Origin of the sequence: Bacillus changyiensis, assembly GCF_027706145.1 — a bacterium.
Lineage (GTDB): Bacteria > Bacillota > Bacilli > Bacillales > Bacillaceae > Bacillus > Bacillus changyiensis.
The window spans coordinates 1,324,168-1,381,838 of the sequence record NZ_JAQFWW010000001.1 but is presented as its reverse complement, the minus strand read 5'-3'; the positions used below and the strand labels follow the sequence as shown (position 1 = coordinate 1,381,838).

Sequence of the window (57,671 nt, the reverse complement as noted above, 5' to 3'; positions counted from 1 at the left end):
GCTCGGTAGCTCAGTTGGTAGAGCAACGGACTGAAAATCCGTGTGTCGGCGGTTCGATTCCGTCCCGAGCCACCTTTCGCCGGTCTAGCTCAATTGGTAGAGCAACTGACTTGTAATCAGTAGGTTGGGGGTTCAAGTCCTCTGGCCGGCACTGTTTTTCGGAGGGGTAGCGAAGTGGCTAAACGCGGCGGACTGTAAATCCGCTCCCTCAGGGTTCGGCGGTTCGAATCCGTCCCCCTCCACCATTATATTAGGGGCATAGTTTAACGGTAGAACAGAGGTCTCCAAAACCTCCGGTGTGGGTTCGATTCCTACTGCCCCTGCCAATTAGTATATTAGAATGTATGGCGGTTGTGGCGAAGTGGTTAACGCACCAGATTGTGGCTCTGGCACTCGTGGGTTCGATTCCCATCAATCGCCCTTTTATGAGATCATATTGGGCTATAGCCAAGCGGTAAGGCAACGGACTTTGACTCCGTCATGCGCTGGTTCGAATCCAGCTAGCCCAGTTTTCAGTTGCGGAAGTAGTTCAGTGGTAGAACACCACCTTGCCAAGGTGGGGGTCGCGGGTTCGAATCCCGTCTTCCGCTCCAATTTCTTTAAAATGGCGGCATAGCCAAGTGGTAAGGCAGAGGTCTGCAAAACCTTTATCCCCGGTTCGAATCCGGGTGTCGCCTTTTAGCCCTTGCCGGGGTGGTGGAATTGGCAGACACACAGGACTTAAAATCCTGCGGTAGGTGACTACCGTGCCGGTTCAAGTCCGGCCCTCGGCACCATAGCTCACACATGCCGGTGTGGCGGAATTGGCAGACGCGCACGACTCAAAATCGTGTTCCGTAAGGAGTGTCGGTTCGACCCCGACCACCGGTATCCTTTGCTCTTTTTAAGAGCTGACAAGTTTTTGAAACGCACACAAACGTTGATATCTCAACATTTGTGTGCGTTTTTTATTTATGAAGAAACAGATAAAAGAAGGTATGATTTGAAATCTTCATGCACAAATTTTGCACAAGCGCCTCCTAAATTTCTTAAACAATTTCCATCTCCTCAGTCGATCCTCATTAAAAACATTTACTGTCTCATTTTCATTTCGATTCATGAAGCTCTTTGATTGTATGAAGTATTATGTGGTTTGTATAAGTTTGGAAGTAGATCTAACTCAAATATTTTATTACACAAGGACTGTTCGCGGTTCTTTTTTGTTGGATTTCGTTCTATATATTAAATACAACAAAAGAAAGAGAAAGCAAGCTTAATTCGCAGATTGAGGCTCAAAATGATGTGTTAGCCAAATGAAGAGAATAATATGATGTCATTGATAAGTTAGTTTAAATAAAAAGTTTAAAATAGGAGTTGAAAAAATGAAAAATACTGATATAGGGACAGTCATACGGTCGGTGCTTCTTTTTATTGCACTTATTAACCAAACTTTGATCATGTTTGGAAAGGGAGCATTGCCAATCAGTGAAGATCAAGTCAATACGCTGGCAGATGCTTTATATAAAGTGGGTTCTACAGTGTTTACCATCATTACTTCAATTGTGGCTTGGTTTAAAAATAACTATGTGACGAACAAAGGAAAACGGCAAAAAGAAGTGTTAAAACAAAACGGATTAATCAAATGAGAGTGCTGCCAAGAGGCAGTTTTTTTGTGGAAAAGAAAACCCTAGGCCAAGGGTTCCAATAAGCTTTCAGCGTTGTATTAAAAGAACTCCCCCAGAGTGCTAAAATATTTTTGGTCCGCCAACCAAAATATGAGCAAGCGGAGGAGTTTTGATGTCAAAAGGCTAGCACACACAAGATGGAACTGTAAGTATCATATCGTATTTGCGCCGAAGTACAGAAGATAGGTCATATATGGAAAAATCGAAAAAGATATTGAAGAAATACTTCGAACTTTATGTGAAAGAAAAGAAGTCGAAATTATTGAAGCAACAGCGTGTTAAGATCATATCCATATGTTAGTGAGCATTTCACCAAAGATAAGTGTGTCAGCATTTGTGGGATGTTTGAAAGGCAAAAGTTGTTTAATGATATTCGATCGCCACGCAAATTTGAAATACAGATATGGAATTCGGAAATCTCTTTAGTTAATTGACAATGTAATGAATTGTTCGGTTCCTTCAATTATTTGTTTGATATTTAACCATTTTGATTAATAGTCTATCTATTGTGCACTTGATGGAGTTAGTGGCAGCCCAAGTCACCTGTGATGATTGTTCGGGCGCATCACAGCAGTGATATTTTCTCAGAATCATCAAAATGCTCTGCTGTTTTATTTCCTGTTTCATTGCAAAACACTTGACCTTAGGGCTGACCAAAGGTGTATTGTTGAAATATTTTTTATGATCTTATGCGTACAGCGATGCCTTGTTTTGGTGTATAAGCTTCGTTTGATCCACAATGGAATAACTTGTACACCAGATTAAGCGTTACTCCTGAGAATTGCAATCCTGCTTGCCACCGTTGTCTGGTTTGTTAAGCTGTTAAGTCTCAAAGCGTCAAACGGGATGATTATCAAGACTTTATTGTGATTTGTGGCTTGACAGATTACATAATTAAACGCTATTATCTAACTATCGTTAGGTAGAAAAAGGTGAGAAAATGAGTAAAAGTGAAGCAACACGACAAAAAATTCTTGAAACGACCATCTGGTTAATTGGGCAGTATGGGATTGAAAAATCATCCCTCTCCATGATTGCTAATGCTGTAGGCATACAAAAGCCATCCATCTATTATTATTATGCTTCGAAAGAAGAACTCGTAGATGCTGTATTCGTTTGGATTTTAGAAGGATATAGTTTCGAAAAATACTTTCATGTTCAAAAGTATACGAAAGCCAATTTTATGGAGAAGTTGATGGATGATGGCTTGCAATTACTGCTTGAAGAACCCGCAGATACGCAAATGCTCGTTGTTCAGGTATTAAATGAGTTTCTTTTATATGGAAATCGAGAATCTTCACATAATAAAGAGTACAAGCTGAAAATTAAAGCCGTACAGGAAGGATTTATTGAAGGCTTTATCCGATTACTACAAAAAAGTGTGCAGTTTGGTCTGACGGATTCCAGAGGTCTACGTGAGAAAGCCTGTGTGTTGGCATTAACACTTGATAATTTATCGAACTATCCGATGTTTGGAATTCAGTTAGATGTTGAGGCTGTATGGAAGCAAACCATTGCAAGTGTATTTTGTAATAAAGGAGACTTTACATGAGCGATCACCATACATTATTGAACTTCTCTAAAACGGATAAAGTGATCTTGTGGTTTTGTTTCCCTCTTATCGGTTTAGTGGTTGGCTGGTTTTTTCCAGAGATCGCGAAATGGGGTAGTTCTTTGCCATGGTTCCCTTTTGAAGGACCCTTAAAACTCATTGCATCCTACAATGGAACATGGGCAGGGATTGTGACCATGATCCTTGGCTTGATTGCAGGCTTTTTCGTGACACTTTTCTTTTTTCATGAAAGCTTGGAAACATCGGTGTACGATGATAAAGTGATCTTGAAACTTAGAGACGATGAAATAATCTTCAAAAAAGAAGATATCTCCCTTGTATTTATGGATAAAAAACAATTGGTGCTATTAGGTCATGATGAGAAGGAATTATTTCGTTGTAAACAGGAGCTAAATAAAAGTAGAGTAGGTACTGCCTTTATAAAACATCAATATAATTGGAGCGATATGGATTTATTTAAACAGGAATTTAAACCATGGATTGTGGATGCTCCTGGCTTGTCCCCAGCTGCAAATGCTTTATTAAAAGCACGAAAAATAGCCATTGAACAAGGAAATGATGAAGAAGCGTTTCAATTGGCTCAGGAGCTTTGGAAACTAAGAGTATCCGTGAAAGAAAAGGCCAAAAGGCAATATTATCGATAATCATTCTACTGCTCAGTGTTTGGATCGAGGTAACCCAAGTTTGTTCGCTGTCTTTCAGCATTCGTGGAGTTGCTGCGGCTTACGGAGAGCTTCATCAAAAAAGTGTTGAAACCTTTGGTTCACAGCTTGACTACTATCACATCGAACGAGGGAAAGCGACCTATTTAATCCGTTGGATAGAAATGGATTAAAGTAAAGCATGAAGCTCATCGCCAGATTGTTGGCTGACCAGACCAAAAACATTTCGAATTTATTCGAGTCCATTATTTTTTTGATGGATCGGTCATGATTGCTTTATGTTTTATGTACTGAAGCACAGGCGCCTAGCGATTTTTTTTACCGCTGATTCAGAGAAGTTAAGCTTGAACCCATGATGGAGGCATTCTGCACCTATGCGACAACGTAATCTTAGATAACAAGGCCTCTAATCCTTGTTGAAAAATCTACTTGTCTCTATTCGCCAAATATAAACTGCATGACAAGTTGAGGATTAACTGCTGCGTATAGACTTACGAAATTTCACTTTGGGAGGACAACATATCATGAAGAAAATCCTCATCCTGATATTGATCATGGTTCTTTTGGTAGCCGGTGCAGGTATTTATATGATGGTGCAGCATAACTTTAATATGGTTGAACAAAAAGTAGAAATTCAGACTCCGCAAGGTAAGTTGACTGGAACTTTTGTATTACCTCAAAACTATACGGGAAAATTAGGCCTTGTGTTATTTGTTCACGGTGACGGACCTGTTGACTCCACGCATGGGGATGGCTACAAACCCCTCTGGGAGAAGCTGGCTTCCATCGGCTATGCCTCTTTATCTTTAAATAAACGAGGCATTAACGGTTCGGAAGGCAACTGGGAGCATCAAACCATCGACGATCGAGTGGAAGAAGCGAGACAGGCAATTGCATGGGCAAGACAGCAGCCGATGATTGATGCGAATCGGATTGGGGCTTGGGGCGCAAGCCAAGGCGGATGGGTGCTTCCGAAACTCGCCAAAGAAGAGTCAATTGCATTCAGTATACTGCTGGCGCCCGCGATCAATTGGATTGAGCAAGGATTATACAATTCACGTGCCGAGATGAAGATGAAAGGATATTCTGAAGCGGAAATTCAAGCGAAAACGGCCTACGATCTTGAAGTGAACCAACTTTTAAAACAACACGCTTCATATGAGGAATATTTAAAAATAGCTCGTAAAGACCGAGTGATGACCAAAGATCGATGGATATTTGCTAGCAAGAACTTTTTGTCAGATTCGACCGATGACCTGCCTAATTTCAAGACACCAGTACTTTTGATACTGGGAGCGCATGATATTAATGTAGATTACAAAAACACGAAAGAAGTGTATCAAAAAATGGTCAAGCCGGAGTTGTTAACGGTGAAAGTTTTTCCGGATGCCGACCATGGCGCCATACCCGTCGACATCGCGACTTCGGACTTCAAGTTGACATTGACGTTCTTATTTGCGCCCAGAAAAATTACCGTACCCGCTTATCATGAGTCTATTGAGCAGTTCCTTAAAAAACTTCCGCAACACCGAGCAGCAAAGGGTATATGAGCACCATCAAAATCAGATCGTTATTTGATACGTGGGAATCGCCCGAGGCTCAAGAGCGATTATTTCTTAAAAACTTTTGTCTATTATTTTTAATACTTGAGTAAAAAATTTCTAGAAATCTACATTTTCTAGTTTATACTTAAAAAAGATGATTCTACGTATGAGTCGTCTAGCTTTCGTTTAATAGCATAAGAAATTCCTTTAAAGAAACTTATCTGTATCGGGCAAGAATAATTCCAACTGTTAACACTTAAACTTGTCCACTAAGGACATTTTTATTGAGTTATCTTTTTAAACAGCTTTATACCTTGAAAAGTTGCAATCAACTAAAAAGTTTATCATGAAATAAAAGAGACTATATGTGTCCTGATGGTAAAGGAGATCAACATCAATTATTATAGCCTTTAGTAGATGAATGAACAGTTATAGGTTTTTGTATTTATAAAATATATTATTTCATTTAATTGGATTATATGAAAATGTTTATCTACCAAAAAAAGGGAGGGTAGTTTCATAGAACTAATTTCAATATTCAAAATTGTGATTGGGATCATAGTAATAGTTTTAATAATCTTTATAATAAGACGCTATCAAACAACCGATGACGATAAACACGATGGTCTTTTAATGGGTTTAGTTATGTTCGAAATGTTGATACTTCCGGTTTGGGGTTATTTATTATCTAAATAAGGAATACAGGTTTAAAAATATTGTGTTGACTATAGGTTCTCTACGAACTGATCCATTTTAAATACAACAATGATAGCGAAACCTTCTACCAAATGCTTTATTTATTACTGCCGGATTGGAAGAAGAGAAAAGCGATATTATTGGATGAAGAAGTGGTCCGAGAACTTTAACATATGAAATGACAACTAAAAAAAGGAGAAAGACAGTTTCTAATTTTTATATAGAGCTGTCTTTTTCAATCATTCATTAAGTGAGTCAATTGTTAGATTTTTTAATTGAAATTTAATTCATATAATTAAATAAAAAGATTTTTATGATTATAAGTCCAAAAATCCATATCAGTCATACTAAATAGATGTGTTCTACTATCACCTAGAGCATGAGATTCACCATTATTATCAATTATAAAATTTGTATCATAGCGAATTTTTATATATTGAATATTCTCTATACTGTATTCACTTGTAAAGTTATTTTTGTGCAAATAGATCAAGTCGGAATGGCTTAACCATATGAAGTAATGAGGTTTAAAGTATTGATAATGGCTTCTGTCTAGCTTACGTTGAGTTCCAGACATAGCGTTCCAATCGAATCTTTGACTCGGATCCTCTGACCAAGAATCATGAACTATTACACCCTTAACAGTAACGATACAAGATAAGCTTTTTCATCGGAAAGTAAGTAAGAAAAGTTATTTTTCTCGATAAGAACTTCTAATTTAGTATCACAGGCCTCAGGATATATAAGTCTTGTTTTAACTTGTAAATATAATTCTTTTTCTGTTTCAAACTGCTGTGATAGAGATTTATGCTTATTCGTAACAAGCACGTCGTAACCAAAGTCAGGAGTTATTTTTATAGCCTCAAAACCTCTCATAATGAAGTCACTCATAACTAGATACTCTCCACCCATGCCAAAGTAAAGATTGCTAAAAAAGTTTATATCTCTCATTATTATCGTCTCTCTTTAACTTATATCGTAACTCATATTTATAAAACGCTTAGCTTTTTCAATATCTTCGTCATTAGAAATAATCACTTCTAAATCGCCCGTACCGTAATGCCCTATATTAGTAACATCACGGGTAAATCCTTGTTCTAACGTAATTGTACAGGCCTTAACTTTTAGATAAAGCATAACCTTATTCGTTGATGGATGGATTTCTACGCAAGCAAAGTTTTTAATACGTTTGAACGCTATGTAATGTTTAAGGATTTTTATTTGAACATCATCGCCAAGTGCCAACATATAATCCTTTATTCTTTCGTATCTATCGCTAAGATCTGTATTAGCTAGCTCTAAATATTCAGATACTGTTTTGACCTTTACATTATGGTGAGACGCCTTATTAGTCAAATTATCTTTATCTTCACCATGTACTGTTTGTGCTGTTGTAGCATTAACTAAATCAAGTATGAGTAATCCATCTGAGTAATGCTTATACTGATAGAGTTCGATATTACGGTTTATTTGTTGAACGGCGTGTTCATCATACTTAGTAAAACCTCCTGCTATGCAAAGTAAGCGGGGACTACTCCAGTCAATTGCATCTGAAACAGCTTGTCCGCATTTACGCATAACTATTAGTTCAAATTCGGCTTTATGGTCTAGTAACCAGTCTAAGTAAAATAACCCTTGATTGATAACATTCTCGTTAACTGATCGCTTATATTCAATAATGACGGGTGAATTGTTTTCATCAATACCTAACGTATCGATTCTACCTGCGTGCCGTTTACCCGTACTATATTCGGAACCTAAAAGGCGTACGCCTAAAAACGTTTCTAAGTGCTTTTCTATTATATATTGTAACGATTTTTCAACCGCTACTGATTGCCCATGTAGTTCTTCTACAGTATCATCATTCAAACGAAATAATTTTATATCACCCACGATTCCTACCTCCTTAAGGAATTATAATATAACATTTTCAATAGAAAAAAATGTATGTCTCAAGTTTCTCAGTCACTGAGGCTCCATGTCAAGTTATCTGAAGTATGAATAGATATGCTATCATACGAATAATGCAAAGGAATTTCCTACAAAAATTTAATGATGAAGGTGTGGGTGCTTGAAGGTGATTTGATTGAATAACCTCATCGTTGTCATCTTTAATATGCTTTCTAACTGTAGATCGAATTGTTTTTGAAGAAAATAGCAAGGAAAGAGACAGACTAATCAATCCGCAATCGAAATCATTTACAAGTTCTTTAGGGAATAAGATCGTTGGTTTTAGTTTGTTTCTCAAATGAATGGTGAGTAATACTAAAAACAAGGAGGTATAAGGAATGGACAAACAAGGTCAAGAAAAGTTAAATTGTTAATCAACGATGAAAAATACAAACATTTCACACACGTTTGGGCTTTAAATGAGCAAGACAACCCTTACGCCGACCAAGTAAAGAATTTAAACGTGATTCAAATGGCACCTTTAGCGTTTTTTTGTTAGCGTTTTCTCTTACATTTGATATACTTCGTTATGTCCTCAAACTTTATGACCGAATAGAAATAAAATTGTATAGGGGGTTAGACAAAGAAAGAGAGGAGTTTGCGGCAAGCTTGATGCATATGAAAAATGCAATTGTTTCATTATGAACATCTTGCGCCCGATTTCACGACAAGAGATGTTGTGATCTTAAAGTATGGACTTTCTGCAGAAGAAACAGGCAAACTGGAAAAGTATCTTGTTGATCAGTATATGAATAACAAAGTTCCAACCAAAACAGACGTGAAAGCAAAGTTGGCAGAAATTCAAGGTCTTCCAAAGGATAGCGTTCCAATGAAAAAAGTGATCGATATCCTTAAAGGTTATCAAGCAGACGGCATCATGAACAAGATGATTAAAAAAATCTTAAAGTAGCAGGTCAAGTGCGTCATTTAAATAGAAGATGGTGGAAATGTAGAGATTGCACGTTTACTTGTCTTCCTACTGATCTTTCTAACGAAACATTTTTTTGCGAAACGTTCACAAAATCGTCACTTACATGAAAGATTTTCTGCTTGCTATACTTACAAAATATATGAAAGGAGATAGTGAATAAATATGCCAACAACGAAGAAAGAAAGTTTAATATTTGGGGTCATCATGTGTTTCGGAATGGTTCTTGTGATGGCCAGCTACAACCTTGTGATCAATGAGCAAATTGGCCATATGTCAGTGGGGAATATCATCTTGGAGGTCTTTATTGGTTTTTGTATCGCACTTATTCTCGACTTATTTCTCGTAGGTCCTGCTGCAAAAGCGATTACCTTTAAATTACCCTTTGATCCATCTAAAAAGCTATTTGTCGTGTTATCTATGTCGATTTTCATGGTACTAGGAATGGTTTTTTTTATGTCCATTTTTGGTCTTGTTACGTTTATGATGTCTAATGGCCTAAACGGTCAAGGAATGTTTGAAATGTACCTCATGATTTATCTTAAAAACTTTATTGTAGCATTTCCACTACAATTAATTGTGATGGGACCATTCGTAAGATTTATTTTTATTAAATTTATTAAACGAGAAAAAGAAAACTTAACATTAGCTACAGATTAATTAAATCTTTTAAATGAGCAAAGAACTTCTTTGTTTTGACTATTACAATTGACACCCAACCTTTTTAAGATGAAGTAAAGTCTCATTAGAAAGAAGGGTCTTCATGAAAGCTGTAATCTTTGATTTAGACGGTGTTATTGTCTCAACTGATTTGTATCACTTCGAAGCATGGAAGGAAATATGTGACCAAGAAGAAATTCTTTTTAACAAAGAAATAAATAAAAGACTACGTGGTGTAAGCAGAATAGAATGTGTAGATATTTTACTTGAAAATGCTAGTCGAATTTACTCACAGGAGGAAAAAGAACAGTTAGCTACAAGGAAAAATAAAGTATATGTCTCCAACATTCAGAAGTTAACTGCTTTCGATATTCTTCCTGGGGTAAACGATTTATTAAAAGACTTAAAGAATTCAGGGATGAAACTTGCAATTGGTTCATCTAGCAAAAATACAGTTTTAATCTTGGAGAAGCTAGGGCTCACACCTCATTTTGATGCTGTTGTTTCAGGTTATGATATTAAGAAAAGCAAGCCTGATCCAGAAGTATTTTTACTCGCTGCAGAACGTTTAAAGGAAGAACCACAGCAATGCATCGTCATTGAAGATGCAAGTGCTGGTGTAGAAGCTGCCCTTACAGCTGGTATGAAGGTTGTAGGAGTTGGAGACAACATTGGGAACACACTCGCAACACTCAAAGTTGCATCATTAACAGACATGACGGCAGAGAAAATAAAAAAATTATAGTTCAACAAAGATCTGCATGGACCCGTACGACGGTAGTCCAGTGCAGATTTTTGTTTTTGTAAAACCCCCTGAAAGGCTTATTTTATAGATATTTTTTTGTTCTCTTTGCGATAATCGCTTGGTGTTATGTTAAAGATTTCTTTAAATTTTTTATAGAAGAAAGTGACACTAGAATAGCCAACTTCCTCTACTATATCTGGAATGGGTAAATCTGAGTTTACAAGAATCATGGCTGCTTTACTCATCTTTTGAAGCTGTAACAAATCTTTAAATGACTTTCCAGTCCCTTTTTTTAATAAATTTGATAAATAATTCGGATGAAAATTAAAATGATTGGCCATTTGCGTAAGTGTGCAGTCTCGATAATGATTTTCAATGTATTGTAAAAAATCAATGAGTGTATAATTTTTTGTGTCGTTGTTCGTAATATACTTTTGTTTGATCTCATCTTCTCTAATTAATTCGGAAAACAAAATAATCAAATAAGAGTTTATGATTTCATCGAAATAAATGCGTTTATCGAAGTATTCACAAATAATGTTATTAATAACCTCAACGATTTTTCGATTCTTCCCTGAATTAAAAACTAAAAATCGATTGTTTTGGCGATTCTCCATTAATGAATCTACTAAAAAATTAGAAATAATACTCTGTGAAGAAAGTCTACTTAAAAATCCTGGAGATAGATAATCTTTTTTTAGTGTAATATTTAAAACAATATCTTCTTGAGTTGTTTTTTCAATAGCATGTGGTGTTTTCTTATCAATAAGAACTAACTCTCCCTCAGTTAATGCCACAAAATGATCATGAAGAATAACTTTACATTTTCCTTGATAAACATAGATAAGTTCTATAAATTCGTGTAAATGAAACGGTATAGGTGAATCAAAAGGCTGTTGGGTTATAACAATACTATCTTCTATAAAAGTATGATTACATGTATCAATGGTATGGTTAAATAAATAGACTTCTTTACCATGAATCATGACCTTTTCATGGGGAATGATTTTATCAAAGTCCTCCATCTTATGTGTTGTTTGTTGGGAGAGCAAATATTGTCTAAGCTGGTGAGAATTCATTAAAGCTCCTCCTTTTGAGCCGTTATACTAGCGTAAAAGATGAAAGCGTTTGTTATTATATGATTATAACATGATATTTATAAATTAATATTTCTAAAAAGAGTGCTGAGAGTGGGGGTAAACTAGGAAATATGAGGTGTATGATAAAAAACTCAGAGGTAAAAAGATAACATATTGAACTAAATATGAATTTATTAAAAATCTACTGATGTTACTCCAGAATCTAGCCCGCTTTTGAAGATCAAAACAGTCCCTTTCAAAATGCGTGATGCTTTCTCTCATCTATTGTCAATCGGGAAATGCATGAGTTGAAATCCACGACACGTACCGTGAGCTTTCAACTCACCATGGAACCGCTGTTGAGGCATTCAAAACCGTATTAAGGTAGACTACCTCCTCCTTTGTCGTTTGATCCTAGTACCACTTAGAAGTTCATAATAAAATATTCTTTTCCGCTGGATCACTCTCCAAATAAAATGGGAGTAGAATAGAATTTGAATCATGAAGATAAACACGACTCCTAAAAATTGAGCCATCGGGTCCATTCCTACTCCTGTAACTGTATAAAGCGGAAAATAAGTCAAGAACATATAGCCAAAATAAAGAGACCCATTTCTAATGAATATCTCTTTAAAACGAAGCCTTCCGGATCGTCCATAAACCTTTAATTTAACAATATACATTCCAATGGTTTTGCCGTTTGTTAGGAAAACAAAGACAATGAAATAAACAAAATAAACACCGAAAAATACAACTAGGAAATAGATAAATCCGGATGTCTGAAGGCCGAACGCAAGATGAATCCATAAGATCACCGCATTTACTATGATCATGTCAAAGAAAAAAGCTAAGAATCGATGTATGAGTGAAACTGGTTTTTCTTCTAAATCTACTCCAACGTCTAACGTATCTTTACTTGGAAAAAGATAAAGAAAAATCGGAGCAATCAAAAAGCCTGCCATTGTACCACTCGTGTTGAGGATAAGATCGTCCACATCAAATAGTCGATAAGGACAATTATAATATCCATATATGCCTGTTACTTGGGTAATTTCAAAAAATAAAGAGACAAAAAAGCCAGCGATTGCAGCCGCCCAAACTTTTTTACGATTGAAATAATATCTTACATAAATACCTAAGGGCAACAATAGGAGAAAGTTAAATACCGTTTGAAGAAAAGCTCTCTCAGTCAACATATGGAGGTATGTTGATGGAACGTTCCATTGTACATTCGTTTCCTTTAAAAAATCATAGATGAAAATAAAAGGTACAAAATTATAATATCCTGTATATGGTAATTGCAAAGAACAAGTATCCCTTGTTGAGGGAAAAGGTAAAATGACGAGATACAAGGCAATCATACAATATAATACGAAGGAATAGGTTATAAATACACGGAATTTATTAATATACCCATATCTTCGATAGTTAAATATTAAAAATGGAATGGTGAGAATGGCAGCCACAAATGGAAAGGATAAAAAAGCTTTTTCAATTGATAAAATATACGTCCCCATGATCAAGTCTCTCCCCTTCTATACTAGTCCTGTTAGACAAATGTAAATATCACCATATTGTTTCGTGATATTTAAGCCGTAGCCCGTAGCCACTTCCCTTTAATTCGTCATTTCGAGAGGCATCTCCTGTATAAAGTCTTTCAAAAATGTAAGATAGATCTTTTGCGGGAATATTTTACCCACGTACCCAAAGTTCCTTTCATATCTTATCGGACTCTTCAAGTATCGTAATACCCAAGACCCTGCCATATCTAACATAGCGTAGTGAATTGGCTTATCGGTTTGCTATTGCTTCTTTTTTTCTGTGGCTAGCAGAAGTGAACGATTTCTGTTGGTTTTGGGTTTGGTTGCTTTCTCAATTAGGGGTATAACGGTTGACGTTGGAATTTGGGAGTTCATTTCTTGGTAAGGGCTAGTCATAAATCTATCTTTCCTGTTAAAATGAGGCGTAAGCCACTCTTCTTAGTAAGTTGATGAAAACCCATAAAAACTCCTCCGTTTGACCTTGTTTATACATCTTTGATTTGAGCAATACATCCCTTTGTTTTTACTATCGCACCATATGAAAACGCTTGCTATCATATGATTGTAACATTATATTTATAAGTTAATATTCCTAAAAAGGAGTGCTGAAAATGGGGGAAACGGCTAGAAAGTATGATATGTATTATGAAAAAACTCAGAAAACGACTCTGAGAAAACGAGAAACAGCTTCATACATTGGTGGGGGTTTTGCAGATTCACTTTTATCCGGACTCGTAAATGTTTATTTAATGATTTATGCTACAGACGTGTTTGGTATTTCAGCTCTAGCAGTGGGTACTATATTTTTTGTAGCAAAGATTGTTGATGGAATTTTTGATCCAATTGCTGGAATTATTGTTGATAAAACGAGAACAAAGTATGGCAAGTTTCGACCTTATTTACTAGTAAGCAGTATCGTTTGGGTCATTCTAACTGTGCTGTTATTCAATGGACCTGATTTATCAGATGTAGGTAAAATAACCTATATGTCGGTCATTTATCTTTTATGGGGATTTGCGTTTACTTTCTTTGATGTACCATATTGGAGCTTTTCTACAGTCATGACACAAGATGAAACAAAGCGTACAAGACTTGTCTCGATTGCAAGGGTTTCGACTTTGATAGGTATGATTCTATTAATGTTAGCTGGTGGTCCGATTGTTGCAAAAATAGATAGTATCAGCCCAGGAAGAGGTTATTCTAATTTAGCTATTATGGCTTCTGTTTTAGCTTTAGTGTTCATGCTGGTGATGACGTTTGTTTGTAAGGAAAGGATCAAATCGAAAGGGGAGAGTATCAGTTTAAAACAAACACTATCATATCTAAAGATGAATCGCCCATTACAATTAGCCTTATTGACAGCATTACTCTTTTTAGCTATGCCGATATCCCAAGGATTATCAATTTATTTTGCGGTTAACAATTTAGGCAATGTTGGATACATGGCTATGTTAAACATTCCGCCATTACTTATAATTCCGTTTATTCCTGTCATTGTGCCATTTTTAACAAATCGATTTGAAAAGAAGCATGTATTTTTTGTTAGTTCTTTGGCAAGTGCAGTGACATTAATTATATTATTGCTAGTTGGTTACGAGAATTTAACTGTTGTTTTTATTTTAAATGGTTTAGTATTATTTTTTAATCTAATTAATACAACGGTGATTTCACTACTTATTACAGATGCGATTGACTATGGTGAATGGAAAACAGGTAATCGGTTTGAAGCGATTTCTTTTGCTGTACAAGCATTTATTAGTAAATTTCAAGGCGCAATTGCTGGTTTTCTAACCGGTTTAATATTAACAGCTATCGGTTATAAGGCTGGATCTACTACTCAATCAGCTACAACACTTGATGGTATTTATTTAGGATTTACGCTTGTTCCGGCTGTAATCGCTGTCATTTCTGCTATTCCAATTTTATTTAATAAATTTTCAGGGAGAATACGTCAAGAAGCACTAGAAGAAATTAAGCAAAGAAGGGCTAACGAGGAAATGTAAACTTTTAACTCAATTATCTTTGATTCGAGTAAACCATTTCTTTTATTTCATGATTATTAGTAAAAAATTATTTTGCTAAAATATTAGTAAGCCAGAGACGGAAGGGAAGTCATTTAGAATGTTAAAGGTTAGTCATCTGACTTGTGAATATCAACAATTCCTTTTAGGTACGGATCAAAGTAGACCAAGGTTTAGCTGGACAAGTACATCTGATAAAAGAAATACAAAGCAATGTTCGTATCATATAAAAGTAGCTACTGATCCTCAATTTATCAACTTAGTTTGGGATTCTGAAGAAATAGAAAATGAAAGTGTTCAAATCCAATATGATGGTGAGCCTTTACAATCTTTTACTCGGTATTATTATAAAGTGAGAATCTCAGATAACTATAATAGGTATTCTGATTGGAGTACGAGTGACTGGTTTGAAACTGCATTTTTTAAAAAAACAGAATGGACAGCAAAGTGGGTTACACCGAAATATCAACAAGCTCCAGAAGAAGTTTTTGCCTTGCGAAATACTATTTCATTGAACAAAAAAATAAAATCTGCCCGTGTTTATGCGACTGCTTTAGGAATTTATCAACTTCATATTAATGGAAGTAAGCTAGATGATGCTTTATTAACGCCAGGCTGGACGAGTTATCATCATCGATTACAATATCAGACTTATGATGTAACAGGCAGGTTAGTCATAGGTAAAAATGCGCTTGGCATCATTTTAGCTGAAGGCTGGTACAAAGGAATGGGTTTTGATCAACCATATGAGTATGGTAAAAAATTGTCTGCTCTCCTTGAGTTGCATGTTGTTTATGAAGATGGAATGAAAGAAATTTTTACGACTAATGAAAGTTGGAAGTCAGGGAAAAGTGCTTTTGTTTCAGCGAGTATATATAACGGTGAAACCTATGATGCCAGGCTTGCAACAAACTGGAGTGAAGCTAATTTCAATGATGAACAGTGGATTCCAGTAGACTGTGCTAAAGAACCAAGTACAAAGCTAGTCGCACAAGAAAACGAACCTGTCAAAGTAACTGGGAAAATCAAACCAATATCATATATTTTAACACCAAAAGGTGAAAAGGTATTAGATATGGGGCAAAACATGGTTGGACGAATAAGAATGAGTGTTACCGCACCTGAAGGAACAAAAATCACATTAAAACATGCAGAAGTTTTAGATCAGGATGGTAATTTTTATACAGAAAATCTTCGTGAAGCGAAACAACAGGTAATTTATATTGCGAAAGGTGATGGGGAAGAAACATATGCACCGTCTTTTACATTCCAAGGTTTTCGCTATCTGAAAGTAGAAGGGTACCCGGCAAAAGATTTACCTTTAGATCAATTTGTGGGTGAAGTGATTCATTCAGATATGAAACAAACTGGTGAATTTACAACAGATAACCCTATGGTCAATCAATTACAACATAATATCGTTTGGGGACAAAAAGGTAATTTTGTAGATGTTCCGACAGACTGTCCACAACGAAATGAGCGACTTGGCTGGACTGGGGATGCCCAAGTTTTTATCGGAACAGCCTTATATAATTATCAAGGGTTATTATTTTTTAAAAAATGGTTGTCTGATTTAAAGGTCGATCAAAAACCTGATGGGCAAGTCCCATTTGTGATTCCAAACGTTTTATCCGGGGATACGGTATCCTCAGGTTGGAATGATGCGGCTACCATTATTCCGTGGACTCTATATCAAGTTTATGGCGATAAATCGATACTTGCTGAGCAATATGAAAGCATGAAAGCTTGGGTTGAAAAAGTGAGAAGTTTAGCAACAAACGAAACAGTATGGGAAGCGAAGATTCAGTTCGGTGATTGGTTAGCACTTGATGGAGATCCAGATTCTCCGATTGGAGCAACACCTATCCCTTTGATTGCAACTGCATTCCATGCATACTCGACCGAAATATTAGCAAAAACAGCAGATGTTTTAGGGTTTGAAAATGACGCAGAAGAATATGAATTACTTTATGAAAGAATAGTTTCCGATTTTCAAGCAGAGTTTACAACACCGAATGGAAAAATAATTGGAGGAACACAAACGAGTTATATTATTCCTCTGGCATTTAAACTGCTGCAGGGGGATGCAGCACAAAAGGCAGCACACGAACTTCATCGAATGATTGTTGCTAATGACTATCACCTTACGACTGGGTTTTTGGGTACACCGTTTTTGTGTTCTGTATTGTCACAATACGGTTATCATGAAACAGCGTTGCGATTACTGCTTCAGGAGGAATATCCTTCTTGGATGTTTGAAGTCAAAAGTGGGGCAACCACAATTTGGGAACGTTGGAACAGCATGAATCCAGATGGATCATTTAATGATGCAGGGATGACATCGTTTAATCATTATGCTTATGGTGCAGTAGCGGAATGGATGTACCGTTCGATTGCCGGCATAACATTCGATGAGGCAGTGCCAGGTTATAAAAAAATAAACATTGCTCCCAATATCTCTCCTTTAGGAATGAAGCATGTAAAGGCGAGTTATGAAACGCTATATGGACCGGTTTCTAGTGAGTGGAAGATTGAAGACCGCTTTGTGACATTAAAGGTTTTAATCCCAGTTAATACTGAAGCGGAAATTAAGCTGCCACCTCACTCTGCTAACATCACTTTGGATGGTGATGCCATAAGCGATACAAAGATCACTTTAGGATCAGGTAGTTATCAGTTTGAATTTTACATTCATCAGCTTAAACAAAAATTAATGACAGAAGAGAGTGTAATCGGTGAGTTGATTTATTATCCGAAAGCAAAAGCTTTATTGGAGAAAAACTTAACGAATTTTATGCATGGAGAAATGCCTCCTCAAGCAGCATTCCAAATGATAAAAGGGTTAACGTTTAGAGAATGTAAAGTGACGCCGGAAACAGGCTTAAGTGTTCATCAGATTGACAAAATACTTCTCGAAATCAATGAAGTCATCAATAGCCTGGGGGAAGAAAAATGATGTTAAAAACAAAACAATTAGTTGATTTAAGAAGTAAACCTTATCATTTACAAGAACAAGATATGCAATGGGTGGAAGACACGCTCGAAAAGATGAGTACAGAAGAGAAAATCTGCCACTTATTTGCACCCCTTGGATCTAATCCAGACCCGGATTTTCTAAAAAACTGGGTTGACAAATATAAACCGGGAGCTGTCATGTTCCGTCCATTGCCTGGGAAAATCATTCAGTCTGCACATAGAGTTTTACAAGATGCCAGTCATATTCCTTTACTGTTAGCTGCTAACTTAGAAGACGGAGGAAATGGATTAGTTGAAGAGGGGACTTTTTACGGTAAACCGTTACAAGTTGCCGCAACAGATGATGAGCAGTCAGCCTATACATTAGGAGCAATCGCTGGAAAAGAAGCTGCCGCAGTAGGCGGAAACTGGGCTTTTGCTCCAATCGTAGATATCGATCATAACTGGCGTAATCCCATTACAAACGTGAGAACATTTGGATCTGATTACGAGCGAGTCTTGCGCATGGGCAAAGCTTATAAAAAAGGGTTTGATCTATCAGGTGGAGCCGTGTCGATCAAGCACTTCCCCGGGGATGGCATGGATGAACGTGATCAACACTTGCATGTGACCTATAATACCTTGTCAGTCGATGAATGGATGGCTTCCTACGGTAAGATCTATCGTGAACTGATCGAAGAAGGTGTACATTCTGTTATGGTTGGACATATTGCTTTCCCAGCATATTCTCGAAAGAAAGGCGTACCAGATAAGCAGTTGAAATCAGCTACTCTATCTCCTGAATTACTTCAAGATTTATTAAGAGAAGAACTAGGTTTTAACGGATTAATTATAACTGATGCTACACCAATGGTGGCGTTTGCTACTGATGAAAAACGCCAGCATGCCCTTCCACTTGCAGTTGCAGCAGGCTGTGATATGATTCTTTTTACCCGTCATTATGATGAAGATATAGAGTCAATGCGTCAAGGGCTGCAATCTGGTCTAGTGACAGAAGAAAGACTACATGATGCAGTTAGAAGAATACTTGGTGTTAAAGCTTCACTTGGATTGCATAAGAAAGAAGTACTTGTTCCAGATGTGACAGCTTTAAACAATATTCACTGTCATGAACATGTGCAAGCAGCGAAAGATCTTGCAGATAACAGTATTACACTTGTTCGTGATCGGGAAAATTTGCTACCAGTGACATCGCAAAAATATAAGAGCATTTACTTAATGCCACTTGGAGTAACAAGTGATGAGTCAGTGATCAAGCAATTGGCACGGACTCTTGAACAATCTGGTTTCACTGTCAGCGTTCAAGACACAAGAAGGTTTAGTGGAGAAAAAGCTGGTCAATCGCTTCAAGGCTTAAAGAAAGAGTTTGATCTGGCATTGTTCGTGGCACTTGAAAGAACAAAGAGCAACAGGACGCATGTTCGTTTAAATTGGAACCCATTTATCGCACTTGATTCACCGTGGTTCTCGACAGATATTCCTACGGTCTTTATTTCCTTAGCAAATCCATATCATTTAATTGATGTTCCATTTGTGTCGACCTTTATTAATGCTTATTCAGATAATGAAGCCACAATAAATGTGTTAGTCGATAAATTAACAGGCAAAAGTGACTTCAAAGGGATTTCACCAAGTGATCCATATTGCGGGGATCGCTGGGATCTCCATTTATATGATTAATACGTGTGAAAGACAATTCATTTATTAGATGGATTGTCTTTTATAATAAGAGCAACTTGAGATGATAGTAGCCAATTTTGGAAAGGGGATATCTTATGGCTTCCTCAGATCTTTTTCAACAGCTATTCATAGAAACAGAAGAAGAAAAAGCTGTTTTAAAACAAAAGAATCAAGTGAAAAAGGATTTATATACCGATCAAGTTGATTTTATTATTGAAAGTGAAAAGTTTTTAGGAAAAGAAAACATGATTATGGTTAGAAAGCATACACGATTTGTAAATTTTCCGAAGCATAAGCATGATTATATTGAAATCAATTATGTCTATCATGGCGTATTGGAACAAAAGGTAGGAAATCAAAAAATCATCCTGAAAAAAGGAGAATTGTTACTGCTCAATCAATATATTGAACATGAAATAAAAGCCTGTAATAGGGAAGATATTGTCATCAATTTTATTATAAATCCACGTTTTTTTGAGTATATCTTTACATATCTTTCAGCTGATCGTATGGAGACAAATATTAGTGATTTCTTAATTAGCAGCATATTTAACTATACAAACAATGGTCAATTTCTTTATTTTGCCGTATCAGAAATTGAATCTATCCAGGAATTAGTAAGAAAAATGATCGTGGAGATTATGGAGCCATCATTGCTATCTGAATCAATGGTCAAGCTGTACATGGGTTTATTATTCATTGAACTGATCAAAAATTCAAATCGGTTGATGAAACAAAATGAAAGCGGTCAACAACAGGATGTCATAATGGAATCCTTAAAATATATTGATCAAAACTATAAAAATGCGTCTTTGTATGAACTAGCCGATCATTTAAAACAATCACACTATGGATTGAGTAAAAACATAAAAAAAATAACTAAACAAACATTTAAAGAATTATTGCAAGAAAAGCGTCTCAGTGTCGCCAAAAAATTATTAGAAAACATGGATCTCCCTATTTCTGCTGTAATAGAAGAAGTAGGTTATGACAATATGAGCTATTTTTATCGTATTTTTAAGAAGAAGTTCGGTTTTACACCGAAAGAGTATAGAAAGCATATCAATAAGGTTTGATCAGGGGCTGTCTTACATGGATCAGGGGAGGATTGCGAGACCTCACAGGAGCAAGGAACGAGCTCTGAGGAGGCTCGCGGATCGCCCGCGGAACATGCATACTATGTTCAAGACACCCTCTATTTTTTTGCAAATAAGGACATAAAAAAGGTAAATCAAGATATTATGAATCCGTGTTGTTTCCCTTATTATAAAGGTATAGTTAAGCGTTTACAAAGGAGTTGATAACCGAATGAATTGTAGCCTAGCCGTTGATATTGGTGCATCTAGCGGTCGACTGATGAGCGGCTTTATTTTAGACAATAAATTAGAACTTGTTGAAGTCCATCGTTTTACAAATGACGTCATGAAAAAGAATGGACACTTCTGTTGGGATATTGATCGATTGTTTGCAGAAATCAAACAAGGAATCCATTTAAGTAAGAAAAAAGGATTCAATCCTACAAGTATTGGAATTGATACGTGGGCAGTGGACTTTGTTTTATTAGATGAAAATGATCAGTTATTAACCGATGCTGTATCATATCGTGATTCTAGAACAGATGGAATGATGGAAGAGGTCTTCAACATCATCAGCAAAGAACGGCTTTATTTGGAGACAGGGATTCAATTTCAGAAGTTTAATACGATTTATCAGTTGTATTCTTTAAAAAAGAATCATCCAGAATTACTTGAGAAAGCTAAGTCATTTTTAATGATTCCAGATTATTTAAATTTCTTACTCACAGGTCGTAAGGTAAATGAATATACAAATGCTACTTCTACACAGCTTGTTCATGCCTTTTCTAAAAAATGGGATGATCAGTTGTTAGAACAACTTGGAATCAATCAAAATATATTTCATGAAATGAAAATGCCAACATCAGAAGTTGGCCATTTACGGAAAGAATTAGTTGAAGAATTTGGTTTCGATATGAAAGTGCTGCTGCCGGCAACTCATGATACTGGTGCTGCTGTCGTGGCTGTCCCAGAAATAAACGATACGATTTATCTTAGTTCAGGAACATGGTCATTAATTGGGGTTGAAAATAAGTTTCCCATCTGTGTAACAAAAGCATTTGATTATAATTTTACGAATGAAGGCGGACTGGATTATCGTTACCGTTTTTTGAAAAATATAATGGGATTATGGATGATTCAAGAGGTTAAACGAAATTATGATGACCAATATCATTTTCATGATCTAGTGAACTTAGCGAAGCAAGTAAAGGATTTTCATTCAAAAGTAAATGTGGATGATGATCGTTTTCTTAAACCAGAAAATATGATTTTAGAAATCCAACGGTATTGTCACGAAACGAATCAGTGTGTTCCAACTACACCTGGAGAAATTGCTAAATGTGTGTTTGATAGTTTAGCAGACAGCTATAAAAGAGCAATTGCTGAAATTGAAGAGATTTATGAAAAACAGTTTCCAACCATCAATGTCATTGGCGGCGGCTGTCAAAATGAAATGCTGAATCAGCTGATTGCTGATGTAACGAAAAAAGAAGTACTTGCTGGACCAGTTGAGGCAACAGCTATCGGAAATATTCTTTGCCAACTCATATCACTTGGTCAATTAACAGGAATTGAACAAGCTAGAACTCTAGTTAAGCAATCGTTTGAGATCAAAACATATCAAGCGGTGACAGCACCATAAGTAAAGTCAAAGGAGGATGTCAATATGGATATAAAAGAGAATTATGAAGCGGCTAAAAAACAGTATGAAAATTGGGGGGTTCATGTTGAAGAAGCTCTTGCCAAACTAAAAGATGTATCTATCTCCATTCATTGTTGGCAAGGTGACGATGTAGGAGGATTTGAAACAAATCAACAGAAGTTATCCGGCGGGATTGATGTCACAGGGAATTATCCAGGCAAAGCAACTACACCAGAGGAGCTAAGAACTGATTTAGAAAAAGCACTTTCCTTTATTCCAGGACAACATCGAATTAACTTACATGCTATTTATGGTGAAACTGCTGGAGAAGGAGTTGACCGTGATCAGTTAAAACCTAAGCACTTTGAAAAATGGGTGAAGTGGGCGAAAGAACACGGTTTAGGACTTGATTTTAATCCAACATTATTTTCACATCCTAAGGCAGCTGATGGACTAACATTAGCACATCCTAACAAGGAAATACGGGATTTTTGGATTAGACATTGTATAGCTAGTCGTGAAATTGCAGCTTATTTTGGTAAAGAGCTTGGTACACCAGCATTAACAAATATTTGGATACCAGACGGCTATAAAGATATTCCAAGCGACCGTTTAACACCAAGGCAGAGGTTAAAAGATTCCTTGGATGAAATCTTTCGAGTGAAAATTGATGAAAAATACAACATAGATGCAGTAGAAAGTAAGTTATTTGGAATTGGCTCTGAGGCATATGTAGTTGGTTCACATGAATTTTATATGGGATATGCTTTAAAAAATAACAAACGATGTTTACTAGATACAGGTCATTTTCATCCAACAGAAGCTGTGTCAAATAAGATTTCGGCGATGTTGCTTTATCAGGATCAGTTAGCCTTGCATGTGTCAAGGCCTGTCAGATGGGACAGTGATCATGTGGTGATTTTAGATGATGAATTGAAAGAAATTGCTTTAGAAATTGTACGAAATGATGCACTAGACAAAGTGATGATTGGATTAGATTTCTTTGATGCGAGTATTAATCGAATTGCTGCTTGGACAATTGGTACACGTAATATGATTAAAGCTTTGCTGTATGCTCTGCTCTTGCCCCATGACCACCTTAAGTGCCTTCAAGAAGAAGGCAACTTCACAGACCGTCTGGCAATGATGGAAGAGTTTAAAACATATCCATTTGGTGCGATTTGGGACTATTACTGTGAACAAATGGGTGTTCCAGTAAAGGAATCTTGGTTACATGAAGTGAAGCGCTATGAGACAGATGTGTTAGCAAAAAGGAATTAGTCAATGTCAAGGAGGAGAAGCAAATGGGAAAGGTTTTGTACGTACCAAGCACGAACTTGATGGGAAGAGGTTGTTTAGGGGAAGTTGCACCATTTATTGAGGAGTTGGGTTTTAAAAAAGCTTTAGTTGTAACAGATCAATTTTTAAATAAAAACGGGATTGTTCAAAAAGTAATAGAACAACTAGAAAAAGCAAATGTAGAATGTATTGTTTATGATGATGTAAAACCGAATCCAACCATTCACAATGTCGAGGTTGGGGTCTCAGTTTTTCGAGAAAATGGTTGTGAATTTATCGTTTCAGTAGGTGGAGGTTCTCCCCAGGACGCTGCAAAAGGGATTGGATTAATGGTAACCAATGGCGGAAATATTAGAGATTACGAAGGTGTAGGCAAGACAAAATATAAATCTGTACCTATTGTTGCCGTTAATACGACAGCTGGTACATCTGCAGAATATACAATTAACTATGTTATCACAGATGAAGAAAGACAAGTAAAAATGGTTATGGTAGACAAAAATAGTTTAGTTGCGATTTCTGTTAATGATCCCGAATTAATGATGAATAAACCAGCAGATTTGACTGCAGCAACTGGAATGGATGCTTTGACACATGCGATTGAAGCTATTGTCACTCCTGGTGCATATCCAGTCACAGATGCTACAGCACTGGCGGCTGTGGAAATCATCTTTGATTATCTGCCGCGTGCTGTTAAAGACGGAAGTGACTTGGAAGCAAGAGAACAAATGGTTTATGTCATGTTCTTAGGTGGTGTTGCTTTTAATAATGCTGGACTTGGCTATGTTCATGCGATGGCACACCAATTAGGTGGTGTTTATGATTTACCACATGGTGTGTGTAATGCGATGCTTCTACCGATAGTTGAACGAGAAAATGCAAAACGCGATCCATCCAAATTTCGTGCCATTGCAAGGGCTGCAGGGATTGATCCAACAAATAAAACTGATGAACAATGCGCTAATGGAGTCATTGAAGCGATTAAAAATCTCGCAAAAGAAGTCGGCATTCCTATTCCTAGCAAGTTATCTGAATTAGGAGTGGATCATGCAGATGTAGAAAAGCTTGCTGACTTTGCTATGAAGGATGCATGTGCACCAGGTAATCCATTTCAGCCAACAAAAGAAGAAGTCATCACAATGTTCCAAGAGATTTTATAGACATTTGACATTCACTAAAAGGAGTTTATCTAAATGAATCAACACGTAGAACAGGACCAACTAGTAATCAATGCGCCTTTTGTTCAAGAAATGATGGAAACCACATATAACATGTGGCGATTAGGATGGGATGAGCGAAATGGGGGGAATATTAGTTATATTCTTTCAGAGGAGGAAGTGTCTGCATATTTAGATCCTAAACGTGTTTTAAAAACGATAGATCTAGATTTTCCTGTCATAGAACTAGCCAATCAGTACTTTATTGTAACAGGATCGGGGAAATATTTTAAAAATGTTAAGAAAAATCCCGCTGAATGTCTAGGAATTATTCATGTTAATGAAAATGGAAAATCCATTCATTTATTATGGGGGCTAATAGGAGATGGAAAACCGACAAGCGAGCTTCCTTCACATTTTAGAAGTCATATTTCAAGGCTGCATCAGGACAAAAACCATCGTGTGATTATGCATACACATGCAACTAACATCATTGCGATGACATTTACACATGAATTGGATGAGAAAAATTTTAGCAAAACATTATGGAAAATGTGTACGGAATGTATTGTTGTGTTCCCTGAAGGTATAAGATTATTACCTTGGATGGTTCCTGGTACAGATAAAATTGGCCAAGCGACAGCCAAAAAAATGAATGAAGCTCGATTGGTGGTTTGGCCATTCCACGGTATTTTTGGAGCTGGAGAATCTATTGATGATGCTTTTGGTTTAATCGAGACTGCTGAAAAAGCAGCCCAAGTCTATATGTTAGCAAGTGCACATCAGGGTGGAATCATTCAAGATATGACGGATCAAAATTTGATTGAATTAGCAAAGGCTTTCCATGTAGAACCTAATCAAAACTATTTGTAAGTTGCAAAAGAGTAATGGAATTATCTTCTATTACTCTTTTTATACGGCTGCAATTCATTTTTTGCTTGCACCTACACCCAATCTTCGATACCGTTAAGTCAAAAAGATCAGCAAATCAGGAGTGACTACATGTGAAAAAAACGGTCAAAATCAGAAATGTCATCATTGGAGAAGGTGTACCGAAAATTTGTGTTCCACTTGTTGGAGAAAGACTTCCACAATTGAAAGAAGAAGCTGAATTTATCAAGACACTTCATCCAGATCTTGTTGAATGGCGCGCCGATTTTTTTGAAGGTGTTGAAGACATTGAACAAATCATCGCTAGTTTAAAGGAACTCAACATAATATTGAAAGAAATTCCACTCATTTTTACTTTTCGAAGCTTGAAAGAAGGCGGTGAAAAAGAGATCAGCGTCGATTTCTACTTTTCTTTAAATGAAGCGGTTGTTCAAACAGGTTTTGCTGATGTGATTGATATTGAATTGTTTCATGATGAGCGGAATATTAAAACGTTGGTGAAAAGCGCACATGACAATGATGTATTGGTGATTATTTCAAACCATGATTTTGATCGGACACCTGAAAAAGAAGAGATCATGTCTCGTTTGCAAAAAGCGCAGGAATTAGGGGCTGACTTACCTAAAATTGCAGTGATGCCTGAAACACCAGCTGATGTATTAACATTGCTTGAAGCGACACATCTAATGAATGAGCAATTTGCAGAGCGGCCGATTATCACGATGTCGATGGCTGGGAAGGGTTTGATCAGCCGCCTAGCGGGAGAAGTATTTGGATCAGCATTGACATTCGCTGCTGCGAAAAAAGGATCTGCACCAGGACAGATCGCGGTGAAAGAGCTACGACAATTCCTTGCTATTTTACATGACAATTTATAAAGATAGGAGCCACTGTTCGGCTCCTTAGTGTGAGCTTACTTTGCACAATGATCGATAATTTCTTTCAGCACTTCTGTCAATTCTTCTTGATCTGTGAGTTCTGATTCATCAAAGTGCACACGAAGAATATCGTCACAGATCTCTGGCATCCAGCCCCTTAGTCCTTTTGCTCGTCGGTTTGTTTCGAAAACAATTTCAAAGCCGTCTTCTTCTAACAAGAAAATAAGCTCCAGTTCGCTAAGAAGCTGACGATAGTAAGGTGACACTGGGACAAATTCAAATTCTTGAACGAAAGGCAGACGGCGCTTGAAGAAAGGAGCTTGTTCACAGTCTGCGTCATGAAGCCGGAAGCCTAGACTTTCAATTGTTTGCAAAATACAATTGATCCATGGATGTGGTTGAACGACAATTTGATCTTGATCAAACTTGTCTGTCCCGATGTCAGTCAACAAACGAACTTTAGCTTTTCCAACAGTAACCGGTGTATCAAACGGTAGGATAAAAGAAAAAGAAAAACGGTAGTCTTCACCGGGACTAATTGTAAGCGCTTCGGTTATACGGTGAGAGTCAATCGTGATCGATTTACAGTTATTTTGAGCCTCAATGTTGTAATGAGTGTCAATTAGTAAATCAATGTATTGAATATTTTTTTTAATTTTATCCCCTTCTACATAAATGGTTCCATTTACCTCTTCACCTGGATAATATGTTTTTTTCTCTAAAAATCTAGTGATTTTCAAGCTAGAACTTGTTGTAACAATTGACATTTTTATATTTCCTCCTTTTAGACTGAGTTTATTTATACGATAATACAGTAAAAAAGTTTCATTATTTTATATTTTTTTATAGATCTTTTTACCTATTGTTTTTTTCTTTTCAACAATGATTAGTTGTGTTACGATAATGACGAACTTCATAGCTTTACTAGGGGTGCCTTATTAGGCTGAGAGAGTAACAAATGTGTTGCTTAACCCTTTGGACCTGATCTGGTTCGTACCAGCGTGGGGAAGTAAAAAAAGATGCAGATGGAATATCTGCTGAAATTTACTGACGATTAACCAGGTTCATGAAAATGTGCCTGGTTTATTTGTGCTGGTGCTGTTCTGTGGTTTCGTCCTGATCATTTAAAAGAGGGGAAGGAATTTAGATATGAAACATGAGTCAGTTCAGCAAAAAAATATTTCGATTATGTCAAGTTTTTCCGGAAGCCGTAAAGTGTATGTCGAAGGATCAAGGCCCGATATTCAAGTGCCGATGAGAGAAATCTCTTTAAGTGGCGAAAACTCGCCTGTTCGTGTGTATGATACGAGTGGTCCATACACAGATGAGACTGCGAAAGTCAATATTTTAAATGGCTTAACAGCTGTGCGCACTAATTGGATGAAAGAGCGCGGTGATATTGAGGAATATGAAGGCAGGGAAGTAAAGCCTGAGGATAATGGCTATAAAAACGAGAAGCAGGCGAATACCCGCTATTCGGGGTTAAAAAGAAAGCCGCTTCGTGCCAAGAAAGGTCATAACGTCACTCAGCTTCATTATGCAAGAAAGGGAATCATTACTCCTGAAATGGAGTTTATCGCGATTCGTGAGCATGTTTCACCTGAATTTGTTCGTGATGAAGTGGCAAGCGGGAGAGCGATTATTCCGGCAAATATTAACCATCCAGAAAGCGAACCAATGATCATCGGCAGACATTTTCATGTGAAAATAAATGCGAATATTGGGAATTCAGCGGTCACTTCGTCCATTGAAGAAGAGGTAGAAAAAATGACATGGGCAATCCGCTGGGGTGCCGATACGATGATGGATTTATCGACAGGAAAGGATATTCATACAACAAGAGAATGGATCATTCGCAACTGTCCTGTTCCCGTTGGAACTGTCCCAATTTATCAAGCACTTGAAAAAGTAAACGGTGTTGCTGAAGATTTGACTTGGGAAATCTATCGCGACACATTGATCGAACAGGCTGAACAAGGGGTCGATTATTTTACGATCCATGCTGGTGTGCTTCTCCGCTATGTTCCTTTAACAGCGAAACGTGTAACGGGAATTGTTTCACGGGGTGGAGCGATTATGGCACAATGGTGCTTAGCACATCACAAAGAGAGTTTTCTTTACACTCATTTTGAAGAAATTTGTGAGATTATGAGAACGTATGATATCGCATTTTCATTGGGGGATGGACTTCGTCCAGGTTCGATTGCAGATGCGAATGATGAAGCGCAGTTTGCTGAATTAGAAACGCTTGGCGAGTTGACAGAAATCGCTTGGAAACATGATGTTCAAGTGATGATTGAAGGGCCTGGGCATGTGCCAATGCATAAAATTAAAGAAAACGTTGATAAACAGATGGACATTTGTAAGGAAGCTCCATTTTATACGCTTGGACCGCTGACAACGGATATTGCTCCAGGTTATGATCATATTACTTCAGCGATCGGAGCAGCGATGATCGGTTGGTATGGAACGGCAATGCTCTGTTATGTGACACCAAAGGAACATCTAGGACTGCCAAATAAGGATGATGTTCGTGAAGGGGTGATTACATATAAAATCGCCGCTCATGCGGCAGACCTTGCCAAAGGACATCCAGGTGCACAAATCCGTGATGACGCTCTTTCAAAAGCTCGCTTTGAGTTCAGGTGGCGCGATCAGTTTAACCTTTCACTTGATCCGGAAAGAGCGCTTGAGTATCATGATGAAACCCTCCCAGCTGAAGGGGCAAAGACGGCTCATTTTTGTTCAATGTGCGGGCCGAAATTTTGCAGTATGAAAATTTCCCAAGATATTCGTGATTACGCAAAAGCAAATGATCTCGATGAAAAAACAGCCATTCAAAAAGGCATGGCGGAGAAGGCGAATGAGTTTAAAAAAAAGGGCGGTCAAATTTATAATTAAAAAAAGCAGATGAATCTGTTGATATGGTTGGAGATTGAGAACGTTCCCTGCGGAACTCGTCAAGACGAAAGGAGCTGTCCAGTAAAGTCACTTGGACGCTCTTTTCATGTTTAACAATGAGCTTTGATTTCGTTATTATTACTAGGTAACGGATTGTAATCCATTTTTTCGAGGCTGTTCAAGAAACCATGATCGATTTCCAAGTTTTTCTTCTCTTGAATCATTCCTCAACATATGAGTATTTGCCTTATCCTTATCACAACCAAAAAAGATATGAACCTGCAATTGTCTCGGCAAAATAATTATAGCTGCTTTTTTGTGGTAAAGTTGAGGAGATATTTTTCGTTTATCATTGATTTCATGAACTTAAAAAAGTGCATATATTTGTTGGATTGGTCTACTAAAGGAAAGGAGTTTTTTAGGCTTTATGAATTTTGTATCTCTTATCACTCCTTCCATTTTAATTTTCAATTTTTTATCATGCCTTTAGAAAAATACAGGGGTTACCATTGATACTTCCACTACTTTTATCACCGACAGCAGATATGCTCGGTTTTATGTCTTTATATTCCTAATTGAATATCACCTCTTTTTTTCGGTGTTTGACAAAGGGGAAAGGCGCAATCACTTAACAACGCTTTAGTAGTATGAGAATGGAGCTTTCGCTTTCAATAACTACTATTTTTCCGATGATTCTCTCAACCTGTTCATTTATCCATTGATTTGCTTGATTGCCGAAAATATGATATCTTTTAAATCGTAATTATTACGTTTTGTTTAAAGGAGGGCATAAAAATGGCCAAAAAAGCAAAAATCGCAAAGGAACTTAAAAAGCAAGAGCTTGTTCAACAATATGCAGCGATCAGAAAAGAATTAAAAGAAAAAGGTGATGCTAAAGCACTAAGCAAACTTCCTCGTGATTCAGCTCCATCAAGACTGAAAAACCGCTGTTTAGTGACTGGTAGACCGAGAGGATACATGGGAAAGTTTAAAATGTCACGAATTGCATTTCGAGAACTGGCGTATAAAGGACAGATTCCTGGTGTGAAAAAATCAAGCTGGTAGAGTAAAATAATACCACCCGAAAAAGCTGCCGAAGATGACGGTCGACAGCTTTTTCGACATTTTTTTAAAATTCTCTTGACGAAATTTTAATAAGCGTGTAACATAATAAAAGTCAAAACGATGATTTGTTTTTGATGCGGGTGTAGTTTAGTGGTAAAACCTCAGCCTTCCAAGCTGATGTCGTGGGTTCGATTCCCATCACCCGCTCCATACATACTGTTTATAACGCAGTGTTTCGTTTCTCAGATTAAACGAAGCATTGCGTTTTTTCATGTATGGCTTGAATGTTGTCAATACTTTAGTACTAAGAATCATAACAAATACCAAACTGTTACACTATACTGTAGCTATATGAAATGAAGGGAGGTTCTGCACCTATGGATGTAAAAAAACTGAAACAAGATGTCATTGAATTTGCTCAGCAAATCGGAATTGACAAAATCCGTTTTGCCAGTGCTGATACGTTTGCCACTTTAAAAGAACGATTAATCGAAAATCGAACGTTAGGTTATGAGTCTGGTTTTGAAGAACCTGATCTTGACAAACGAACAAATCCGGAGCTCCTTTTGCCTAAAGCGAAATCGATCATTGCGATTGCACTTGCATACCCGTCCAAAATGAAGGATGCACCAAAAAGTAAAAAAGGTGAACGGAGAGGCATCTTTTGCAGAGCTTCCTGGGGGAAAGATTATCATCATGTTTTACGAGAAAAGCTCGATCAACTTGAAGAGTTTTTAAAAAATCAGCGAGAAGATATTAGAACAAAATCAATGGTTGATACCGGTGAATTGTCAGATCGGGCTGTTGCTGAACGAGCTGGTATTGGCTGGAGCGGAAAAAACTGTATGATTATTACACCTGAATTTGGCTCTTATGTCTATTTGGCAGAAATGATTACGAATATCCCGTTTGAGCCTGATGAGAAGATAGAAGATCAGTGCGGGACATGCAATAAATGCATTGAATCTTGTCCGACAGGTGCTCTTGTCAACCCTGGACAGCTAAATTCTCAGCGTTGTATTGCATTTCAGACACAGACAAAAGGTTTTCTGCCTGATGAATTCCGTACAAAAATCGGAAATAGATTGTATGGTTGTGATACGTGTCAGATGGTGTGTCCGATCAATAAAGGAAAAGATTTTCATTTGCATTCAGAAATGGAACCTGATCCTGAGATCGCTAAGCCATTATTAAAGCCACTGTTGACGATATCAAATCGTGAATTTAAAGAGAAATTTGGTCATGTGGCTGGTTCTTGGCGTGGAAAAAAGCCGATTCAGAGAAATGCACTCATTGCACTAGCCCATTTTAAAGATACCAGTGCACTTCCTGAGTTAATCACACTGATGCATCACGATCCCCGTCCTGTGATTAGAGGTACAGCTGCATGGGCCATTGGGAAAATCGGAGAAACAAGTACCTTGGAAGAGCTGGAAAAAGCGTTTTTACATGAACAAGATGAGGAAGCAAAATGTGAAATTGAAAAAGGGATCGAACTTTTAAAGGAAACAAGTACGACTAAATAAACAATGTCCCATCATATGTTTAGTGGTAAGGAAATTTAAAAGATATATGGTGGTGTAACCTTTGAAACAGATCATCAAATATTTGCTAAAGGCCAAGTTGGACTATTTAATCAATGGTGTTGAGGCGGAAAATTGGCGTGAAGCTGGTGGCTTTGAAGTAATTGAGCGTAAACGAAAGCTGTTTGATAGACGGGGTGTTCAAATTGTGAAAGCCAATATGAGAACGGTATTAACAGAACATTGGCTCGAAGAAGACGGGACTCTTCATGCAAACTATCAAACCCATACCGCATACTTGTGCAAAGATGGGGATGATATGTATATGGAAGAACAAATTGAAAAGCGGACTGCTCTTTTATATGATCAAATGATCATCAAAGATTTTGAAATTCAGCGACCAAAGGTTGAGCTAGTTCCAGATCATAAGGAAGAGCCCAGTGCTGAGTTTCGCGAAGTATTAGGCAGGGCGTTCCACTATGACCGGATGGCGGTTGTACGCTATGCTGAAACGTTTTGGAATAAACGAAATTCAGCTTATAAAAATTTTCAAGACAATTGTACAAATTTTGTTTCTCAATGCCTTCGCGCTGGGAAAGCACCAATGCGTGGTTATCCGAATAGAGGCAAAGGCTGGTGGATGCAAAACCACTCTTGGAGTTACAGCTGGGCTGTTGCTCATTCACTGCGAACCTTTCTAAAACAGTCAAAAGCTGGTCTTCGCTCTGTTCAAGTAGGGAGTGCTGATCAGCTAATGGAAGGTGATGTGATCTGTTATGATTTTCGTGGGGACGGAAGGTTTGATCATACAGCAATTGTGACAGCAAAGGATAAAAGTAATATGCCGCTTGTGAATGCCCAAACTCATGATTGTCGGATGAGGTATTGGTCATATGAGGACTCACCCGCTTATACCCCATCGATTCGTTATGCATTTTTGCATATTGAAGATGATACGATAAAATCATAAACAGTGGTATAATAACAGCGGATTAGAAAAATAGAGGTGAACATTTTGGCAATACATGTTGTTTTATATCAACCAGAAATTCCTGCGAATACAGGAAATATTGCACGAACTTGCGCAGCAACAGATACAACGCTTCACTTGATTAGACCGCTAGGTTTTTCAACTGATGATAAAATGCTAAAGCGTGCAGGTCTTGACTACTGGGAGTTCGTCAATATTGTGTACCATGATTCATTAGAAGAGTTATTTGAGGCTCATCCAAACGGACATTTTTTCTTTATTACAAAATTTGGCCAAAAGCCGCATACATCGTTTGACTATACAGACAAGAATGAAGATTATTTTTTCGTGTTTGGCAGAGAAACAAACGGACTGCCTAAGGAATTGATTGAACAAAACATGGACCGTTGTCTGCGTTTGCCGATGACAACGCATGTTAGATCACTCAATTTGTCAAATACAGCGGCAATCCTCGTGTATGAGGCGCTTCGTCAGCAGGATTATCGGGATTTAACTTAATCATTACAGGGGGCTGTCTAGTAAGTCGATTTTAGACTATTGGACGCCTTTTTTACGTTTAACAAACGTAAGTCTTTTCTGACGGTTCCGCATGTGAGACAAACAAAAAGAAAGCGGACAAATTGCCAAGACACTCCAAAACGGATGATCTGTTGATGCCAGTATACGGAAGGGTTTAGAATAATAACGTTGTAGGCATTGTTCCTTCACGAATACTAAAATGATGAGGGACATTACTCCCACACCAAGTATAGTTACTTCTGAATCCTTTTTTTGACGAAATCATTATGATGACATCCCCATTTTGACCACGTAAAACTTTCTACTATTTTAATCACATGTTCTTTTCTCATCACTTATGCATTCCACCATCTCGAAAACTAAGTTGAAATTCTCTTTCTTAGATGAGGAACACCTTTAATTCTCCTTCGGTAAATTCCTCGACGTTACTGTCGGACTATCCAGCGTAATACAAGTATTTGAGTATGATTTCGTTTATGACCGTGCTATGCAGGTTGTCATAGTTGTTAACGACATCCACAGAGAAAAATCACCCTAGATTGCAAGTGTAACAGTGTTATGTTACAATATGCATAAAGGAGTGAAAGTAGATGGCTCGTGAGGATTTAATTTCAAAAAAAGAGCTGCTTGAGCTAACATCGATTTCATATGGGCAGTTGTATAGATGGAAACGAAAAAATTTAATACCAGAAGATTGGTTTATTCGCAAATCGACATTTACTGGACAAGAAACATTTTTTCCGAAAGAAGACATCCTAAACAGGATTAAAAAAATTCAAAACATGAAAGAAAATCTTTCTCTTGATGAAATGGCGGATATGTTTTCACCAAAACTTGATAAACTTGTGCTCAGCCGTGAAGAGCTGCTTGGAAAAGAGCTGATTTCTGAGGCAGTCATGTCATTTTTTATCAAGAATACGAAGAAATATGATGATTCATTTTCTTTAAAGGAAATTTTTGCACTTTATATCATAGAAAAATTGCTTCAATCAGGTGATATCAGTCTTGAAGAAGGGAAAATGGTGCTTGAAGTGGCGCTATTGGTAGACATCCAACAGCATGGTCGACTGATTGTTCTAAGGAAACTTGGTGTCACAACGTGTTTACTAGCAGAAGGTGATACGATATTTGAAAAGACAGTAAAAGTTGTTGCCGATGCCAATTTGCCGTCTGTTCATGAAGAATTGAAAACAAAATTAATGTGATGGAGGAAAATATGATGAAAACAGTGGACAATTTATCAATTAATGGATTTGGAAGTTCAAACGGCGGAACCTTTCATTCCGTTGAACTAAACGGGAAAGGAACAATTAATGGAGATGTTAATTGTGAACAGTTTTTTTGCAATGGTTCAGGAACTGTAAATGGTCGAATAAAAACGGAAGCAGCAAAAATTAGCGGTCATGCAAAGATGAATGGCAACATCGATGCTTCTTCATTGCGAATTGATGGCTCAGCAAAAATCGAAGGTGATATCAGTGCGGCAAAATTAAAAGTTGCAGGATATGCTGGAATAGATGGACATGTAAAAGGAGACGAACTGATTATTCGCGGAAAAGCTTCAATCAGCAAAGACTGTGAGGTTGAACATTTCTCAGCAGAAGGCCTTTTTACAATCGATGGTCTTTTAAATGCTGAACAAATTGATATTAAACTTCATGGAGGGGAGAGCAAAGTCAAAGAAATCGGTGGTCGACAAATCAGCTGCACACCGCACCAATCAAAAATTCTCTCATTTTTAGCGCCGCTTTTTTCTTCACCGAAACTGACGGCTGATTTAATCGAAGGTGATCAAATTGAATTGACTCATACAACAGCAAAGATTGTCCGCGGTAATTCGGTCTTCATCGGTGAAAACTGTGATATCGAGATGATTGAATATAAAGAAGAGTTTCAGCAGGCGAAAACGGCAAAAGTGGGAGACAGTAGAAAAATCTAATGGGAGGTACTCTAAGGTGAAGAGAAATCAATTGAAAATTAACGGATCAGGAAGTGCGGCTGGCGGTGTCTATGAAAATGTCTTAATTAGTGGTGAGGGAACTATTGGGGGTGGACTTGACTGTCTTAAATTTCGTACTTATGGCACAAGTTCTCTTACAGGAGATGCAATCGTCCAAGCGTTTCACATCCATGGAGAAACAAAGGTTGGCGGAAGCCTAAAAGCAGACAAAATAAAAATCTATGGAAAGACAGACATTGTTGGTGATGTTCATACAGGTGAAGCAGTTGTGAGAGGAGCCATTAATATTGGTGGACATTTAAGTGCTGAACGATGTGATATTAAAGGTGCGCTAACTGGTAAAGGTAATTGTGAAGCGGAATCTTTTGAATTAACCGGGAGTGTTGAACTGGATGGTCTGCTTAATGCCGGTGTAATTGAAATTGGTTTAAGGTTTGATAAAAGTTCTGTCAAGGAAATCGGTGGAACAGTTATTAACGTGAAAAATAAGCGGGGGCTCTTTAAACCAAATGGCGGATTTCTTTCTACTGAAACAATTGAAGGGGACGATATTTATTTGGAAAACACTTCAGCACAGATCGTCAGAGGCAATCGCATTCATATCGGTCCAAGCTGTCAGATTAAAACGGTTGAATACAAAACAGAACTGACCGTTTCTAAACGAGCAAATGTGGGCGAGAAAAAACGAATTTAAATGTAACAGTGTTATGTTCTGAAAAAGGATGGCTTCATACCGCCATCCTTTTTTCCTGTTAATTTTGCTTTCCGGATTTGCTTTCATACCCGGCAGTGAAAATGGCTACGAGAAATGCGAGGATGACCCCCATCATGATCAGTGTATTCATCTAATCCTCCTCCCCATCCTAATTCCCTGTTGTCTCTAACGTTTGTGCTATTTTTATTATGAATGGTTCATTCCATCTTTGTCAATTTCGGGATAGAGAGTCTTATTGAATAGGAAAAGCATGCAAAAGGACATCTTCGCATAGATTGGATGTAACAGTTGTTCATTTGCATTACACATCATATGGGAGGTTCTTATGGATATCTTAAAAAAGCTTGAACAGTATAGAGAGGAAGAGCAGCGTTTGAAGTGGGAAGGAACCTTCGCTGATTATTTGGAAATTTTGAAAGAAAAACCAGCAGTTGCCCAATCTGCTCATTCTCGCGTTTATCATATGATTAAAGCAAGCGGCATTGAAGAGAAAGATGGGAAAAAAATATACAGGTTCTTTGACAAAGAGTTATTTGGACTTGAGGAACCTTTGGAACGGCTTGTTGAAGAGTATTTTCATCCTGCGGCAAAACGACTAGATGTTAGAAAAAGAATTTTGCTATTAATGGGACCTGTTAGCGGAGGGAAATCAACGCTTGTTACAATGCTGAAAAAAGGGCTTGAAGCCTACTCATTGACAGATGAAGGTGCTGTTTATGCGATTAAAGGATGTCCGATGCATGAAGATCCACTTCATTTAATCCCACAGCATTTGCGTGACGATTTTTATCAGGAATATGGAATCCGTATTGAAGGAAACCTTTCACCTTTGAACATGATGCGGCTTGAACAAGAATATGGTGGCAGAATTGAAGATGTCATAGTGGAAAGAATCTTTTTTTCCGAAGATAAGAGAACAGGGATTGGTACATTTAGTCCATCAGATCCTAAATCACAGGATATTGCCGATCTAACAGGGAGTATTGATTTTTCAACCATTGCTGAATACGGATCAGAATCTGACCCCCGTGCATACCGCTTTGACGGTGAATTAAACAAGGCGAATAGGGGAATGATGGAGTTTCAAGAAATGTTGAAATGTGATGAGAAATTCCTCTGGCATCTTCTCTCTTTGACACAGGAAGGTAATTTTAAGGCAGGTCGATTTGCATTAATTTCCGCTGATGAGTTGATTGTCGCTCATACAAATGAGACGGAGTACCGTTCTTTTATTTCTAATAAAAAAAATGAAGCGCTCCATTCGCGAATTATTGTGATGCCAATTCCCTATAATTTAAAAGTTTCTGAAGAAGAACGTATTTATAAAAAAATGATCGCAGAAAGTGATGTATCAGAGGTACACATTGCACCACATACCTTAAAGGTGGCAGCAATGTTTTCCATTTTAACGCGATTGAAAGAACCAAAGCGCTCTGATATTGATCTTGTCAAAAAAATGAAGCTTTATGATGGAGAAAGTGTGGAGGGATATAATTCAGTTGATGTCGAGGATATGAAAAAAGAATACAATGATGAAGGGATGAGTGGGATTGATCCAAGGTATGTCATCAATCGAATATCTTCAACGATTATTCGGAAAAATATGGAGTCCATCAATGCGCTCGATGTTCTACGTTCTTTGAAGGAAGGGCTTGATCAGCATCCATCGATCTCAACTGAAGAACGTGAGCGCCACTTGAACTTCATTTCTGTGGCCAGAAAAGAGTACGATGAAATGGCAAAAAAAGAAGTGCAAAAAGCGTTTGTCTATTCATATGAAGAATCAGCTAAAACCCTTATGGATAATTATCTAGATAATGTTGAAGCTTACTGCAACAAAAACAAGTTGCGTGATCCGTTGACAGGTGAGGAAATGAATCCTGATGAAAAATTGATGAGATCGATAGAAGAGCAAATTGGCATTTCTGAAAATGCGAAAAAGGCCTTTCGTGAAGAAATTTTAATTCGGATTTCCGCCTATGCGAGAAAAGGGAAGCGGTTTGATTATAATTCACATGAACGTTTGCGTGAAGCCATACAAAAGAAATTGTTCGCAGACTTAAAAGATGTTGTGAAAATAACAACTTCCACAAAAACGCCTGATGAACAGCAATTGAAAAAAATTAATGAAGTTGTCGCCCGTCTGATTGATGAACATGGCTATAACTCAACGAGTGCCAATGAACTTTTAAAATATGTCGGAAGTTTATTAAACCGGTAAATGATGACCCGTCCAACAAAAGGGCGGGTCAGTTTGTACACCGCTCCCACATTTTTGGGACATTATAAATCTCTCTTCTGATCGTTTATTTGCCAACTTCATTGAAAGAGTCATGGTGACATCTGTAATAAAGTCCTCATCTAACCCATTTTCTTTATACCACTGATAAAATTCTTTTACATCTTTAATCATCTTTTGTCTACACTCCATTTTGACAAAAGATTGAGAGGATATCCTTAGCATACTAAGAAAGCAACTGATTAGCAAAAAACGGCGACTTGTGCAGCCATTTTGACCTTCTCTTCACATTTTCAAAATTGTTTATCAAATGTCTTCTGTCACTTGCATAAGATAAAAGTAAACATTTTTTAGACTTGTTTCATTTCTTTTAACAGATCATGAAGGAGGGGAATGCATGTCCCACAAAAACAATGGCCATTTTATTATTTCTCAGGAAGACTGGTCCCTCCATCGCAAAGGGTTTGATGATCAACAACGTCATCAAAAAAAGGTGCAGGATGCGATCAAACATAATTTATCTGATTTGATCACAGAAGAGAGTATTATTATGTCTAATGGGAAAGATGTCGTTAAAATTCCGATTCGTTCATTGGATGAATACAAAATCCGTTATAACTATGATAAAAATAAACATGTTGGACAGGGAGATGGCGAAAGCGAGATTGGGGATGTTGTGGCAAGAGACAGCTCTGATAAGAGAAGTGATGCTGGAAAAGGCTTTGGAGCTGGTAAAGAGGCTGGAGAAGATTATTATGAAGCAGACGTTTCCTTAATGGACTTGGAAGAGGCACTTTTTAGCGAAATGGAGCTGCCGAATCTCGAGCAGAAAGAGCGGGACGACATTGTCACAGAAGATATTGAGTTTAATGACATTCGTAAAACTGGTTTAACCGGTAATATTGATAAAAAAAGAACAATGCTGAGCGCTTTTAAGCGAAATGCGATGATGGGAAAACCAGCGTTTTATCCAATATTTCCTGAAGATTTAAAATTTAAAACGTGGAATGACACTAAAAAGCCAGAATCAAAGGCGGTTGTTTTGGCGATGATGGACACAAGTGGAAGTATGGGGATCTGGGAAAAATACATGGCACGCAGTTTTTTCTTTTGGATGACACGTTTTTTACGGACAAAGTATGAAACGGTCGATGTTCAGTTTATTGCCCATCATACAGAAGCCAAAATCGTTTCCGAAGAAGACTTTTTTTCAAAAGGGGAAAGCGGAGGAACAATATGTTCATCTGTTTATCGAAAAGCGCTTGAATTGATTGAGCAAAAATACTCTCCGACAGCTTACAATATTTATCCGTTTCATTTTTCTGATGGAGATAATTTAACCTCTGATAATCCTCGTTGTGTCAGACTTGTCGGCGAACTGATGGAGAAAGCCAATCTTTTCTGCTATGGTGAAGTCAATCAATATAATAGGCATTCAACATTAATGTCAGCCTATAGAAATATTAAAAATGAAAAATTTAAGTACTATGTTTTAAAACAAAAAACAGATGTGTTCCAATCACTAAAAAGTTTTTTTAGCAAGGAAAAACAGCATCAATTAACATAAAAAACTTATGTGGATAAGGCATGTGTCCCAAATTGGTATTGGGATCATGCCTTTTATTTTGTCTTTTTTAGATTGATATGGTTGATATTGGAATGTGACACTTTGTGCAAAACTATTGACACTTTTATTTACTTAGAATAATATTTAATCTTGTTAAATATTAATTTTGCATAAAGTCACAAAAGGAATCTGAAAGGAGAAATCAAGATGAGCAAAAAACGCTTGATTATTGTTAATATAGTCGGAATTGTCATTGGACTTGCTATTTTAGCAGGAGGTGCGTATTTCTACTATGACAGTATCAGTTATGTTAAAACAGATGAAGCACATGTTTCAGGTGAAATGGCAAACATTACAGCTCCTGTCTCAGGGAAGCTAACAAACTGGACGATGAAAGAGGGAACAAAAATTTCTAAGGATGAGAAGACAGGTGAGATTAAAGGTGAAAACTCCCTTGATGTGAAATCGATAATGGCTGGAACCATTGTCAAAAATGAAGCGAGGGAAGGTCAGACTGTACAAGCAGGGCAAACATTAGCCCAAACAATTGATATGGATCACCTTTACATTACTGCAAACATTCAAGAGACCGACCTCAAAAGTATTGAGAAAGGGGATAAGGTCGAAATTGTGATCGATGGTGATCCAGGTACGACATTTGAAGGTAATGTTGAAGAAATCGGATACGCAACAAACTCTACGTTTAATCTGTTTTCTCAGCAAAATTCAAGTGGAAACTATACAAAAGTAACACAAAAAGTACCTGTGAAAATTTCAATCAAAAACCCGTCTAGCCAAGTACTTCCAGGAATGAACGCATCAGTTAAAATTTCGAAATAGGGAGGATGAAAAGAACGAAAGGAGGGTATTGTAAGTGGCTTCTCAACAAAAACAAGGAAAGATGACATTGCTCTTTGTCTTAATGGCCGGTTTATTTGTGGCGATATTAAACCAGACGTTGCTTAATGTGGCTATGCCTCATTTAATGACTGAATTTAATGTGAGCGCCACAACGATTCAATGGCTGACAACAGGATATATGCTTGTCAATGGTGTTTTAATCCCGTTATCCGCTTTTTTAATTGTCCGCTTTGGTGGGCGCAATTTATTTCTTACTGCCATGCTGTTGTTTACGATTGGGACGTTGATTTGTGGTTTAGCGCCAAATTTTTCAACAATGTTAATTGGCCGGCTCATTCAGGCAACAGGTGGAGGTGTTCTTCAGCCATTGGTGATGACCACGATCCTGTTGATATTCCCTCCTGAAAGCCGGGGAAAAGGAATGGGTATCTTTGGTCTTGCCATGATGTTTGCTCCAGCGGTCGGTCCGACACTATCAGGCTGGGTCATTGAACATTACAGCTGGCGGATTATGTTTTACGGACTTGTTCCAGTTGGAATTATCGTCATTATTTGTGGGGTGGTTTTATTTAAAAACATAACAGCTCCTCAAAAAATAAAACTTGACCAGACTGGTGCATTGCTTTCCATCATCGGTTTTGCTTCATTGTTGTATGGAGTAAGTGAAGCGGGCACTGATGGTTGGGATGATCCAATTGTACTCGCAACTATGATCATTGGTGTCATTGGGATTACAGCTTTTGTGATCCAGCAATTGAAATCAAAAGAACCGATGCTTGATTTCAGGGTTTTCAAATACGATATGTTTTCTTTATCTAGTGTGATTAATGCTATTATTACGGTAGCCCTGTATACAGGAATGTTTTTACTACCTATTTATTTGCAAAATTTAGTTGGCTTTACAGCACTGCAATCAGGTCTTTTAATGTTGCCGGGTGCCATTGTAACCCTCTTGATGTCACCTATAGCAGGGGCATTGTTTGATAAAGTCGGTGCAAGACCGTTGGCCATTGTCGGTTTAATTATAACCGCTGTGACGACCTATCAATTTACACAGCTTACACTTGATACACCTTACTTTACGATTATGGTGATATATGCGATTCGGGCGTTTGGTATGTCAATGCTGATGATGCCAATTATGACTGCTGGAATGAACCAACTTCCACAACATTTGAACAGTCACGGAACAGCCATGTCAAATACACTTCGCCAAATCAGCGGTTCAATTGGAACCAGTTTGATGACAACGATTTATACAAAACGTACAGCATTTCACTATGCAACAATGGCTGATCAAGCGAATACTGCTGATCCATCATTCATGCATTTATTACAAACAAAAATTCAATCAGTTGCCCAATCCATGCATATTTCGCTTGCAGAAGCAAAACAATATGTGGTTCAATACATGGTAGGACAGTCACAACTTAAATCTAATGTGATGGGGATAAATGACGCGTTTATTTGGGCGGTTGGATTCTGTATAGTAGGCATCGTATTAAGTCTGTTTTTAAGAGATGTCAGAAAAGACCGGTATAGCAAAAAGAAGCTGGCATTGCCAAAAATAGATGAAACAGTTAGGAACACAAAAGAATCACCATCAACAATCTAATATTTACTAACTTCAAAAGACAAATTTACTGAATATCATCAGTCGATTTGTCTTTTTTTTCTTGTATTGTGCTGTGTATTAGTGTACTATCTACGTAGTACATTATTACATTGTAATGTAGGAGGAAATTTATTGAAGTCTTTTATTGGTTTATTAAAGAAGGACATAGTGATCTCAAGATTCTGGTCTATTATATGGTTGGCATTAACCGTATTGGTCATGATTGTGAGTTGTTTATTTGCATATTATCAACACGAACCAATGTTCATGTTTGGATTTTTAGTATGCCTTTTGTTATGTCAAGGCTTTTACAGTCCGATTATCATGCTCGGTCAGCTTCGTCTTGAAGGAAAAACGCAAATTTGGCTTTATAATCCGAACAGCAGTTTTGTTTTACTTCTGTCCAAACTAGCAGCAGCTGCTGTTTATCAATTGATAGCACAACTGATCATCCTGATCTTTGGAATCATTGTCAGAAACCAGCTTGAGATGATTTCTAAAGGATTATATTCCGTATGGGATCTATTGCTGATTAATGGCCTTATCTTTTTGTGGGGAATGTTACTTTCAATCTGGGTCATGCTGATGTGGACTGTATATCAAGTACTAGGAAAATATTCAGTATTGAAAAAAGTTCGTTGGTTAATCGTGTTCGTGCTTTTTTATAGCTATAGTATGATTGAATATTTTGCTTCAGAAAACCGTTTCATAAAACCGGTCTGGGAGTTATGGAATATACCCGTAAAAGCCGAATTTAATTTTAATTATCACAAACCCTCAGGTTGGTCTGTCACTTTTTTTCACGTAGATCTTTCAGGAACTATGCTGATATATTATGCCGTTTTAGCTGTCTGTCTTTTCTATTTCTCTGGCAAGTTACTTGCAAAAAAAGTTGAGGTGTAATGTGATGGCGAGTGACTTTTCCTCATCAAAGCCGATCTACCGTCAAATTGCTGAACAACTTTTCAAAAAAATCGTTCGGCTAGAAATGAAGCCGGGCGAAAAACTGCCTTCTGTACGCGATTTGGCTGTCGAGACAAAGGTCAATCCGAATACGATTCAGAGAACTTATGCTGAAATGGAAAGGATGGGAATCGTTGAGATGAGACGGGGGCAAGGAACTTTTGTTGTCGAAAAAACAGACATGATCGACGAGTTGAAACAGAAAATGCGTACAGACATGATTGAGCAATTTGTAGAAAATATGCAAGAACTTGGACTATCAAAACAGGAGATGTTGTCTGAACTTGATCGCTATTTGCAGAAAGGAGAGCCAAATGAATATTGAACTGGAAAATGTGACGAAAAAATACGGGAACCAATTTGCTTTAAAAGATGTTTCTTTATCATTGTCATCAGGAAAAATCTACGGATTGATCGGTCCAAATGGGAGCGGAAAATCAACACTTTTGAAGATCATCGCAGGGCTCTGTTTTCCTGACTCAGGAGCGGTGCTCGTTGGAAATCGACGAGCTGAGCGTACATTACTAAAAAATATTGCTTATTTAACCGAGCTTGATATGTTTTATGAGCATTTCCGAGTGCAGGATATGATTTATTTTTATGATAGCCAATTTGCTGATTTTCAACTTGAAAAAGCATTTACTATTTTAAAAGAAATGAAGATTGATCAAAATAAAAAGCTGAAACAGCTATCTAAAGGGAACAGAGGCAAGGTGAAACTTGTGCTGGCTCTCGCGCGAGATGCTCCAGTTGTTCTCTTAGATGAACCATTATCAGGTCTAGATCCGGTAGTTAGAGAGTCGATTGTGAGAAGTCTTCTTTCATGGCTTCATTTTGAAGAACAGACAGTGGTCATCGCTACCCATGAAATCAGTGAGGTCGAACAAATTCTTGATGAAGTAATTGTCGTCTCAACTGGCCAGGTGATGGAGAAAAAGAATGTTGAGGAGTTGCGCGAGGAATCGAAAATGTCACTGCTCAACTGGTATAAGGATGTTAATCAAAAACAATGAAAGGCGGTAGAAAAAACAAATGGGAACACTGCTGCAATTACAAAATGTTTCAAAGGTGATCAAAGGAAAGAAAATTATTGACGGACTAAGTTTTGATGTAAACTCTGGGGAGATCTTTGGGTTTTTGGGACCGAATGGAGCAGGAAAAACAACGACGATCAGAATGATTGTCGGCCATATGAACATCTCGAATGGAGACATTTTAATCAGCGGGGTAAATGTCAAAGACAATTTTGCCAAAGCTGCACAATATATTGGGGCGATCATTGAAAACCCCGAAATGTATAAATTTATGACAGGTTATCAAAACCTTATGCAATATGCACGAATGACAAAAGGGGTAACGAAAAGCAAAATCGATGAGATTATTGAGCTTGTCGGATTGAAGAATCGTATTCATGACAAAGTGAAAACATATTCATTGGGAATGAGACAAAGGCTAGGGCTCGCACAAGCTCTTTTGCACGATCCAAAGCTGTTGATTCTTGATGAACCTACAAACGGACTTGATCCAGCAGGAATTCGTGAGATTCGCCATTATTTAAGAAAACTAACTACAGAAAAAGACATGGCTGTGATTGTTTCAAGTCATTTGCTTGCAGAGATGGAGCTCATGTGTGACAGGTTTGCGATTATTCAAAATGGTAAACTGCGCGATATTCAGAATGTTCACGAGTCTGTTGATAATAAAGAGTACAAGGAGCACTATTTCTTCCATGCCAATGATGTGGAGGCTCTTTTCCGACATACGTCTGATTTTGGAGACTGGAAAATTGAAAAAGTGGAAAACGGGATTGAACTCAATCTTAAAAAAGATGAAGTTCCAGACTTAATCAAACATTTAACAGATCATGGCATTCGTTTGTTTGAAGTAAAAATAATAACTAAATCATTGGAAGACCGTTTCCTGGAAATTACTGAGAATAAGGAGGAAACTCAACTTGCTTAAACTCATCTATAATGAATGGATTAAAATATTTAGTCGAAAAGGTACATATGTCATGATCGGTTTTTTGCTGCTTGCAATCATCGCCGGTGGATTCATTGTAAAAGCTCAAGGAATCGGTGAAGCGAGTCCTGATTGGAAAAAGGAATTAATTCAACAAAATGAAGAAATGAAAAAAGACCTTAAAAAGCCCGAAATGGCTTATATGAAAGAACAATATAAGGAATCAATTGCCCTCAATGAATATCACATTAAACATGATATATCAAATGGCTACTCAATGTGGAAGTTTATTGATGATAACGGAGGTTTGATACAACTAATTGGCTTATTTGTGATCACAATTGCAGGTGGAATTGTTGCCAGTGAATTTAACTGGGGAACCATTAAACTTCTAGTGATTCGTCCGATCAGCCGCTTTAAAATTCTATTATCGAAATATTTGACTTTGCTGTTGTTTTCTATAAGTTTACTTTTATTTTTATTTATCGCATCAGGAATTATAGGTCTAGTGTTCTTTGGGACTGGTGATGGATCTGAAGCTCATCTTACTTATGTTAATGGTAGTGTAAAAGAGCAAAATATATTATTTTATCTCATCCAATACTATCTTTTCAATTCGATTGTGATTCTGATGTTGGCGACAATGGCATTTATGATTTCAGCGGTATTTAGAAACAGTTTACTTGCTGTTGGGATTTCGATGTTTCTCTTATTCTCGGGTAAGTTGATTACACCGTTGTTAATGCACTTTGACTGGGGAAAATATTTTTTGTTTGCCAACACAGATTTGATGATGTACATTAACGGAACTCCGCCTGAAGGAATGACACTCGGCTTTTCCGTGACCATCTTGGTGATCTATTTTGTTATCTTTCATTTGTTGGCATTCACAGTGTTTAGCAAAAGGGATATTGCTTCATAGGAGTTGTTTTTTAGGGGCTGTCCAAAAAGTTAGTATTTTTGACTTTTTGGAGGCTCTTTTTATGTTGGACATAACAAAAAGACTGCTGATTAAAAATCAGCAGTCCCGTTAAGAGCTGTGCTCTTCAATTATGCTTTTGTAACGTTAGCAGCTTGCGGTCCGCGGTTTCCTTCAACGATTTCGAAAGATACAGACTGGCCTTCTTCTAAAGTTTTGAAGCCTTCGCCTTGAATAGCAGAGAAATGAACGAATACATCGTCTTGTCCTTCAACTTCGATGAATCCGAAACCTTTTTCAGAGTTAAACCATTTTACTTTACCTTCTAGCATGAAATTTCCTCCTAAAGCGATAACGCTTAAATTCATCATTCTTGCTCTAAAACAAACTTCCAAGACGAAAACTCTTACAAAACTTTCTTCTTAAAGATAGTTCGAACAAAAATAATTACCTTTACTTTACCAGTGTTTAAGCAAAATTACAACCTTAAATCAAAATTTTTTTGAAAAAATTTAGCGCTAATTCCTACTTGACCGATTGGTTTTATTGTATTATATTTTCTAATGTATCAAAATGAAGGGGGCTTTTATGTGATGAACTTTTTTACGATCATTAATATTTTTATTATGCTCTTTCTGATGGTGCTCCTTTATTTCATGCAAAAAAAATATGTTTCGTTTTCGAAAAGAGTATTTACTGCTCTTGGACTCGGAATTGTATTTGGTTTTACTATGCATTTTATATATGGTGCTTTTTCAGAAACAACCATCCAAACGACCGATTGGTTTCAAATACTTGGAAACGGCTATGTGAAATTTTTGCAGATGGTTGTGATTCCACTTGTTTTTATTTCAATTTTAGGTGCTTTTACAAAGCTTAGTCTGAAACATAGCATTGGAAAAATTAGCGGTCTTATCATTGGTTTGCTTATTGCTACAACTGCTGTAGCTGCTGCTGTGGGAATCGCATCCACTCTTAGCTTTGATCTTCAAGCGATTCATATTGAAAAGGGAGACGCAGAGCTTTCAAGGGGTGCAGAATTAAAACAGAAATCAGCAAATATGGAAGCCAAAACACTTCCACAACAAGTAGTTGAACTCTTACCGGGAAACCCGTTTTTGGATTTTACAGGTGCAAGACCGACATCTACGATCGGAGTTGTTATTTTTGCGGCCTTTCTTGGGATAGCTTATCTTGGTGTGAAGAAAAAGCAGCCTGAACAAGCCGAACTTTTTAAAAAAATAGTTGATGCTGTATACGCAATCATTATGCGTGTTGTGACATTGATTTTAAGACTGACACCATATGGGGTGTTAGCGATTATGACCAATACAATTGCAACAAGTGATCTTGATAGTATTTTGAAACTTGGAAAATTCGTTCTCGCCTCTTATGTGGCATTGATCGTGATGTTCGGTATCCACCTATTACTGATTACGGTCAGTGGGTTAAATCCAGTTACTTATTTGAAAAAGGCTGTTCCAGTGCTTATCTTCGCTTTTACTTCGAGATCAAGTGCTGGCGCCTTACCACTAAACATTAAAACACAAAGAAGTTTGGGTGTTCCTGAAGGGATTGCCAACTTTGCTGGCTCATTTGGTTTATCAATTGGCCAAAACGGCTGTGCCGGGATTTATCCTGCAATGCTGGCGATCATGATCGCACCGACTGTCGGACAAAATCCTCTGGAACCTTCATTTCTCTTGACAGTCATCGGGATTGTCGCAATTAGCTCTTTTGGTGTAGCAGGTGTCGGCGGTGGTGCAACATTTGCGGCACTTTTAGTACTATCAGCTTTGAATATGCCAGTTGCCTTAGCCGGATTATTAATTTCGGTCGAACCGCTTATCGATATGGGACGTACAGCTCTTAATGTTAGTGGTAGTATGACTTCAGGACTTGTGACAAGTAAACTGACAAAAGAACTTGAAACAGATGTATATGATGATCATACAAATATTATTGAAGCTGAAATGTAAAAGGTTGGTCACCCTCGGTGGCGATTGACCGTCATACACACAAAAATCTGGTGAACCGCTCGAGGCAGTCACCAGATTTTATGTTTTAAGGGGTGTTGGGACAGCTACCACTAATACGTGTTTCGATCAATATTGTCCAGTAGTTCTTCAGCTTCATTGTAATTTGTTGTCGTATGTGTATGCTGCTGGCTCTTATCATTTGAATGTGTTTGATTTTGCTCAGTCTGTCCTTTTTCTCTTGTCGTAAATGCTTGTTTAAACAGTTCTGCTGGATTTAACAATCCATCCTGTGTTCTCATTGTAAACATCTTCATCACACGTTTGCGAATTTCTGGTGAGAAGGCCGCAGATATAGCAGCAGAACCAACGATTAATACAGCTGGATGAATACCAGTTCTTCTTCTAAACAAAGGATCAACCTCCTTTTTACTTATACTTTGCCCTGGGTAAGTTTGTTTTATTCTTCACTTCTAACAGGAGATTTTAAGCGGTGCTTTTCAAAAAAACTGAAAATGGCCGTGTAAGCATTGACTTTACTTTCCCTTTTTGAAAAACCATGCCCTTCATCTTCCATGACGAGATATTCAATCTCTCTTCCCCACTTTTTCAACTGATCAATGACTTGATCGGATTCCTCTTTTACAACACGGGGATCATTTTTACCTTGAACAACTAACATTGGTCGTGTCATCTGTTTTAAATAGGTAATTGGAGAATCGGCTGTCATTTTTATTCGATCCCTGTCTGGATGACCGACCCATTTTTCTGTGTGCGGTCGCCAAAATTCAGGAACTGATTTAACAAATGTAAACAAGTTGCTAACACCGCAAATATCAACGACAGCTTGAAAATACTCAGGATGCCTTCCATGTAATAAAAGAGCCATGTACCCACCATAACTACCGCCTAATAGAAACAGTTTTTCACGATCAGCGATCTTTTGATCAATCAGCCAATCAATTCCCGAAATCATATCTAGGCGTGGTCCATCCCCCCAATCTCGTTCAACCATTTTGTAAAATGTGTAGCCATAATTTTCTGACCCCCGAAAATTTGGTGAAAACACTTGGTAGCCCATTTTAGTTGCGATTTGAAAGATGTCATAAAACTTTAATTGTTCGGCATACTGAGGCCCACCATGCGGCCAAATGATTGTCCAACCATTTGCTTCATTGTGACTAGGTTTATACAACAAACCCTCGATTGTCCGTCCATCAAAAGAACGATAAGTGATCACCTCTGGATCAGTAAGTTCCTCTTCAGAAAAACCGGGAACATCATGTTTTGTTAATTGGCGCCATTCAGTTTGGTTATCCTTTTTTACGTAAATATTATCTGGTTTTCTTGGTGTTGAACCGAGCAAATAAAGGGCGCCTGACTTTGTACAGCACACTTTTTTAACAGATGAACATGGGCAACATATCGTTCTTGCCTCTCCTGTTCGAATCTCATATTGATAAATGATATCTTTAATACCCTTTTTTCCAATTAAGTATAGGTACTTTCCATTTGGATCAGCATGTATCGAAGTCAAGTCTGTTTCGTTTATAAAGAGTAGTGGAGTAAAGGTGTTGGAAGAAATCGTGTATGATGCAAGATATGAAAACTCTGAATCATAATTCGTGGTGACATACAAGATATGATCTGTTGCAAAATATGATGCATAGACCTTATGCGCTTTTTTATGATCGGGGACGATTGGTGTTATATGTCCGTCTGCTGTTTGAACCACACAAACAGAGTGGCTATTGACAAACGAAACATGAAAACTGAATGCTTTTTCATTCGGACTTACATCACTGAGTTGTGACACCCCATCATTTCCTGTAAAAATAAGCTTTTCTTTCCTTGTCAGAAGATCAAATTGATATGTATTTAAAAAAACTGGATTATTTTTGGAAGACGTGTAGTAAATAGAATGATTGACGATGTTCGGTTGGAAGTGGCGGTCTTGTTGATTTCCGTTTAATAATTGTGGTTCTCCTCCTGAGGAGGAAAACTGATATAAACGATGTTGTTCATTTCCGTCCTGATCAAATCCGGCAAATATGAATGAACCGTCTTTACTGTAGGTCATTCCATTGCAGTTTTGATTAAAAAAAGTGAGTTGATAAGGATATGGCTTTGAAAGATCCATTGCCCATATGTTTGGTTGACCGCTTAGATTCGTGTTAAAGACAAGTTGTGTTTCATCAGGATGGACACAAAAATCTGTTATTTGCAAAACGTAAAACATTTTTTTTGCTTTTGAAAAAGTGTTTGATAATGTCATTTTCTAGCACCCCCGGTAATATTATGTCATATTTATCATAACAGAAACTGGATTTTCCTTGGGTGAATAAATCAAATGTAAAAGAAAAACCTATACGTAAATGATTAAAGGAGGAAATATGAAATGTTCAATAAGAAAAAAGGTGCAATTACTGCTTTTCTTTTCCCTTTATTGTTCACCGCAGGTTGTGGAATGGCCAATCAAGGAGAAAATGAGCGCCGGGATCAAAATGACGTGCTACAAAATGTAACGGACAGAAATGACAGAAATAATATAAATGATGGAACAAATGTAAGCGAACGGATCAATAGAGATGACAGAATGGATGTCACATATAGAAATCCTGATCGAAATATAAACAATAACAACAATAATATGGATGTTGCAGACAAAGTCGCTGATAAAGTCACAGACTTAAAAGAAGTCAGACATGCCAATGTTATTGTTACCAATCGAAATGCTTATGTAGCCGTTGTTTTAAAAGGTAATCCGAAAGGTGATGTAACCGGAGATCTAAAAAAGAAAATCTCCAATAAAGTAAAAAGAACTGATAAAGACATAAACAATGTATTTGTTTCGGCAAACCCAGATTTTGTTGACCGGATGAGAAATTATGGAGATAGGATTCAAAATGGTGAACCAATTGAAGGTATTTTTGATGAATTTGGAGAAACAATCAACAGAATATTCCCTCAACAAAGATAAAGAAAAAAGGCCGCATTTGCGGCTTTTCATTTTGATTAAAATAATGAAAAAAACGGCATTGGAGGATTTATTCCTTCAATGCCGTTTAACTTAGTTAATGAATAGGTCCTTGGCCCATTCCTTTGTTTATCGGGATTTGTGTTTGCGGTTGCCCCACTGCCGGTGCAAAAGTGGAAAGCATGATTTCCATGTCCCGTGAAGAAAGCTGTGGAACTTGGTAATAGCCTCGTTTGTTTTGGTAAAGAAAAATTTCATAAGCCATTTCGATATAGTTTGGAATTTGATCGGCCAACACTCTTCGACAGACAGGATTTGTTACCTCAGGAGCTGCCATAGCAAGAGAAGAAGCTCCAGTTTTAACTAATGAAAGCATGTAGCTGCTAATACATGCATCATCAATACCTGTCACTGCTTGATTTGGTTTCTTAGGTTGGGATTGTTTTAAACCGTATACAAATTCCCTGTCTTCTTTCATCATATAAGTTGCTGTTTCTTGGCTAGGCTTTCGCCCGGTACGGAAACACTCTGTTGTAATATTGTACTGTGAGATAATAAATTGACGTTGTCTATCCAATATACCGAGCAACTCAGGGTCTTGAATTTGCTGACTAAACATTAAATATTGATCAAGAATACCAATCATTCCTGACAATACTTCATGCATGTCAAAAACTTCATGACCGCCATGGTTCAAATGTTGTAATGCTTCATTACCTTGATTTATTTGCACTTTTTGTTGATTTTGTTGATCCATTCACATATCCTCCTTCAATTTGGTTCAACCATTATATTTTGTTTACCTGTATGTTTTTATTCAAAAAAGAACCGATCAATAAAATTGTATTTAAAGGGATTTTATATCATCCGTCGAATACCTAGTTAGATATCCTTCATATTTTTGGCCTTGTTTTTTCTATTATACATATCTGTCGGTGCCGAGCTCTTGGGAGAATGAAAAGAAAAAATGGAAAGCAGGGCGGTGGAAGGATGTTGAAGGATAGGTATACTTTGTTAGCATATTTTGTTGCCTCTGCGTGACCTGTGAAAGACTCTTCCTCCAGAATCTATTAGCCGTCGATCCCATCTATATTTTGTGAATAGTAGTAGGTGTTTCCACTTTTGAATTTTGCACTTGGAAAAGGAGGATTTTTATGCTGGTCTCAAGTGAAATGATTGAAAAAATGTCAGAATTATTTACTCAAAATGTAAAATCGGATGCGTACAAAAAAATCCATCAACTAAGTGAATGGTATAAAATGGATGACATCTATCTCTCGTTAGTTGATCAATATTTATTTCCGTGTCTGATCTTGAATGATAAGGGGGAAATTGTCACTTCCTCAAAAAATGCCGGTCAATATTTAAAGAACCAAAAAGGAAACATAGATCATATTTTCCCTTCTGGTTTGTCTTTTCCTATCAACACAGCTTTACAGCGATTAAGAAATGGAAAAAGAGAAGTTGTATTTAAAAATCTACCCGTTTATTTAGGGGGAAAGCTTTTTTTGATTAATTTAAAACTAATCCGTTTTCTTCGTCAATATCAAAAACTTTATGTGCTTTTTATTGAAAATAAACAAAAAGCTGAAGAAAAAAGGTTGCTCCTATCTGAAAATAGCGTTAGTCAAACGAATGATACAATTCAATCCCTTTGCCGGAAGATAAAGGAACTTGAAGTATCTAATCAAAAGCTCACCCGTAAAAATCAGCAACTCCTTCGGTCAAACAGGGAATTAAGGACAATCAATGAGAAATTCGAAAAAAAAATTGGCGAATTAACTGAAATTAAAAGTGATATGTACAGCCTTTTGGATCATACAAACGTTGCAGCCGTATTTTTGGATCAACATTTGAATATGAAATATTTAACACCAGAGGCAACAAAGCTTTTTCGACTAAAGAAATCAGAAATTGCTGGATCAATTCATGTATTAACAAGCCGTCTCAAGCATGACGAATTTGTTCAAGATTTAAAAAGGGTACTTTGTGGAAGAGAAACTGTACATAAGGAACTTGAGTCATTAAACGGTGATTGGTATGCTGTCGAAATGACACCATACGATACTAATGATGTCATAAAAGGAATTATTGTCACGTTTTTTAATATGACTGAGTTAAAAATGACAAATGAAGCTTTACGCATTAGCTCACAAGTGGTGGATCAGAGTCCGACAAATATTTTAATTGCTTCCACTAGCGGGAATGTCCAATATGTAAATAAACGTTTTTGTGAGATGATTGGCAAAGAAGAGTTTGAAATTATTGGTGAAAACGTATTTACATTCAATGAAAAACATCGTGTTTGCAGTGAACTATCCGTTCATTGGGAAGATGTTGTAAAGAATAAAGCCTGGTCAGGTGAGCTCCATTACCAGGATGATGAAGGAGTTGACAAGTGGGAACAAGTTTCACTGATTCCTGTGGAAGATCATACGGGGATCGTTCAACAGGTGATGAGAATTTCAGAAGACATTACAAATCAGAAACGTTCTGAAAAAATGTTAATGAAATCGGAGATGTTATCAGCTATTGGGCAACTTGCTGCAGGCATTGCCCATGAAATTCGCAATCCGCTTACATCTTTAAAAGGCTTTTTACAGCTTATGATTCAATCCAAAAAATATCAGAAAGATTATGCGGAAGTCATGATGTCTGAATTTATTAGGTTGGAATCAATTATCAATGAATTTCTTGTTTTAGCAAAAACGAAATCAGCTACTTTTGATTTGGTACAAGTGAATACAATTATTGAAGATGTTTGTATGATTTTGGAATCCCAGGCGTCTCTTAAAAATGTGCAAATTAAGAAAACGTTATGTGAGAAACTTCCCGGAATTCATGCTGTTTCAAATGAACTAAAGCAGGTGTTTCTTAACATTTTAAAAAATGCGTTTGAGGCAATGGAACATACTGAAGGTGTCATCTCAATCCAATCATATCAGGAAAATGGCAAAGTAGTGATTATCTTTAATGATCAAGGAAAAGGAATCCCGAAAGAAGTGCTTAAAAAACTGGGAGAACCATTTTACACAACAAAGGACAAAGGAACAGGTCTTGGTTTAATGGTTACTTTTAAAATTATTGAGAACCATGGAGGACATATTCATTTTCAAAGTGAGGAAGGAAAAGGTACACAAGTTAAGTTAGAACTTCCGATTAAAGAATGAGAATGGCAATTTTCATGCCATTCTCATTGTTTTTGATCTTGTATAGTTGAGTTTTCTTCATGGACATACTATATCAAAACGCATATATTACCAAATTGTTCTCCTTGATTTAATCTAGTCAAAGCGTTCACAGCTTCCTCTAACGGATATACTGTATCAATAATTGGTTTGATTGAATAATGCTCTAAAAAAGCAATCATCTGATAAAACTCTTCTCTGCTACCCATTGATGTACCAATGATACTGATCTGTGGATAAAATAAAGAACGCAGAGGTATTTCGATTTTATCACCAGAACTTGCTCCAAAGGTTATAATGCGTCCATTTGGTTTCAATATATCAAAATATTTAGGAAAGAATGCTGGACCAATACTATCCAAAATCATATTGACTTTTTGATCACGAAAGTTTTCTTTCCATTCTTTGCTGCTATCGAAACAGTCATCAGCCCCGTACTTTTTTGCCAACTTTCTTTTTTCTTCTTTCCGTGATGTGACACTTACCTTTGCTCCGATGGCTTTTGCCATTAACATCGCATAAGTAGCTACACCACCTCCTATTCCGGGGATAAAAACATGGTCACCTTTTTTTAACTCTCCTTTTGTGAAAAGTGCTCGGTAAGCCGTTAATGCTGATAAACTTAAAACACCAGCTTCTTCCCATGAAAGATCAGCAGGTTTTTTAACCGCATTTACAGCAGGAATAATCAAAAATTCGCAGAGTGTACCATTTAAAGGACCGCCAATAATATGAGGTGCTTGTGGTAAATGATGAGCCAATTCCCAGTCCAAACAAGGATTGATGATAACTTCTGTGTTTTTAGTCAGGTGTGTAACACCTTCACCAATTTCTTCTATCACTCCGGCACCATCAGAACCAGGGATTAAAGGCGGGGCATGAATATTTCGATTCTTCAAAACAAACAAATCTCTATGATTTAAGCCTGCAGTTTTTAATCTTACTTTTACTTCATCATAACCGGGGCGTCCTTCAGGGGAACTCTCCATATTTTAATCCTTTAATACCACTTATTTTATCATGTATGAGCGCTTTCATTTCATATCCCTCCTTGTAAATTGTATGGTCAAAAGTTCGATTTGATTCAAACCATACATCAAACACCAAATATCTATTTTTATTTTCTTGAAATATCAATTATAGAAATGATATTTATTAAATATAAAGACAATACTATAATAAAATGCCATTTTAATTTATTTTTTAGTTTTATATAAAAGTTTTATTTAAATATGAATATAAAGACATATTGTCATATATTAATTGAAAGCATAAAATTTACATGTAAACTTTTTTCTTAGGAGGTACATTATGCTATAAAAGATAGTTATAGTCTAAAATCACCACAAATACTATGATGGAGCGTTTTTTAAAATGGATACCGCTACAGAATAACCAGTTGATTTGCATTATACTCAAAAAATGGGGTGGAATTGTAATGTATACAGAAATGGTTAACACTAAGTTGGAATCTTTAAAGAAACATGGACAGTATCGTGAATTTATAACACTTAATAGGATGTGTGGACAGTACCCTTTAGCATATTTGGATGGAAAACAAGATAGTGAGCCTATTGTAGTATGGTGTAGCAACGACTATTTAGGCATGTCTCAGCATCCAGCCGTTACTCATGCAATGCATGAGGCTATAAGGTTGTATGGTGCAGGATCTGGGGGATCGCGAAACATAGGTGGGACTCATTTTCATTATTCATTACTTGAATCTTCACTGGCTGACTGGCATAACAAAGAGGCTGCTCTTGTTTTTCCAACAGGATATAGTTCAAATGATGCCACATTACAATGTTTGCTCCGTCTATTTCCTGATAGTCTAGTTATTTCTGACCAATTAAATCATGCTTCTATTATTAATGGGATACGTAGTACAAAGGCTGAACGTCTGATTTTTAGGCATAATGATGTTGAACATCTTGAAGAGTTATTGGCTGCTCAACCCCTAAATCGTCCCAAAATCATTGTATTTGAATCGATTTATTCAATGGATGGAGATACTTCTCCAATTGAAAAAATCGTTGATCTTGCAAAAAAATATCATGCTTTGACATTTTTAGATGAAGTGCATGCTATTGGAATGTACGGACCACGTGGCGCTGGAGTTGCTGCAGAGCGTGGTGTTAGTGAGGATATTGATATTATTCAAGGAACAATGGCTAAAGGAATAGGTGTTATAGGTGGTTACATTACCGGTTCAGCATTGTTAATTGATGGGATTCGATCTTTTGCGTCTGGTTTTATTTTTACTACATCTCTTCCTCCTGCCATAGTAGCAGCATGTTATGCAAGTATTGAACATTTAAAAACCTCTGATAAAGAGAGAAACGAACTACATAAAAAGACAGAGCTCCTTCGGAAATCTCTTGATCAAGCAGGTATTCCAATTATGAAATCTAGTGAAACTCACATTCTTCCTGTATTAATAGGTGATGCAGAAAAATGCAAAATGGCTTCCCAACGTTTATTAACACGACATCATGTCTACTTACAACCAATTAATTCACCAACTGTCCCAATTGGTACTGAGCGGTTTAGAGTGAATGTCACACCGAATCATACGGAAAAACAGATTCTCCAGTTAACACAGGCTTTACAAGAAGTATTCGATTATTTTGACATTGCTTCTAATAAGTCTTTGGATTTAAATCTTGTCTGAATAATAGAGGGGTAAGATGATGAAATACTTAATAAGAAAAGCTGAATCTGGTGACATTGACAGGCTGATTGATCTTAGAAAGATTCTTCTCTCTGAGGGCGACGGTCATTATGTATCTAAATCGCATGAAGAAGATCTTGCATGGCAAAAAAACTATCGGACATGGCTTCTCAAGAATATGAATGAACATGATCGAATCTTAGTCGCTGTAGCAAATGATCCTGACCAATTAAAGATAGTAGCTTGTGCGATTGGTATTATCGATGTTCGTGCCCCTATGACAGGCTGTTTAAATGGTAAAAGCGGATGGATTCAGACTGTTGTAGTAGACCCTGGAGAACGACGAAAAGGAATTGCTGAAAGTGTCATGAACTATTGTTTCGATTGGTTCAAACGT

General features: G+C 37.2%; 50 protein-coding genes, 11 tRNA genes, 3 pseudogenes and 1 riboswitch (2 of these 65 only partly in view). Of the genes and pseudogenes, 53 read left to right on the top strand and 11 right to left on the bottom strand.

Annotated elements, in window-relative coordinates; translation table 11 throughout:
- The 18 genes and pseudogenes from PDT38_RS07205 to PDT38_RS07120 form a co-directional block, all read left to right on the top strand.
- A tRNA-Phe gene (locus PDT38_RS07205) sits at positions 1-72 on the top strand (it extends 1 nt beyond the left edge of the window).
- A 6-nt stretch (positions 73-78) separates the two neighbouring features.
- A tRNA-Thr gene (locus PDT38_RS07200) sits at positions 79-151 on the top strand.
- A gap of 9 nt (positions 152-160) precedes the next feature.
- Positions 161-245, top strand: a tRNA-Tyr gene (locus tag PDT38_RS07195).
- Between the two features lie 7 nt (positions 246-252).
- Positions 253-326 (top strand) — tRNA-Trp (locus PDT38_RS07190).
- A 21-nt stretch (positions 327-347) separates the two neighbouring features.
- Positions 348-420, top strand: a tRNA-His gene (locus PDT38_RS07185).
- A 17-nt stretch (positions 421-437) separates the two neighbouring features.
- Positions 438-509 (top strand) — tRNA-Gln (locus PDT38_RS07180).
- Positions 510-518: 9 nt separating this feature from the next.
- Positions 519-593 (top strand) — tRNA-Gly (locus tag PDT38_RS07175).
- Between the two features lie 13 nt (positions 594-606).
- A tRNA-Cys gene (locus PDT38_RS07170) sits at positions 607-677 on the top strand.
- A gap of 10 nt (positions 678-687) precedes the next feature.
- Positions 688-776 (top strand) — tRNA-Leu (locus PDT38_RS07165).
- A 12-nt stretch (positions 777-788) separates the two neighbouring features.
- Positions 789-870 (top strand) — tRNA-Leu (locus PDT38_RS07160).
- A gap of 272 nt (positions 871-1,142) precedes the next feature.
- Positions 1,143-1,293, top strand: a pseudogene (locus PDT38_RS19340) (BhlA/UviB family holin-like peptide); the annotation flags it as partial.
- A gap of 68 nt (positions 1,294-1,361) precedes the next feature.
- Positions 1,362-1,625 carry a phage holin gene (locus PDT38_RS07150; protein ID WP_270800061.1) on the top strand — a complete coding sequence of 88 codons (264 nt, stop codon included), beginning with the start codon at positions 1,362-1,364 and terminating at the stop codon, positions 1,623-1,625.
- Positions 1,626-1,754: 129 nt separating this feature from the next.
- Positions 1,755-2,081: pseudogene (gene tnpA / locus PDT38_RS07145) on the top strand (IS200/IS605 family transposase); the annotation flags it as partial.
- A gap of 523 nt (positions 2,082-2,604) precedes the next feature.
- Positions 2,605-3,216, top strand: coding sequence for a TetR/AcrR family transcriptional regulator (locus PDT38_RS07140; protein WP_270800060.1), 612 nt, complete (start codon positions 2,605-2,607; stop codon positions 3,214-3,216).
- The gene (locus PDT38_RS07135; RefSeq protein WP_270800059.1) at positions 3,213-3,881 is read left to right on the top strand and encodes a YqeB family protein; all 669 of its coding nucleotides are present in this window, start codon (positions 3,213-3,215) and stop codon (positions 3,879-3,881) included. The genes PDT38_RS07140 and PDT38_RS07135 overlap by 4 nt, the downstream gene beginning before the upstream one ends.
- Entirely contained in the window at positions 3,827-4,072 is a 246-nt protein-coding gene (locus PDT38_RS07130; protein WP_270800171.1) for a hypothetical protein, read from the top strand. Before PDT38_RS07135 ends, PDT38_RS07130 begins: the two co-directional genes overlap by 55 nt.
- Positions 4,073-4,420: 348 nt before the next feature.
- Positions 4,421-5,449 (top strand): alpha/beta hydrolase family protein, encoded by a 1,029-nt coding sequence (locus PDT38_RS07125; protein ID WP_270800169.1) that lies wholly within the window; start codon positions 4,421-4,423, stop codon positions 5,447-5,449.
- Between the two features lie 737 nt (positions 5,450-6,186).
- Positions 6,187-6,309: a hypothetical protein gene (locus tag PDT38_RS07120; protein WP_317134949.1), complete on the top strand. Its 123-nt coding sequence runs from the start codon at positions 6,187-6,189 to the stop codon at positions 6,307-6,309.
- A gap of 460 nt (positions 6,310-6,769) precedes the next feature.
- On the opposite strand, the gene PDT38_RS07115 is transcribed toward PDT38_RS07120, so the two are convergent.
- Positions 6,770-7,030 (bottom strand): hypothetical protein, encoded by a 261-nt coding sequence (locus PDT38_RS07115; RefSeq protein WP_270800058.1) that lies wholly within the window; start codon positions 7,028-7,030, stop codon positions 6,770-6,772.
- 75 nt (positions 7,031-7,105) lie between these two features.
- The gene (locus PDT38_RS07110) at positions 7,106-8,032 is read right to left on the bottom strand and encodes a DUF5655 domain-containing protein (protein ID WP_270800057.1); all 927 of its coding nucleotides are present in this window, start codon (positions 8,030-8,032) and stop codon (positions 7,106-7,108) included.
- 682 nt (positions 8,033-8,714) lie between these two features.
- Here PDT38_RS07110 and PDT38_RS07105 point away from each other — a divergent pair.
- From PDT38_RS07105 to pgmB, 3 genes are all read left to right on the top strand, one after another.
- On the top strand, positions 8,715-8,999 hold the full coding sequence (locus PDT38_RS07105; protein ID WP_270800056.1) for a hypothetical protein: 285 nt from the start codon (positions 8,715-8,717) through the stop codon (positions 8,997-8,999).
- Positions 9,000-9,182: 183 nt separating this feature from the next.
- Positions 9,183-9,677 carry a DUF2798 domain-containing protein gene (locus PDT38_RS07100; RefSeq protein ID WP_270800055.1) on the top strand — a complete coding sequence of 165 codons (495 nt, stop codon included), beginning with the start codon at positions 9,183-9,185 and terminating at the stop codon, positions 9,675-9,677.
- A gap of 103 nt (positions 9,678-9,780) precedes the next feature.
- Positions 9,781-10,422: a beta-phosphoglucomutase gene (pgmB, locus tag PDT38_RS07095; RefSeq protein ID WP_270800053.1), complete on the top strand. Its 642-nt coding sequence runs from the start codon at positions 9,781-9,783 to the stop codon at positions 10,420-10,422.
- Between the two features lie 77 nt (positions 10,423-10,499).
- On the opposite strand, the gene PDT38_RS07090 is transcribed toward pgmB, so the two are convergent.
- Complete coding sequence (locus PDT38_RS07090) at positions 10,500-11,501, bottom strand: AraC family transcriptional regulator (protein WP_270800052.1); 1,002 nt, start codon at positions 11,499-11,501, stop codon at positions 10,500-10,502.
- Between the two features lie 389 nt (positions 11,502-11,890).
- The gene (locus PDT38_RS07085; RefSeq protein ID WP_270800051.1) at positions 11,891-13,018 is read right to left on the bottom strand and encodes a VanZ family protein; all 1,128 of its coding nucleotides are present in this window, start codon (positions 13,016-13,018) and stop codon (positions 11,891-11,893) included.
- A gap of 635 nt (positions 13,019-13,653) precedes the next feature.
- Here PDT38_RS07085 and PDT38_RS07080 point away from each other — a divergent pair.
- The 9 genes from PDT38_RS07080 to aroD all read left to right on the top strand — a co-directional run bounded on the left by PDT38_RS07080 (position 13,654) and on the right by aroD (position 26,662).
- A complete protein-coding gene (locus PDT38_RS07080; RefSeq protein ID WP_270800050.1) occupies positions 13,654-15,045 on the top strand; it encodes an MFS transporter in 1,392 nt (463 codons plus the stop codon).
- Positions 15,046-15,163: 118 nt separating this feature from the next.
- Complete coding sequence (locus PDT38_RS07075; RefSeq protein ID WP_270800049.1) at positions 15,164-18,019, top strand: alpha-L-rhamnosidase; 2,856 nt, start codon at positions 15,164-15,166, stop codon at positions 18,017-18,019.
- Positions 18,016-19,719, top strand: a complete 1,704-nt coding sequence (locus tag PDT38_RS07070) for a glycoside hydrolase family 3 protein (protein WP_270800048.1) — start codon at positions 18,016-18,018, stop codon at positions 19,717-19,719. The genes PDT38_RS07075 and PDT38_RS07070 overlap by 4 nt, the downstream gene beginning before the upstream one ends.
- 95 nt (positions 19,720-19,814) lie before the next feature.
- Positions 19,815-20,795: an AraC family transcriptional regulator gene (locus PDT38_RS07065; protein WP_270800047.1), complete on the top strand. Its 981-nt coding sequence runs from the start codon at positions 19,815-19,817 to the stop codon at positions 20,793-20,795.
- 232 nt (positions 20,796-21,027) lie between these two features.
- Positions 21,028-22,437, top strand: coding sequence for a rhamnulokinase (gene rhaB / locus PDT38_RS07060; protein WP_270800046.1), 1,410 nt, complete (start codon positions 21,028-21,030; stop codon positions 22,435-22,437).
- 24 nt (positions 22,438-22,461) lie between these two features.
- Positions 22,462-23,718: an L-rhamnose isomerase gene (gene rhaA, locus PDT38_RS07055; protein WP_270800045.1), complete on the top strand. Its 1,257-nt coding sequence runs from the start codon at positions 22,462-22,464 to the stop codon at positions 23,716-23,718.
- A gap of 23 nt (positions 23,719-23,741) precedes the next feature.
- Positions 23,742-24,896, top strand: coding sequence for an iron-containing alcohol dehydrogenase (locus PDT38_RS07050; RefSeq protein WP_270800044.1), 1,155 nt, complete (start codon positions 23,742-23,744; stop codon positions 24,894-24,896).
- A 33-nt stretch (positions 24,897-24,929) separates the two neighbouring features.
- Entirely contained in the window at positions 24,930-25,766 is an 837-nt protein-coding gene (rhaD, locus tag PDT38_RS07045) for a rhamnulose-1-phosphate aldolase (protein WP_270800043.1), read from the top strand.
- Positions 25,767-25,897: 131 nt separating this feature from the next.
- A complete protein-coding gene (gene aroD, locus PDT38_RS07040) occupies positions 25,898-26,662 on the top strand; it encodes a type I 3-dehydroquinate dehydratase (RefSeq protein ID WP_270800042.1) in 765 nt (254 codons plus the stop codon).
- A 35-nt stretch (positions 26,663-26,697) separates the two neighbouring features.
- Here aroD and PDT38_RS07035 read toward each other — a convergent pair whose 3' ends face one another.
- The gene (locus tag PDT38_RS07035) at positions 26,698-27,429 is read right to left on the bottom strand and encodes a sporulation protein (RefSeq protein ID WP_270800041.1); all 732 of its coding nucleotides are present in this window, start codon (positions 27,427-27,429) and stop codon (positions 26,698-26,700) included.
- A 149-nt stretch (positions 27,430-27,578) separates the two neighbouring features.
- A riboswitch (TPP riboswitch) is annotated at positions 27,579-27,687 on the top strand.
- Between the two features lie 124 nt (positions 27,688-27,811).
- Between PDT38_RS07035 and thiC the strand changes: the two genes are divergently transcribed.
- The 10 genes from thiC (at position 27,812) to prkA (ending at position 38,557) form a co-directional block, all read left to right on the top strand.
- Positions 27,812-29,563 (top strand): phosphomethylpyrimidine synthase ThiC, encoded by a 1,752-nt coding sequence (gene thiC, locus PDT38_RS07030; RefSeq protein WP_270800040.1) that lies wholly within the window; start codon positions 27,812-27,814, stop codon positions 29,561-29,563.
- A gap of 795 nt (positions 29,564-30,358) precedes the next feature.
- Positions 30,359-30,628, top strand: coding sequence for a 30S ribosomal protein S14 (gene rpsN / locus PDT38_RS07025; protein WP_270800039.1), 270 nt, complete (start codon positions 30,359-30,361; stop codon positions 30,626-30,628).
- Between the two features lie 136 nt (positions 30,629-30,764).
- Positions 30,765-30,838: transfer RNA gene (locus PDT38_RS07020), tRNA-Gly, on the top strand.
- Between the two features lie 167 nt (positions 30,839-31,005).
- On the top strand, positions 31,006-32,154 hold the full coding sequence (gene queG, locus PDT38_RS07015) for a tRNA epoxyqueuosine(34) reductase QueG (protein ID WP_270800038.1): 1,149 nt from the start codon (positions 31,006-31,008) through the stop codon (positions 32,152-32,154).
- 61 nt (positions 32,155-32,215) lie between these two features.
- A complete protein-coding gene (locus PDT38_RS07010; protein ID WP_270800037.1) occupies positions 32,216-33,121 on the top strand; it encodes an amidase domain-containing protein in 906 nt (301 codons plus the stop codon).
- A gap of 36 nt (positions 33,122-33,157) precedes the next feature.
- Positions 33,158-33,640, top strand: coding sequence for a tRNA (uridine(34)/cytosine(34)/5-carboxymethylaminomethyluridine(34)-2'-O)-methyltransferase TrmL (trmL, locus tag PDT38_RS07005; protein WP_270800036.1), 483 nt, complete (start codon positions 33,158-33,160; stop codon positions 33,638-33,640).
- Positions 33,641-34,251: 611 nt separating this feature from the next.
- The gene (locus tag PDT38_RS07000; RefSeq protein ID WP_270800035.1) at positions 34,252-34,866 is read left to right on the top strand and encodes a YhbD family protein; all 615 of its coding nucleotides are present in this window, start codon (positions 34,252-34,254) and stop codon (positions 34,864-34,866) included.
- Between the two features lie 23 nt (positions 34,867-34,889).
- On the top strand, positions 34,890-35,600 hold the full coding sequence (locus tag PDT38_RS06995) for a polymer-forming cytoskeletal protein (protein WP_270800166.1): 711 nt from the start codon (positions 34,890-34,892) through the stop codon (positions 35,598-35,600).
- 16 nt (positions 35,601-35,616) lie between these two features.
- Entirely contained in the window at positions 35,617-36,315 is a 699-nt protein-coding gene (locus PDT38_RS06990; RefSeq protein ID WP_270800034.1) for a hypothetical protein, read from the top strand.
- A 346-nt stretch (positions 36,316-36,661) separates the two neighbouring features.
- The gene (gene prkA, locus PDT38_RS06985; RefSeq protein ID WP_270800033.1) at positions 36,662-38,557 is read left to right on the top strand and encodes a serine/threonine protein kinase PrkA; all 1,896 of its coding nucleotides are present in this window, start codon (positions 36,662-36,664) and stop codon (positions 38,555-38,557) included.
- On the opposite strand, the gene PDT38_RS06980 is transcribed toward prkA, so the two are convergent.
- On the bottom strand, positions 38,546-38,749 hold the full coding sequence (locus PDT38_RS06980; protein WP_270800032.1) for a hypothetical protein: 204 nt from the start codon (positions 38,747-38,749) through the stop codon (positions 38,546-38,548). The two genes, prkA and PDT38_RS06980, sit on opposite strands and share 12 nt — an antisense overlap.
- 223 nt (positions 38,750-38,972) lie before the next feature.
- On the opposite strand from PDT38_RS06980, the gene yhbH reads away from it, so the two are divergent.
- The 8 genes from yhbH to PDT38_RS06940 all read left to right on the top strand — a co-directional run bounded on the left by yhbH (position 38,973) and on the right by PDT38_RS06940 (position 46,465).
- Positions 38,973-40,142, top strand: a complete 1,170-nt coding sequence (yhbH, locus tag PDT38_RS06975; protein WP_270800031.1) for a sporulation protein YhbH — start codon at positions 38,973-38,975, stop codon at positions 40,140-40,142.
- 207 nt (positions 40,143-40,349) lie between these two features.
- Positions 40,350-40,982: an HlyD family efflux transporter periplasmic adaptor subunit gene (locus PDT38_RS06970; RefSeq protein WP_270800030.1), complete on the top strand. Its 633-nt coding sequence runs from the start codon at positions 40,350-40,352 to the stop codon at positions 40,980-40,982.
- Positions 40,983-41,043: 61 nt separating this feature from the next.
- Positions 41,044-42,618: a DHA2 family efflux MFS transporter permease subunit gene (locus PDT38_RS06965; RefSeq protein ID WP_270800164.1), complete on the top strand. Its 1,575-nt coding sequence runs from the start codon at positions 41,044-41,046 to the stop codon at positions 42,616-42,618.
- Positions 42,619-42,750: 132 nt separating this feature from the next.
- Complete coding sequence (locus PDT38_RS06960) at positions 42,751-43,521, top strand: hypothetical protein (RefSeq protein WP_270800029.1); 771 nt, start codon at positions 42,751-42,753, stop codon at positions 43,519-43,521.
- A gap of 4 nt (positions 43,522-43,525) precedes the next feature.
- A complete protein-coding gene (locus PDT38_RS06955) occupies positions 43,526-43,906 on the top strand; it encodes a GntR family transcriptional regulator (RefSeq protein WP_270800028.1) in 381 nt (126 codons plus the stop codon).
- On the top strand, positions 43,896-44,594 hold the full coding sequence (locus PDT38_RS06950; protein ID WP_270800027.1) for an ABC transporter ATP-binding protein: 699 nt from the start codon (positions 43,896-43,898) through the stop codon (positions 44,592-44,594). Before PDT38_RS06955 ends, PDT38_RS06950 begins: the two co-directional genes overlap by 11 nt.
- Positions 44,595-44,613: 19 nt before the next feature.
- Positions 44,614-45,543: an ABC transporter ATP-binding protein gene (locus tag PDT38_RS06945; protein ID WP_270800025.1), complete on the top strand. Its 930-nt coding sequence runs from the start codon at positions 44,614-44,616 to the stop codon at positions 45,541-45,543.
- Complete coding sequence (locus PDT38_RS06940; protein WP_270800023.1) at positions 45,536-46,465, top strand: ABC transporter permease; 930 nt, start codon at positions 45,536-45,538, stop codon at positions 46,463-46,465. The genes PDT38_RS06945 and PDT38_RS06940 overlap by 8 nt, the downstream gene beginning before the upstream one ends.
- A 128-nt stretch (positions 46,466-46,593) precedes the next feature.
- Here PDT38_RS06940 and cspB read toward each other — a convergent pair whose 3' ends face one another.
- Positions 46,594-46,794: a cold shock-like protein CspB gene (cspB, locus tag PDT38_RS06935; RefSeq protein WP_003155376.1), complete on the bottom strand. Its 201-nt coding sequence runs from the start codon at positions 46,792-46,794 to the stop codon at positions 46,594-46,596.
- Positions 46,795-47,052: 258 nt separating this feature from the next.
- On the opposite strand from cspB, the gene PDT38_RS06930 reads away from it, so the two are divergent.
- Positions 47,053-48,441, top strand: coding sequence for an L-cystine transporter (locus PDT38_RS06930; RefSeq protein ID WP_394356228.1), 1,389 nt, complete (start codon positions 47,053-47,055; stop codon positions 48,439-48,441).
- A 110-nt stretch (positions 48,442-48,551) separates the two neighbouring features.
- Here PDT38_RS06930 and PDT38_RS06925 read toward each other — a convergent pair whose 3' ends face one another.
- Together PDT38_RS06925 and PDT38_RS06920 are read right to left on the bottom strand one after the other, a co-directional pair.
- Entirely contained in the window at positions 48,552-48,851 is a 300-nt protein-coding gene (locus tag PDT38_RS06925) for a hypothetical protein (RefSeq protein WP_270800020.1), read from the bottom strand.
- Between the two features lie 47 nt (positions 48,852-48,898).
- Positions 48,899-50,713, bottom strand: a complete 1,815-nt coding sequence (locus PDT38_RS06920; RefSeq protein WP_270800017.1) for a S9 family peptidase — start codon at positions 50,711-50,713, stop codon at positions 48,899-48,901.
- A 123-nt stretch (positions 50,714-50,836) separates the two neighbouring features.
- Between PDT38_RS06920 and PDT38_RS06915 the strand changes: the two genes are divergently transcribed.
- Positions 50,837-51,418 (top strand): YhcN/YlaJ family sporulation lipoprotein, encoded by a 582-nt coding sequence (locus PDT38_RS06915; protein ID WP_270800016.1) that lies wholly within the window; start codon positions 50,837-50,839, stop codon positions 51,416-51,418.
- A 94-nt stretch (positions 51,419-51,512) separates the two neighbouring features.
- Here PDT38_RS06915 and PDT38_RS06910 read toward each other — a convergent pair whose 3' ends face one another.
- On the bottom strand, positions 51,513-52,172 hold the full coding sequence (locus tag PDT38_RS06910) for a spore coat protein (protein ID WP_270800014.1): 660 nt from the start codon (positions 52,170-52,172) through the stop codon (positions 51,513-51,515).
- Positions 52,173-52,569: 397 nt separating this feature from the next.
- Here PDT38_RS06910 and PDT38_RS06905 point away from each other — a divergent pair, with 397 nt between their 5' ends.
- Positions 52,570-54,585, top strand: coding sequence for an ATP-binding protein (locus PDT38_RS06905; RefSeq protein ID WP_270800013.1), 2,016 nt, complete (start codon positions 52,570-52,572; stop codon positions 54,583-54,585).
- Positions 54,586-54,653: 68 nt separating this feature from the next.
- Here the strand turns inward: PDT38_RS06905 and PDT38_RS06900 are convergent.
- Positions 54,654-55,641: pseudogene (locus tag PDT38_RS06900) on the bottom strand (zinc-binding dehydrogenase).
- Positions 55,642-56,041: 400 nt separating this feature from the next.
- On the opposite strand from PDT38_RS06900, the gene hemA reads away from it, so the two are divergent.
- Positions 56,042-57,274 (top strand): 5-aminolevulinate synthase, encoded by a 1,233-nt coding sequence (gene hemA / locus PDT38_RS06895; protein ID WP_270800011.1) that lies wholly within the window; start codon positions 56,042-56,044, stop codon positions 57,272-57,274.
- A 19-nt stretch (positions 57,275-57,293) separates the two neighbouring features.
- Positions 57,294-57,671, top strand: partial view of a GNAT family N-acetyltransferase gene (locus tag PDT38_RS06890; RefSeq protein ID WP_270800009.1) — the 5' portion only. Its footprint extends 108 nt past the window's final position; the window shows 378 of its 486 coding nt (coding positions 1-378); its start codon is at positions 57,294-57,296; the stop codon falls past the right edge of the window.

Coding starts and splice junctions, on each gene's coding strand:
- PDT38_RS07080 (WP_270800050.1), top strand. CDS start 13,654: ATGGGGGAAACGGCTAGAAAGTATGATATGTATTATGAAAAAACTCAG.
- PDT38_RS07140 (WP_270800060.1), top strand. CDS start 2,605: ATGAGTAAAAGTGAAGCAACACGACAAAAAATTCTTGAAACGACCATC.
- PDT38_RS07065 (WP_270800047.1), top strand. CDS start 19,815: ATGGCTTCCTCAGATCTTTTTCAACAGCTATTCATAGAAACAGAAGAA.
- PDT38_RS07135 (WP_270800059.1), top strand. CDS start 3,213: ATGAGCGATCACCATACATTATTGAACTTCTCTAAAACGGATAAAGTG.
- PDT38_RS06980 (WP_270800032.1), bottom strand. CDS start 38,749: ATGATTAAAGATGTAAAAGAATTTTATCAGTGGTATAAAGAAAATGGG.
- PDT38_RS06950 (WP_270800027.1), top strand. CDS start 43,896: ATGAATATTGAACTGGAAAATGTGACGAAAAAATACGGGAACCAATTT.
- PDT38_RS07115 (WP_270800058.1), bottom strand. CDS start 7,030: ATGAGTGACTTCATTATGAGAGGTTTTGAGGCTATAAAAATAACTCCT.
- queG (WP_270800038.1), top strand. CDS start 31,006: ATGGATGTAAAAAAACTGAAACAAGATGTCATTGAATTTGCTCAGCAA.
- PDT38_RS06965 (WP_270800164.1), top strand. CDS start 41,044: ATGACATTGCTCTTTGTCTTAATGGCCGGTTTATTTGTGGCGATATTA.
- cspB (WP_003155376.1), bottom strand. CDS start 46,794: ATGCTAGAAGGTAAAGTAAAATGGTTTAACTCTGAAAAAGGTTTCGGA.
- thiC (WP_270800040.1), top strand. CDS start 27,812: ATGAAACATGAGTCAGTTCAGCAAAAAAATATTTCGATTATGTCAAGT.
- rhaB (WP_270800046.1), top strand. CDS start 21,028: ATGAATTGTAGCCTAGCCGTTGATATTGGTGCATCTAGCGGTCGACTG.
- PDT38_RS06910 (WP_270800014.1), bottom strand. CDS start 52,172: ATGGATCAACAAAATCAACAAAAAGTGCAAATAAATCAAGGTAATGAA.
- yhbH (WP_270800031.1), top strand. CDS start 38,973: ATGTCCCACAAAAACAATGGCCATTTTATTATTTCTCAGGAAGACTGG.
- PDT38_RS07000 (WP_270800035.1), top strand. CDS start 34,252: ATGGCTCGTGAGGATTTAATTTCAAAAAAAGAGCTGCTTGAGCTAACA.
- PDT38_RS06915 (WP_270800016.1), top strand. CDS start 50,837: ATGTTCAATAAGAAAAAAGGTGCAATTACTGCTTTTCTTTTCCCTTTA.
- PDT38_RS07075 (WP_270800049.1), top strand. CDS start 15,164: ATGTTAAAGGTTAGTCATCTGACTTGTGAATATCAACAATTCCTTTTA.
- PDT38_RS07150 (WP_270800061.1), top strand. CDS start 1,362: ATGAAAAATACTGATATAGGGACAGTCATACGGTCGGTGCTTCTTTTT.
- prkA (WP_270800033.1), top strand. CDS start 36,662: ATGGATATCTTAAAAAAGCTTGAACAGTATAGAGAGGAAGAGCAGCGT.
- hemA (WP_270800011.1), top strand. CDS start 56,042: ATGTATACAGAAATGGTTAACACTAAGTTGGAATCTTTAAAGAAACAT.
- rpsN (WP_270800039.1), top strand. CDS start 30,359: ATGGCCAAAAAAGCAAAAATCGCAAAGGAACTTAAAAAGCAAGAGCTT.
- pgmB (WP_270800053.1), top strand. CDS start 9,781: ATGAAAGCTGTAATCTTTGATTTAGACGGTGTTATTGTCTCAACTGAT.
- PDT38_RS07100 (WP_270800055.1), top strand. CDS start 9,183: ATGCCAACAACGAAGAAAGAAAGTTTAATATTTGGGGTCATCATGTGT.
- PDT38_RS06955 (WP_270800028.1), top strand. CDS start 43,526: ATGGCGAGTGACTTTTCCTCATCAAAGCCGATCTACCGTCAAATTGCT.
- PDT38_RS06945 (WP_270800025.1), top strand. CDS start 44,614: ATGGGAACACTGCTGCAATTACAAAATGTTTCAAAGGTGATCAAAGGA.
- PDT38_RS07035 (WP_270800041.1), bottom strand. CDS start 27,429: ATGTCAATTGTTACAACAAGTTCTAGCTTGAAAATCACTAGATTTTTA.
- PDT38_RS07105 (WP_270800056.1), top strand. CDS start 8,715: ATGCAATTGTTTCATTATGAACATCTTGCGCCCGATTTCACGACAAGA.
- PDT38_RS07050 (WP_270800044.1), top strand. CDS start 23,742: ATGGGAAAGGTTTTGTACGTACCAAGCACGAACTTGATGGGAAGAGGT.
- PDT38_RS07085 (WP_270800051.1), bottom strand. CDS start 13,018: ATGGGGACGTATATTTTATCAATTGAAAAAGCTTTTTTATCCTTTCCA.
- rhaD (WP_270800043.1), top strand. CDS start 24,930: ATGAATCAACACGTAGAACAGGACCAACTAGTAATCAATGCGCCTTTT.
- PDT38_RS06920 (WP_270800017.1), bottom strand. CDS start 50,713: ATGACATTATCAAACACTTTTTCAAAAGCAAAAAAAATGTTTTACGTT.
- PDT38_RS06970 (WP_270800030.1), top strand. CDS start 40,350: ATGAGCAAAAAACGCTTGATTATTGTTAATATAGTCGGAATTGTCATT.
- rhaA (WP_270800045.1), top strand. CDS start 22,462: ATGGATATAAAAGAGAATTATGAAGCGGCTAAAAAACAGTATGAAAAT.
- PDT38_RS07090 (WP_270800052.1), bottom strand. CDS start 11,501: ATGAATTCTCACCAGCTTAGACAATATTTGCTCTCCCAACAAACAACA.
- PDT38_RS06905 (WP_270800013.1), top strand. CDS start 52,570: ATGCTGGTCTCAAGTGAAATGATTGAAAAAATGTCAGAATTATTTACT.
- PDT38_RS07070 (WP_270800048.1), top strand. CDS start 18,016: ATGATGTTAAAAACAAAACAATTAGTTGATTTAAGAAGTAAACCTTAT.